This is a genomic window from Collimonas sp. NPDC087041 (assembly GCF_044745265.1).
GTDB lineage: Bacteria > Pseudomonadota > Gammaproteobacteria > Burkholderiales > Burkholderiaceae_D > Collimonas.
Map to the genome: position 1 here is coordinate 402812 of NZ_JBIUZX010000004.1, position 53087 is coordinate 455898.

General features: G+C 58.2%; 62 protein-coding genes (1 of these 62 cut by a window edge). 39 read left to right on the forward strand and 23 right to left on the reverse strand.

Annotation, left to right across the window (positions count from 1 at the left end; genetic code table 11):
- Positions 1-308 carry the end of a signal peptidase I gene (lepB, locus tag ACIPF8_RS10155; protein WP_400420364.1) on the forward strand. It extends 361 nt beyond the left edge of the window, so the window shows 308 of its 669 coding nt (coding positions 362-669); the start codon falls outside the window, past its left edge; the stop codon is at positions 306-308.
- Positions 309-512: 204 nt separating this feature from the next.
- The gene (cysS, locus tag ACIPF8_RS10160) at positions 513-1910 is read left to right on the forward strand and encodes a cysteine--tRNA ligase (RefSeq protein ID WP_400420366.1); all 1398 of its coding nucleotides are present in this window, start codon (positions 513-515) and stop codon (positions 1908-1910) included.
- Between the two features lie 70 nt (positions 1911-1980).
- Here cysS and ACIPF8_RS10165 read toward each other — a convergent pair whose 3' ends face one another.
- The 4 genes from ACIPF8_RS10165 to ACIPF8_RS10180 all read right to left on the reverse strand — a co-directional run bounded on the left by ACIPF8_RS10165 (position 1981) and on the right by ACIPF8_RS10180 (position 5535).
- Positions 1981-3273 (reverse strand): NAD(P)/FAD-dependent oxidoreductase, encoded by a 1293-nt coding sequence (locus ACIPF8_RS10165; RefSeq protein WP_400420369.1) that lies wholly within the window; start codon positions 3271-3273, stop codon positions 1981-1983.
- A 10-nt stretch (positions 3274-3283) separates the two neighbouring features.
- Complete coding sequence (locus ACIPF8_RS10170) at positions 3284-4048, reverse strand: amino acid ABC transporter ATP-binding protein (protein ID WP_400420371.1); 765 nt, start codon at positions 4046-4048, stop codon at positions 3284-3286.
- Complete coding sequence (locus ACIPF8_RS10175) at positions 4045-4701, reverse strand: amino acid ABC transporter permease (RefSeq protein WP_400420374.1); 657 nt, start codon at positions 4699-4701, stop codon at positions 4045-4047. Before ACIPF8_RS10175 ends, ACIPF8_RS10170 begins: the two co-directional genes overlap by 4 nt.
- 72 nt (positions 4702-4773) lie before the next feature.
- Positions 4774-5535, reverse strand: a complete 762-nt coding sequence (locus ACIPF8_RS10180) for an ABC transporter substrate-binding protein (protein ID WP_400420376.1) — start codon at positions 5533-5535, stop codon at positions 4774-4776.
- A 184-nt stretch (positions 5536-5719) separates the two neighbouring features.
- On the opposite strand from ACIPF8_RS10180, the gene ACIPF8_RS10185 reads away from it, so the two are divergent.
- Positions 5720-6514 (forward strand): IclR family transcriptional regulator, encoded by a 795-nt coding sequence (locus ACIPF8_RS10185; protein WP_400420379.1) that lies wholly within the window; start codon positions 5720-5722, stop codon positions 6512-6514.
- Positions 6515-6589: 75 nt separating this feature from the next.
- Here the strand turns inward: ACIPF8_RS10185 and ACIPF8_RS10190 are convergent, their stop codons facing one another.
- The gene (locus ACIPF8_RS10190; protein ID WP_400420381.1) at positions 6590-8089 is read right to left on the reverse strand and encodes a CoA-acylating methylmalonate-semialdehyde dehydrogenase; all 1500 of its coding nucleotides are present in this window, start codon (positions 8087-8089) and stop codon (positions 6590-6592) included.
- 38 nt (positions 8090-8127) lie between these two features.
- Positions 8128-9414 (reverse strand): aspartate aminotransferase family protein, encoded by a 1287-nt coding sequence (locus ACIPF8_RS10195; protein ID WP_400420555.1) that lies wholly within the window; start codon positions 9412-9414, stop codon positions 8128-8130.
- 179 nt (positions 9415-9593) lie between these two features.
- Between ACIPF8_RS10195 and ACIPF8_RS10200 the strand changes: the two genes are divergently transcribed.
- Positions 9594-11024, forward strand: coding sequence for a PLP-dependent aminotransferase family protein (locus tag ACIPF8_RS10200; RefSeq protein ID WP_400420384.1), 1431 nt, complete (start codon positions 9594-9596; stop codon positions 11022-11024).
- Between the two features lie 232 nt (positions 11025-11256).
- On the opposite strand, the gene ACIPF8_RS10205 is transcribed toward ACIPF8_RS10200, so the two are convergent.
- Entirely contained in the window at positions 11257-11505 is a 249-nt protein-coding gene (locus tag ACIPF8_RS10205) for a DUF3297 family protein (protein ID WP_061535086.1), read from the reverse strand.
- A gap of 94 nt (positions 11506-11599) precedes the next feature.
- Between ACIPF8_RS10205 and ACIPF8_RS10210 the strand changes: the two genes are divergently transcribed.
- Positions 11600-12310: a helix-turn-helix domain-containing protein gene (locus tag ACIPF8_RS10210; RefSeq protein WP_400420387.1), complete on the forward strand. Its 711-nt coding sequence runs from the start codon at positions 11600-11602 to the stop codon at positions 12308-12310.
- Positions 12311-12322: 12 nt separating this feature from the next.
- Complete coding sequence (locus tag ACIPF8_RS10215; protein ID WP_400420390.1) at positions 12323-13096, forward strand: CPBP family intramembrane glutamic endopeptidase; 774 nt, start codon at positions 12323-12325, stop codon at positions 13094-13096.
- A 48-nt stretch (positions 13097-13144) separates the two neighbouring features.
- On the opposite strand, the gene ACIPF8_RS10220 is transcribed toward ACIPF8_RS10215, so the two are convergent.
- Positions 13145-13687 (reverse strand): TetR/AcrR family transcriptional regulator, encoded by a 543-nt coding sequence (locus ACIPF8_RS10220; RefSeq protein WP_400420557.1) that lies wholly within the window; start codon positions 13685-13687, stop codon positions 13145-13147.
- A 28-nt stretch (positions 13688-13715) separates the two neighbouring features.
- Positions 13716-13778 (reverse strand): hypothetical protein, encoded by a 63-nt coding sequence (locus tag ACIPF8_RS10225; RefSeq protein WP_400420560.1) that lies wholly within the window; start codon positions 13776-13778, stop codon positions 13716-13718.
- 138 nt (positions 13779-13916) lie between these two features.
- Here ACIPF8_RS10225 and ACIPF8_RS10230 point away from each other — a divergent pair, with 138 nt between their 5' ends.
- The 4 genes from ACIPF8_RS10230 to ACIPF8_RS10245 all read left to right on the forward strand — a co-directional run bounded on the left by ACIPF8_RS10230 (position 13917) and on the right by ACIPF8_RS10245 (position 17363).
- The gene (locus tag ACIPF8_RS10230; RefSeq protein WP_400420392.1) at positions 13917-14948 is read left to right on the forward strand and encodes a saccharopine dehydrogenase family protein; all 1032 of its coding nucleotides are present in this window, start codon (positions 13917-13919) and stop codon (positions 14946-14948) included.
- Positions 14949-15161: 213 nt separating this feature from the next.
- Positions 15162-16037 (forward strand): SgcJ/EcaC family oxidoreductase, encoded by an 876-nt coding sequence (locus ACIPF8_RS10235; protein ID WP_400420394.1) that lies wholly within the window; start codon positions 15162-15164, stop codon positions 16035-16037.
- A gap of 119 nt (positions 16038-16156) precedes the next feature.
- Positions 16157-16612 carry a GNAT family N-acetyltransferase gene (locus ACIPF8_RS10240; protein ID WP_400420397.1) on the forward strand — a complete coding sequence of 152 codons (456 nt, stop codon included), beginning with the start codon at positions 16157-16159 and terminating at the stop codon, positions 16610-16612.
- A 43-nt stretch (positions 16613-16655) separates the two neighbouring features.
- Complete coding sequence (locus ACIPF8_RS10245; RefSeq protein WP_400420399.1) at positions 16656-17363, forward strand: hypothetical protein; 708 nt, start codon at positions 16656-16658, stop codon at positions 17361-17363.
- Between the two features lie 21 nt (positions 17364-17384).
- Here ACIPF8_RS10245 and ACIPF8_RS10250 read toward each other — a convergent pair whose 3' ends face one another.
- Together ACIPF8_RS10250 and ACIPF8_RS10255 are read right to left on the reverse strand one after the other, a co-directional pair.
- On the reverse strand, positions 17385-17855 hold the full coding sequence (locus ACIPF8_RS10250) for a GNAT family N-acetyltransferase (protein ID WP_400420401.1): 471 nt from the start codon (positions 17853-17855) through the stop codon (positions 17385-17387).
- A 162-nt stretch (positions 17856-18017) separates the two neighbouring features.
- A complete protein-coding gene (locus ACIPF8_RS10255) occupies positions 18018-18788 on the reverse strand; it encodes a nucleotidyltransferase domain-containing protein (protein ID WP_400420404.1) in 771 nt (256 codons plus the stop codon).
- Between the two features lie 196 nt (positions 18789-18984).
- Between ACIPF8_RS10255 and ACIPF8_RS10260 the strand changes: the two genes are divergently transcribed.
- The 3 genes from ACIPF8_RS10260 (at position 18985) to ACIPF8_RS10270 (ending at position 20227) form a co-directional block, all read left to right on the forward strand.
- Positions 18985-19308: an ArsR/SmtB family transcription factor gene (locus tag ACIPF8_RS10260; protein ID WP_400420406.1), complete on the forward strand. Its 324-nt coding sequence runs from the start codon at positions 18985-18987 to the stop codon at positions 19306-19308.
- Positions 19305-19712, forward strand: a complete 408-nt coding sequence (locus ACIPF8_RS10265) for an SRPBCC domain-containing protein (RefSeq protein ID WP_400420408.1) — start codon at positions 19305-19307, stop codon at positions 19710-19712. The genes ACIPF8_RS10260 and ACIPF8_RS10265 overlap by 4 nt, the downstream gene beginning before the upstream one ends.
- Positions 19713-19816: 104 nt before the next feature.
- Complete coding sequence (locus ACIPF8_RS10270; protein WP_400420410.1) at positions 19817-20227, forward strand: DUF1801 domain-containing protein; 411 nt, start codon at positions 19817-19819, stop codon at positions 20225-20227.
- A 126-nt stretch (positions 20228-20353) separates the two neighbouring features.
- Here ACIPF8_RS10270 and ACIPF8_RS10275 read toward each other — a convergent pair whose 3' ends face one another.
- Positions 20354-20755: a DUF4148 domain-containing protein gene (locus ACIPF8_RS10275; RefSeq protein ID WP_400420413.1), complete on the reverse strand. Its 402-nt coding sequence runs from the start codon at positions 20753-20755 to the stop codon at positions 20354-20356.
- 633 nt (positions 20756-21388) lie between these two features.
- Between ACIPF8_RS10275 and ACIPF8_RS10280 the strand changes: the two genes are divergently transcribed.
- From ACIPF8_RS10280 to ACIPF8_RS10300, 5 genes are all read left to right on the forward strand, one after another.
- Positions 21389-22006 carry a TetR/AcrR family transcriptional regulator gene (locus ACIPF8_RS10280; protein WP_400420415.1) on the forward strand — a complete coding sequence of 206 codons (618 nt, stop codon included), beginning with the start codon at positions 21389-21391 and terminating at the stop codon, positions 22004-22006.
- A gap of 360 nt (positions 22007-22366) precedes the next feature.
- Positions 22367-23578, forward strand: a complete 1212-nt coding sequence (locus ACIPF8_RS10285) for a porin (protein WP_400420418.1) — start codon at positions 22367-22369, stop codon at positions 23576-23578.
- Positions 23579-23681: 103 nt separating this feature from the next.
- Complete coding sequence (locus ACIPF8_RS10290; RefSeq protein ID WP_400420421.1) at positions 23682-25100, forward strand: YfcC family protein; 1419 nt, start codon at positions 23682-23684, stop codon at positions 25098-25100.
- 49 nt (positions 25101-25149) lie between these two features.
- The gene (locus ACIPF8_RS10295; protein ID WP_400420424.1) at positions 25150-25998 is read left to right on the forward strand and encodes an N-formylglutamate amidohydrolase; all 849 of its coding nucleotides are present in this window, start codon (positions 25150-25152) and stop codon (positions 25996-25998) included.
- 15 nt (positions 25999-26013) lie between these two features.
- Positions 26014-26775 carry an IclR family transcriptional regulator gene (locus ACIPF8_RS10300; protein WP_400420427.1) on the forward strand — a complete coding sequence of 254 codons (762 nt, stop codon included), beginning with the start codon at positions 26014-26016 and terminating at the stop codon, positions 26773-26775.
- Positions 26776-26783: 8 nt separating this feature from the next.
- On the opposite strand, the gene ACIPF8_RS10305 is transcribed toward ACIPF8_RS10300, so the two are convergent.
- Positions 26784-27677: a LysR family transcriptional regulator gene (locus ACIPF8_RS10305; protein ID WP_400420430.1), complete on the reverse strand. Its 894-nt coding sequence runs from the start codon at positions 27675-27677 to the stop codon at positions 26784-26786.
- A gap of 96 nt (positions 27678-27773) precedes the next feature.
- On the opposite strand from ACIPF8_RS10305, the gene ACIPF8_RS10310 reads away from it, so the two are divergent.
- From ACIPF8_RS10310 to ACIPF8_RS10340, 7 genes are all read left to right on the forward strand, one after another.
- Positions 27774-28739 carry an SDR family NAD(P)-dependent oxidoreductase gene (locus ACIPF8_RS10310; protein ID WP_400420432.1) on the forward strand — a complete coding sequence of 322 codons (966 nt, stop codon included), beginning with the start codon at positions 27774-27776 and terminating at the stop codon, positions 28737-28739.
- 174 nt (positions 28740-28913) lie between these two features.
- Complete coding sequence (locus tag ACIPF8_RS10315) at positions 28914-29426, forward strand: hypothetical protein (protein ID WP_400420435.1); 513 nt, start codon at positions 28914-28916, stop codon at positions 29424-29426.
- Positions 29427-29492: 66 nt separating this feature from the next.
- Positions 29493-29885: a hypothetical protein gene (locus tag ACIPF8_RS10320; protein ID WP_400420438.1), complete on the forward strand. Its 393-nt coding sequence runs from the start codon at positions 29493-29495 to the stop codon at positions 29883-29885.
- A 48-nt stretch (positions 29886-29933) separates the two neighbouring features.
- Complete coding sequence (locus ACIPF8_RS10325; protein ID WP_400420441.1) at positions 29934-30593, forward strand: NAD(P)H-binding protein; 660 nt, start codon at positions 29934-29936, stop codon at positions 30591-30593.
- A gap of 258 nt (positions 30594-30851) precedes the next feature.
- The gene (locus tag ACIPF8_RS10330) at positions 30852-31136 is read left to right on the forward strand and encodes an HU family DNA-binding protein (RefSeq protein WP_014004094.1); all 285 of its coding nucleotides are present in this window, start codon (positions 30852-30854) and stop codon (positions 31134-31136) included.
- 199 nt (positions 31137-31335) lie between these two features.
- Positions 31336-32022 (forward strand): VIT family protein, encoded by a 687-nt coding sequence (locus ACIPF8_RS10335; protein WP_400420444.1) that lies wholly within the window; start codon positions 31336-31338, stop codon positions 32020-32022.
- Between the two features lie 83 nt (positions 32023-32105).
- Positions 32106-32480, forward strand: a complete 375-nt coding sequence (locus tag ACIPF8_RS10340; RefSeq protein WP_400420447.1) for a c-type cytochrome — start codon at positions 32106-32108, stop codon at positions 32478-32480.
- Between the two features lie 9 nt (positions 32481-32489).
- Here the strand turns inward: ACIPF8_RS10340 and ACIPF8_RS10345 are convergent, their stop codons facing one another.
- Complete coding sequence (locus ACIPF8_RS10345) at positions 32490-33347, reverse strand: cysteine hydrolase (protein WP_400420450.1); 858 nt, start codon at positions 33345-33347, stop codon at positions 32490-32492.
- 37 nt (positions 33348-33384) lie between these two features.
- A complete protein-coding gene (locus ACIPF8_RS10350; RefSeq protein ID WP_400420452.1) occupies positions 33385-33864 on the reverse strand; it encodes an HAD domain-containing protein in 480 nt (159 codons plus the stop codon).
- A gap of 365 nt (positions 33865-34229) precedes the next feature.
- Between ACIPF8_RS10350 and ACIPF8_RS10355 the strand changes: the two genes are divergently transcribed.
- A complete protein-coding gene (locus tag ACIPF8_RS10355) occupies positions 34230-35225 on the forward strand; it encodes an LLM class flavin-dependent oxidoreductase (protein WP_400420454.1) in 996 nt (331 codons plus the stop codon).
- Positions 35226-35370: 145 nt separating this feature from the next.
- Positions 35371-36258, forward strand: a complete 888-nt coding sequence (locus tag ACIPF8_RS10360) for a 1-aminocyclopropane-1-carboxylate deaminase/D-cysteine desulfhydrase (RefSeq protein ID WP_400420457.1) — start codon at positions 35371-35373, stop codon at positions 36256-36258.
- Positions 36259-36261: 3 nt separating this feature from the next.
- On the opposite strand, the gene ACIPF8_RS10365 is transcribed toward ACIPF8_RS10360, so the two are convergent.
- A complete protein-coding gene (locus ACIPF8_RS10365; RefSeq protein WP_400420460.1) occupies positions 36262-36525 on the reverse strand; it encodes a hypothetical protein in 264 nt (87 codons plus the stop codon).
- Positions 36526-36637: 112 nt separating this feature from the next.
- Here ACIPF8_RS10365 and ACIPF8_RS10370 point away from each other — a divergent pair, with 112 nt between their 5' ends.
- Complete coding sequence (locus tag ACIPF8_RS10370; protein WP_400420462.1) at positions 36638-37603, forward strand: LysR substrate-binding domain-containing protein; 966 nt, start codon at positions 36638-36640, stop codon at positions 37601-37603.
- 5 nt (positions 37604-37608) lie between these two features.
- Here the strand turns inward: ACIPF8_RS10370 and ACIPF8_RS10375 are convergent, their stop codons facing one another.
- Positions 37609-38022, reverse strand: a complete 414-nt coding sequence (locus ACIPF8_RS10375; RefSeq protein WP_400420465.1) for a hypothetical protein — start codon at positions 38020-38022, stop codon at positions 37609-37611.
- A gap of 61 nt (positions 38023-38083) precedes the next feature.
- Complete coding sequence (locus ACIPF8_RS10380; RefSeq protein ID WP_400420468.1) at positions 38084-39067, reverse strand: alpha/beta fold hydrolase; 984 nt, start codon at positions 39065-39067, stop codon at positions 38084-38086.
- Between the two features lie 57 nt (positions 39068-39124).
- Between ACIPF8_RS10380 and ACIPF8_RS10385 the strand changes: the two genes are divergently transcribed.
- From ACIPF8_RS10385 to ACIPF8_RS10425, 9 genes are all read left to right on the forward strand, one after another.
- The gene (locus tag ACIPF8_RS10385) at positions 39125-40021 is read left to right on the forward strand and encodes a LysR family transcriptional regulator (RefSeq protein ID WP_400420471.1); all 897 of its coding nucleotides are present in this window, start codon (positions 39125-39127) and stop codon (positions 40019-40021) included.
- A gap of 176 nt (positions 40022-40197) precedes the next feature.
- Complete coding sequence (locus ACIPF8_RS10390) at positions 40198-41400, forward strand: MFS transporter (RefSeq protein WP_400420474.1); 1203 nt, start codon at positions 40198-40200, stop codon at positions 41398-41400.
- Positions 41393-41542: a hypothetical protein gene (locus ACIPF8_RS10395; protein WP_400420477.1), complete on the forward strand. Its 150-nt coding sequence runs from the start codon at positions 41393-41395 to the stop codon at positions 41540-41542. Before ACIPF8_RS10390 ends, ACIPF8_RS10395 begins: the two co-directional genes overlap by 8 nt.
- An 85-nt stretch (positions 41543-41627) precedes the next feature.
- A complete protein-coding gene (locus tag ACIPF8_RS10400) occupies positions 41628-42266 on the forward strand; it encodes a tRNA-uridine aminocarboxypropyltransferase (protein ID WP_400420480.1) in 639 nt (212 codons plus the stop codon).
- A 186-nt stretch (positions 42267-42452) separates the two neighbouring features.
- Complete coding sequence (locus ACIPF8_RS10405) at positions 42453-42731, forward strand: DnaJ domain-containing protein (protein WP_061531841.1); 279 nt, start codon at positions 42453-42455, stop codon at positions 42729-42731.
- Positions 42728-43270 carry a hypothetical protein gene (locus tag ACIPF8_RS10410; RefSeq protein WP_400420483.1) on the forward strand — a complete coding sequence of 181 codons (543 nt, stop codon included), beginning with the start codon at positions 42728-42730 and terminating at the stop codon, positions 43268-43270. The genes ACIPF8_RS10405 and ACIPF8_RS10410 overlap by 4 nt, the downstream gene beginning before the upstream one ends.
- A 30-nt stretch (positions 43271-43300) precedes the next feature.
- Entirely contained in the window at positions 43301-44026 is a 726-nt protein-coding gene (locus ACIPF8_RS10415) for a hypothetical protein (protein WP_400420486.1), read from the forward strand.
- A gap of 110 nt (positions 44027-44136) precedes the next feature.
- Positions 44137-45369, forward strand: coding sequence for a hypothetical protein (locus tag ACIPF8_RS10420; protein ID WP_400420489.1), 1233 nt, complete (start codon positions 44137-44139; stop codon positions 45367-45369).
- Positions 45370-45475: 106 nt separating this feature from the next.
- Positions 45476-46330: an NAD(P)-dependent oxidoreductase gene (locus tag ACIPF8_RS10425; RefSeq protein ID WP_400420491.1), complete on the forward strand. Its 855-nt coding sequence runs from the start codon at positions 45476-45478 to the stop codon at positions 46328-46330.
- 421 nt (positions 46331-46751) lie between these two features.
- On the opposite strand, the gene ACIPF8_RS10430 is transcribed toward ACIPF8_RS10425, so the two are convergent.
- From ACIPF8_RS10430 to ACIPF8_RS10445, 4 genes are all read right to left on the reverse strand, one after another.
- On the reverse strand, positions 46752-47729 hold the full coding sequence (locus tag ACIPF8_RS10430) for a D-2-hydroxyacid dehydrogenase family protein (RefSeq protein WP_400420493.1): 978 nt from the start codon (positions 47727-47729) through the stop codon (positions 46752-46754).
- Between the two features lie 209 nt (positions 47730-47938).
- Entirely contained in the window at positions 47939-48787 is an 849-nt protein-coding gene (locus tag ACIPF8_RS10435) for a tetrahydrofolate dehydrogenase/cyclohydrolase catalytic domain-containing protein (RefSeq protein ID WP_400420496.1), read from the reverse strand.
- Between the two features lie 132 nt (positions 48788-48919).
- On the reverse strand, positions 48920-49375 hold the full coding sequence (locus ACIPF8_RS10440) for a hypothetical protein (RefSeq protein ID WP_400420499.1): 456 nt from the start codon (positions 49373-49375) through the stop codon (positions 48920-48922).
- Positions 49376-49645: 270 nt separating this feature from the next.
- Positions 49646-50584 carry a cupin domain-containing protein gene (locus tag ACIPF8_RS10445; RefSeq protein WP_400420502.1) on the reverse strand — a complete coding sequence of 313 codons (939 nt, stop codon included), beginning with the start codon at positions 50582-50584 and terminating at the stop codon, positions 49646-49648.
- Positions 50585-50684: 100 nt separating this feature from the next.
- On the opposite strand from ACIPF8_RS10445, the gene ACIPF8_RS10450 reads away from it, so the two are divergent.
- Positions 50685-51428 (forward strand): SDR family oxidoreductase, encoded by a 744-nt coding sequence (locus tag ACIPF8_RS10450; protein WP_400420505.1) that lies wholly within the window; start codon positions 50685-50687, stop codon positions 51426-51428.
- A 187-nt stretch (positions 51429-51615) separates the two neighbouring features.
- Here the strand turns inward: ACIPF8_RS10450 and ACIPF8_RS10455 are convergent, their stop codons facing one another.
- Positions 51616-52272, reverse strand: a complete 657-nt coding sequence (locus ACIPF8_RS10455) for a site-2 protease family protein (protein ID WP_400420507.1) — start codon at positions 52270-52272, stop codon at positions 51616-51618.
- Between the two features lie 352 nt (positions 52273-52624).
- On the opposite strand from ACIPF8_RS10455, the gene ACIPF8_RS10460 reads away from it, so the two are divergent.
- Positions 52625-53005: a hypothetical protein gene (locus ACIPF8_RS10460; RefSeq protein WP_400420509.1), complete on the forward strand. Its 381-nt coding sequence runs from the start codon at positions 52625-52627 to the stop codon at positions 53003-53005.
- The last annotated feature ends 82 nt before the right edge of the window (positions 53006-53087 follow it).

Below are 53087 nucleotides of genomic sequence, written 5' to 3' on the forward strand. Positions count from 1 at the left end.
TACCCGAACCGCTCGATCACGGCGGCAGCATTGTTGCCGTGCGCCTGCGCGAGCAAATGGGAGCGGAACAGCATCGCATCCAGGTTTTGCCACAAGTGAATGCCGGCCGCAATTTTGCGCCGGTGGTAGTGCCGGCCGACCATTACATGATGCTCGGCGATAACCGCGACAACAGCGCCGACTACCGCTACTTCGGCTTCGTGCCGCGCGAACTGCTGATCGGCCGCGCCGAACGGGTGCTGGTCTCGGCTGATATCAAAGGCAACTGGATGCCACGCGCCGACCGTTTCGGCATGCAGATACGCTGAACTGCTGCGGCTTGACCGCGCGAAACGCTGCAAGTTAGTATGAGGGATGCTTAGTCCCCTCTCCCATTCCTGTCACGTCCTCCGCTTGCGCTGTTGTCGCAGGCCATCCTTGCAGCGCGGCTGATCCGCCGCGCTCGTTCGCTTGTGCCCTGCCAGCTGCTTGTCGCTCTGGCATATCTGCAAAAAATTTCGGAAAACAATCGCATGGAATTGCATCTGTACGACAGCTGGGAGCGGCGCGTCCGGCTTTTTGAAAGTATCGTCCCCGGAAAAGTGGGTTTGTATTGCTGCGGCCCCACGGTTTATGACTATGCGCATATCGGCAACCTGCGCACTTACATTTTCGAGGACTTGCTGCGCCGGACGCTGCAGTTCAACGGCTACCAGGTGCAGCATGTAATCAACATCACTGATGTTGGTCATCTGGTATCGGATGCCGACCACGGCGAAGATAAAATGGAAAAAGGCAGTCGCCGCACCGGCAAGAGCGCCTGGGATATTGCGGCGTTTTACAGCGCCGCCTTCATGGCGGATTTTCAGGCGCTCAATCTGCTGCAGCCGGAAACCTGGTGCCGCGCCACCGCATACCTGCCGCAGCAGATCGCCTTCATCACCACACTGGAACAGAAGGGCTATACCTATCGCACCGCCGACGGCATCTACTTCGATACCGGCAAGCAAAGCGATTACGGCTACATGGCGCGGTTGGATCGCAATGCGCTCCAGGCGGGCGTTCGCGTCGCGCTGGGCGACAAGCGTAGCGCCACCGATTTCGCGCTATGGAAATTCAGTCCGCCCGATGTGCGGCGGCAGATGGAATGGGATAGTCCATGGGGCCGTGGCTTTCCGGGTTGGCATATCGAATGCTCGGCGATGTCGGCTGCACATCTTGGCAGCTGGTTCGATATCCATTGCGGTGGCGAAGACCATATCGCGGTCCATCACAGCAATGAAATCGCCCAGACCCAGGCTTGCCACGGCACGCGCCTGGCGAACTTCTGGATGCACGGCTATTTTTTGCAGACCGGTAGCGAAAAGATGTCCAAGTCCGGTGGCGAATTCCTGCGGCTGCAGACGCTGCAGGATCGCGGCATCGATCCACTGGCCTATCGCTACCTGTGCCTGAGCGCGCACTATCGCAGCCAGCTGGAATTCAGCTGGGACGGTTTGCAGGCCGCGGCCGTCGGCTTGCAGCGTTTGCGCGATGCCTATCATCGCTGGCCGCAAGGTGGCCACGCTGACGACACGTGGTTGCTGCGTTTTCGCAGCGAGGTCAATAACGACCTGAATTTTCCGCGCGCGTTGGCGCTAATGTGGGAACTGGTGCGAAGCGATACGGATACCGCGACCTGCAGGGCGACCTTGCGTGCGATGGATGAAGTGCTGGGCCTGGATCTGGATAATTGGCGTCCGGCGATTGTGGAAGTACCGGATGGGGTGGCGCAATTGGCTATGCAACGCCAGGCCGCACGCGTAGCGCGGCAATGGCAGGAAGCCGATCGCTTGCGCGAGCTGATCCGTGCGTCTGGTTTTCTGGTGGAAGATACTGCCGCGGGGCCTGCGCTGAAACCGGTGCCGGAAGGCGTGGTGCATGACAGCTGACATCACCGGTGCAAAGTGTCCTTTGCTAGCAATGCGCTGACGGCATACTCTTCATCGAGTAAGTCGTACCTCAGGAAAATTTGTCGAGGATGCTGTAATACGCAACGCCGGCTGCGATGTAGAAACGTTGCAGTCCGTGGAATGGGATCGGCTGTATCGTGCTGATCGGGAATGGGAATGCCGCATCCGTGTGCAGCAGGCGCTGCGCCAGGCAGCGGCCCATGGTCGAGGCCATCGCGATGCCGCGGCCGTTGTAGCCGAGGGCAATCGTCAAGCCTGCGGCGGGTTCATGCACGTGCGGCAGGAAATCGCGCGTGATCGCTACCCGGCCGGCCCAGCGGAATTCGTATTCGATGCCGCTCAGCTGCGGAAACAACAGTGCCAGCGATCGTTCCAGATGGCTGAAATCCTGCGCTCCTTGTGGATCGGCAAACGGGCCGCGGCCGCCCATCAGCAGGCGGCCGTGGGCGTCGCGTCGGTAGTACAGCAGCAGGCGCCGCGAATCGGACACCACTTCTCGGCCGGTCAGGATGCTGCCTCCCAATTGTGCGGAAAGCGGCTTGGTGGCGACGATGAAACTGTTGGCGGCAATCACCGATTGCTTGAGGCGCGGCCACAAATCGCCGGTGTAGCCGTTGGTAGCGATCACCACCTGCTCGGCCGTCACGCTCGGGCCGGCGGCAGTGTCGACCCGCCAGTGGCCGTCTTGCCGTTGCAGGCCGGATACCAGCGTGTTGCCGTGGATAGCGGCGCCGTGCGATTGCGCCGCCCGCACCAGGCCACGGCAATAGCTGAGCGGCTGGATGCTGCCGGCACGGCGATCGATCCAGCCGCCGACATAGGCCGGTGTGCCGATGCGCTGGGCGACGCCGTCGCGCGTCAGCACCTCAACCGGCGCGCCACGTTCGGCCCATTGCCCTGCGCGTTTTTCCAGCGTGCGCATCACCTTGTCGGAATGCGCCGGCTGGATCCAGCCGTTGCGGGTGGCGTCGCATTCGATGCGATATCGGTCGATCAGGTCGTACACGGTATCGGCAGCCTTGCCGATGGTGTCGATCAGCAGCTCGCCCTTTTTACTGCCAAACATCACGTTCAATTCGTCGGGATCGTATTTCAAGCCGGGAATCACCTGGCCGCCGTTACGACCGGAAGCGCCCCAACCCGGTTCCGACGCTTCCAGCAGGCAGACGTCGACGCCAGCCTGGGCCAGATGCAGGGCCGTGGAGAGCCCGGTGAAACCGCCGCCGATGATGATCACATCGGCCTTGCGCGAGGCCGCCAGCGGCAGTGTCGGTGCGGCCGGCGCGGCGGTCGCCGCCCATAACGAAGGAGGCAACGCTTGTCCTGCAGTGATGTTGTTCATGCTGTGCTTTTTAATTTGATGCTGGCGCGCCGGCTTGCGGGCCCTGGTCCTGACCAAGTACGCGGCGCAGGAAATCCTTGGTGCGTGAATGTTGCGGCGCGCTCAATACCTGTTTCGCTGCGCCTTCTTCGACAATGGTGCCGCTGTGCAGGAAGCAGACGCGGTCGGCGACGTCGCGCGCGAAGCCCATCTCATGCGTAACCACGATCATGGTCATGCCGTCGTCGGCCAGGTTGCGCATGACGGCCAGCACTTCACCCACCAGTTCCGGATCGAGCGCTGAAGTCGGTTCATCGAACAGGATCGCCTTCGGTTTCATCGCCAATGCGCGGGCAATCGCCACGCGTTGCTGCTGGCCGCCCGACAATTGATTCGGATAGGCATCGGCGCGTTGCGCCAGGCCGACTTTGTCGAGCAAAGCCAGCGCTTCTTTCTTTGCGGTAGCCGGTGCGATCTTGTTGACGTAGACCGGCCCTTCCATCACGTTCTCCAGCACGGTGCGATGCGGGAACAGGTTAAAGCGCTGGAACACCATGCCGACATGGGTGCGCAACTGGTGGATGGTGGACGATTTGCTGTCGACCCGTTCGCCTTCGATCAGGATCTCCCCGCCTTCATAGGTTTCGAGGCCGTTGATGCAACGCAGGACGGTCGATTTGCCGGAGCCGGATGGGCCGATCAGGCATACCACTTCGCCGGCGGCGACCTGCAGCGAGACGCCTTTCAATACTTCGTGTTCGCCGAAGCGCTTGTGGATTTGTTTGACTTCAATCATTTCCGCTTCCCCTGTCCAAAGCGCGCCTCCAGCCGTCGCGTCAGCAGCACCAGCGGCAGGCTCAACAGCAAATACATCAACGCCACCATGGTGTACACGGTCATGTTCTGGAAGGTCGACGAGGCGATCATTTGCCCGGCGCGGGTCATTTCCAGCACGGTGATGGTAGACACCAGCGACGAATCCTTGAGCATCATCACCAGCGTGTTGCCGTACGGCGGCAGCGCGATGCGAAATGCCTGCGGCAATACCACGCGGCGCATGATCATGGTTCTGCGCATGCCGATCGACTGCGCCGCTTCGATCTGGCCCGGATCGACCGCTTCGATGCCGGCGCGGAAATTCTCCGCCTGGTACACCGAGTAGGCGATGCCGAGGCCGATCACGCCGGCCTGGAATGCGCTCAACTGGATGCCCAGTTCCGGCAGGACGAAATAGATGTAGAACAGCTGCACGATGATCGGCAAGCCGCGGATGATGTTGATGAAACTGGCCGCGAACCACGACACCGGCCGTAGCTGCGACAGTTTCATCAGCGCCAGGAGCAGGCCCAGCACAGTGCTGAGGATCAGCGAGTAAAAGGTGACTTCCACCGTGACTACTGCGCCGCGCAGCAGGATTGGCAGGAAATCCATGACGTTCTGGATCAGCATGATTTACTTCTCAACGAGGAAGGAAGCGGCAGCCCGCCCGGACCTGGACAGGAGCGGGCAGATCGCTCGTGATCAGTTCAGATTCCACTGCTGGACGATCTTGGCCAGTGTGCCGTCGGCCTTGGCGGTGGCGATCGCCTTGTTGAGCCGCTCCAGCAATTGATGATCGCCCTTGCGCACCACCAGGCAGACATCGCCGACCAATGTTGGCTGGTATTCCTTGACCAGTCGCACTTGCGCATTGGCGCCTTGTGACAGCTGGTAGGCGACGATCGGACGATCGCCGAAGCCGGCTTTGATGCGGCCCAATGCGACGTCGCGCATCATGTCGGCGACAGCGTCATAAACGCGCACTTCCTTGAAGCCGCCTTTCTTGTTGAGGGCGTCGACAAAGATGGTGCCGACCTGGGCGCCGACGACTTCACCTTTCAGATCATCCAGCGTCTTGTAAGTGCGTTTGTCTTCCGCGTTGACGAACAGGCCTTCGCCATATGAGTAGACCGGATCGCTGAAATCGACGATTTGCGCGCGCGCCGGGGTCTTCAACATCGCTGCGGCGATGATGTCGATCTTGTTGGACGTGAGCGAGGGAATCAAGGCCGAGAACGGGGTTTGCTGGATGTTGACGCTGAAGCCGGCGTTCTTGCCGACTGCGGTCACGGTATCGACCATCATGCCTTGCAGCTTATTGGTTTTGACATCGAGGAAGGTGAACGGTACGCCGGTGGAGGTAGCGCCCACCGTGAACGAAGTCTGCGCGATGCTGGCCGAGGCGCCGGCGGCTGCCACCAGCAGGACGGTTGCTTTGGTGAGGCGTTGGATCAGCTGTTTCATGTATTTCCCCTCTGTGTGGAAGCCAGGCGCTTGGCCGGCAGGTCCTGCAGTTGATGTCAAAATTCGCTGTGTGATTAAGTATATTCAATTTATTTGTATCGTCAATAGATATTTGTGTATCGATATTCGATACATGATGCGAATATTGGATATAATTAATCATCGCGCACAGTGAGAGATACCGATGAAAGACCAACCATCGCAAGAAGTTGCCGACGCCTTGTTCAACCAGTCGCTGGAAAAAGGCCTGGCGGTGTTGCGCGCGTTCGACGCCCGGCGCCGCACCATGACGCTGGCCGAAGTGGCCGAGGCTACCGCGATCACCAAAAGCTCGGCGCAACGCATGATCTACACGCTGGAGGCGCTCGGTTATGTGAAAAAGCATGCGACCACGCGGCGTTACCAATTGACGCCGAAAGTGATGGAGATCGGCTACAACTACCTGGAAGCCGATACGCTGGTCGATGTCGCCAATCCGTTCCTGGCGGAGTTGGCCACCACCACCGGCGAAACTACCAACATGACTGAGCCGTACGAGACCCAGATGGTGTACGTGGCGCGCTTCGTCGGTCATCAATTCATTCCGATCCACATGCCGATCGGTAGCCGCATCCCGATGTATTGCACCGGTTCCGGCCGCGCCTACCTGAGCACGCTGGCGCCAGCCGATGCGCGCGTGCTGCTGCAGTCCGCGCCGCTGACAGCGCGCACGCCCCACACCCGCACCAATGTCGACGACATCATGGCGCAACTGGCGACGGTGCGCGAGCGCGGCTACGCTTGCAATAACGAGGAGCTATTCCTGGGGGATATGACGATTGCTGCGCCGATCGTCAGCAACCAGGGCGCAGCAGTGGCTGCAGTCCACGTGGTGACGCCGACCAGCCGCTGGACGATGGAAGAAGTCGAGAAAAAAATCGGACCGCTGGTGCTGGAATGCGCGCGTTCGATCAGTAATTCGATCCGCACGCTGACTTGAATGGGAGTCGAATGAAAGTGTAATTGCCGGTCGTCGCGCAGCGCTCGAAACGCTACGCGACGACAGTGAACGGCTTTATTTCGCAACCGGCATCGTGAACTCGGCGCCCTTGCCGATGCTGTCCGGCCAGCGCTGCATGATGCTCTTGTAGCGCGTATAGAAGCGGATGCCTTCCTCGCCGTAGGCGTGGTGATCGCCAAACAAAGAACGCTTCCAGCCGCCGAAAGAATGCCAAGCCATCGGCACCGGAATTGGCACATTGATGCCGACCATGCCGACCTGGATTTGCCGCGAGAACGCGCGCGCCACGCCGCCGTCGCTGGTGAACAGGGAAACGCCGTTGCCGAACTCATGGGCGTTGATCAGTTCCACCGCGCGGGCCAGGTCCGGCACCCGCACCACCGCCAGCACCGGCCCGAAAATCTCTTCCTTGTAGATGGTCATGTCCGGCGTGACGTGGTCGAACAGCGTGCCGCCGACGAAGAAACCGTTCTCATGGCCGGCAACGCGCAAGCCACGGCCGTCGACCAGCAATTTGGCGCCCTCTTCCACACCCTTGGCGATATACGCCTCGACCTTGGCCTTGTGTGCGCCAGTGACCAGCGGCCCCATTTCCGAATCGGCTTGGTCACCATTGCCGATCTTCAGCGCCGCCGCGCGCTCTGCCAAGCGTTCCACCAGCTTGTCGGCCACATCGCCGACCGCTACCGCCACCGAGATCGCCATGCAGCGTTCGCCGGCCGAGCCGTACGCGGCGCCGATCAAGGCGTCGACTGCCTGGTCGAGATCGGCATCCGGCATCACCACCAGATGGTTCTTGGCGCCGCCCAACGCTTGCACGCGCTTGCCGCGTTTTGCGCCTTCGGTGTAGATGTATTCGGCTATCGGCGTCGAGCCGACGAACGACAGCGCCTGCACATCAGGGTGTGCCAGCAGCGCATCGACCGCCACCTTGTCACCTTGCACCACGCTGAAAACGCCCTCCGGCAGCCCTGCTTGCTGCAGCAGGTCGGCGATCAGCAGGCTGGCCGACGGATCGCGTTCGGAGGGTTTCAGGATGAAGCAATTGCCGCAGGCCAGCGCCACCGGGAACATCCACATCGGCACCATCACTGGAAAGTTGAACGGCGTGATGCCGGCCACTACGCCGAGCGGTTGGCGCAGGTTCCAGTTATCGATGCCACCGCCGATGTTATCGGTGTGGCTGGTTTTCAGCAGATGCGGAATGCCGCAAGCGAACTCGACTACTTCGATGCCGCGCACCACTTCACCTTTGGCGTCGGAAAATACCTTGCCGTGCTCGCGCGTGATCAGCGCGGCCAGCTTGTCATGGTTCTGTTCCAGCAGCTCCTTGAACTTGAACATGATGCGCGCGCGGCGCAGCGGCGAGGTTTCAGACCAGGCCGGAAACGCCGCACGGGCGCTGGCAACAGCCTGATCGACTTCCTTTACGGAGGCCAAAGCAACCTGGGCGACGACAGCGCCGGTAGCCGGGTTGTAGACGTCGGAATAGCGTTCGGAGCGGCCGGTGACTGGCGCGCCGTTGATGAAGTGATTGATTTGTGGTGTGTTCAATGAGGTGTTCAAAATATCGCCCGCAATATGGATTCTGATTATTTGGTTTCGTTGAGTGCTTCGCGCACAGTCGCAAAAATCCGTTCGATTTCTTCCGGCTGCACGATCAGCGGCGGCGAGAAGGCCAGGATGTCGCCGGTATAGCGCACCATCACGCCCTTTTCATAGCACCTGCGGAATACTTCATAGGCGCGCGCGCCCGGCGCATCCGGCCGCGATTCGAGTTCGATGCCAGCCACCAGGCCGAGGTTGCGGATGTCCTTGACATGCGGCGCGCCGGCCACGCCGTGGGCTGCCTTTTCAAACAACGGCGCTAGCGTACGTGCCCGTTCGAACAAGCCTTCATCGCGATACAGGTCGATGGCGGCGATGGCGGCGGCTGCGGCCACGGGATGGGCAGAATAGGTGTAGCCGTGCATCAGCTCGATGCCGCCGACGGCGGTCGCCTGCACCACCGTATCGTGGATCTCGCGCTTGACGGCGACCGCGCCCATCGGGATCGCCGCGTTGTTGATGCCCTTGGCGAGCGTGATCAGGTCCGGCGTCACTTTGAAGTATTCGCTGGCCGTGGCAGTACCGAGACGACCGAAGCCGGTAATCACTTCATCGAAAATCAACAGGATGCCGTGCTTGCTGCACAGCGCGCGCAGGCGTTCCAGGTAGCCCACCGGCGGCACCAGCACACCGGTCGAGCCGGCCAGCGGTTCGACGATGACGGCGGCGATGGTCGAAGCGTCGTGCAGCGTGACCAGGCGTTCCAGTTCATCCGCCAGGTGCGCACCCCATGCCGGTTGGCCTTTGCTGAAACCGGCTTCGGCGATATTCAATGTGTGCGGCAAGTGATCGACGCCGGGTATCAGGTTGCCGGAAAACGCCTTGCGGTTGCCGACGATGCCGCCCACCGAAATACCGCCGAAGCCGACGCCGTGGTAACCACGTTCACGACCGATGAAGCGGGTGCGCTGTCCCTCACCGCGGGCGCGGTGATAGGCCAGTGCGATCTTGAGGGCGCTGTCGACCGCTTCCGAACCGGAGTTGGTGAAGAAAATCCGGTCCAGCCCAGCCGGCATCAGCCCCGCCACTTTTTGCGCCGCTGTGAACGCCAGCGGATGGCCCATCTGGAACGACGGCGCGTAATCCATCGTGCCGACCTGGCGCGCCACAGCGGCCGTGATCTCTTCACGGCAATGGCCGGCGTTGACGCACCACAAGCCGGCGGTGGCGTCCAGCACCTGGCGGCCGTTGTCGGTCTGGTAATACATGCCTTTGGCCGAGACGAACAGCCGCGGCGCTTCCTTGAACTGCCGGTTGGCAGTGAATGGCATCCAGAATGCCGACAGGTCCTGATCCGATTGATGTGTGTTCACAGTGGGTTCCGCCGCAGTGGTTGGTAATGCCGTCGATTATTGCAGTTACAATCCACATTGTTAGATACACTTGGTACAAATCACAGAAATTGTATTGCTGTGTTCTGCAATCTGTACTGATTACACTTTGAGGCCGTATGACGGATATTCCACCTTCCCGTTTCAACCTGCAGCTGGATCGGCAATCGGCCCTTGGCCTGGTCGAACAGGTGGTGGCTGGACTCGCACGCCTGATCGACAACGGCAAGTTGCGGCCTGGCGAGCGCCTGCCATCGATTCGTCAGTTCGCCCAGGAGCAAGGCGTCAGTAATTCAACCGTGGTCGAAGCCTACGAACGGCTGGTGGCCGCCGGCCTGCTGCTGGCGCGGCGCGGCTCCGGCTTTTTCATCGCCAAGCGCGATGTGACGGAGCGCAGCGGCTTGCCGCCGATCCAGTTGAACCCGGTGATCGATTCGGCCTGGCTATTTTCTGAAGTGTTTGCCGACGAGCGAGTGCCGATCAAGGCCGGTTGCGGCTGGTTGCCGAGCAGCATGCTCGACGGCGAGGGTTTGCACGCGGCAGAGCGGCGCATCATCCGCTCGCCCGGCGCGCAGCAGGTCGGCTACGGTCATCCCTACGGCTACGCGCCGCTGCGCCAGACCATCGCCAAATCATTCGCCACCTGGTCGCTCGATATCGCACCGGACCAGGTCGTCACCACCCACGGCGTGACGCAAGCGCTGGACCTGATCATGCGCACGTTGGTCAAGCCCGGCGACACCGTGTTCATCGAAGAACCCGGCTACTGCAACCTGATCGCCATGCTGAGGCTGGCGAATATCGAAGTGATCGGCGTGCCGCGCACCGTCAGCGGCGTCGACCTGGAGCGGCTGGAAGAACTGGCGCAGATCCATCGGCCAAAAATCTTCTTCACCAATCCTGTCCTGCAAAACCCGACCGGCACCACCTACACCCCCGCCTGCGCGATGCGCGTACTGCAAGCCGCCGAGCGGCATGGCTTCTGGGTGGTCGAGGATGATCTGTACCGCGAACTGGCGCAAGCCACCGATCCGATGCTGGCTGCGCTGGACGGCTTGCGACGGGTGATTTACGTCAGCGGCTTTTCCAAGACCATCGCACCGTCGCTGCGGCTCGGCTTCATCGTCTGCCAGGCCGAGCTGGCGCGCGAGTTTGCCCGCACCAAGATGGTCCTGACGCTGACCAATTCAGAAATCACCGAACGGCTGGTCTACAACGCCCTCACCGAAGGCCACCACCGGCGCCACGTCGAGCGCCTGGCTGGCACCTTGCTCACCGCGCAGGCGCAGGTCAGCGCCCGGCTGGAAGACGTCGGCCTGCTGCCGTTCGCGCCACCGCGCGGCGGCATGTTCTATTGGGCGCGCATGCCGCACGGCACGCTCAGCGCCAACGAAATCGGCGACCAGGCCTTAAAGCAAGGAATCTGGCTGGCGCCAGGCGAATTTTTCCACGTATCGCAGTCAGAACATGCTTGGTTCCGCTTCAATGTGGCGTTTTCGGATGTGGCGAAGCTGTCGGATTTTTTCAGGAAGTTGACGGCGGCGGGTTGATGTATTTGCGCCGGAAGGAAACGCTCGCAGATACCGCGCCCACTTTCGATCAGTGTGATATCAATGGCCGTATTTGGCCTGCAATGATCTGATAATTTGGTTTTCGCTGCGTGTCTGCGCAATGAGTGGAATCGGCCAAGAGCGGACGTGTAATCGCCATCGAAAAAGCGTTAGCGCGCACGTCCTTGCAGACAATCAAAGAAGTTAAGAAATACTTATCAAAGAACAGCGCCTACCGATAGAAGGGTTCGACCTTGCCTTTTACTTTAGTCATCAAGGGATTGCCCTTTCGATCTAGCGCCTTTCCGGCCGGGATTTTAATCCATCCCTCGCTGATGCAATATTCCTCAACTTCGAAGCGCTCTTTATCGTTAAGTTTAATACCGACATCATGTTCAAATATGGCGGCATTATAGTAAGGGCTACGAGGATCGACTGAGAGCCGGTCAGGAAGTGGGGGGCGGTTTTGGGTATCGTTCATGGCCATAATTATCAACGATAAGATTGACCAAGACAATTTTTTTGCGTGATTGCACTAAATCAAAATAAGTGAACGTAGATTTGAAGGAGACACCATGTCTGGCTTCTACTCAACACCCTGCAGCGCAATGGCGCCTGGCGTGACTATTCCACGCCACGTTCATGTACAAGCCTACGCTACCATCGTACTCGATGGCGGTTATCAGGAAGCAGGTGACGGTGGCCGCTGGGATGTGCGCTCTGGCGACGTTCTACTGCATGCGCCGTTTTCGGCGCATTGGGATCTGGTAACGCCACGCGGTGCAAGGGTGTTGAACTTGCCTTTGCTGGCTCCCATCCAATTATCCGCATGCGGACAGGTTGGTGATCTTGATCTGGTGATCCGTTTGACCATGCGCGATCAGGTAGAAGCGGCAGCCGTGCTCATGCAGAATTGGCGTCAGACCCAAAACGCACTGAACGACGCGCCGGATCTCATGGCGCACGCAATGTCGGATGCCGATCCGTTCGGCGTCCAGAGCTGGGCATCGGCAAATGGCGTGTCGCGCGTAACGGCATTCCGCTGCTTTCGTTCTGCTTATGGCGTAGAACCTACGCGATATCGTGTTGAGGCGCGTGCCCGCGCAGCCTGGCAGATGATCGTGTCCAGTAAGCTGAGCCTGGCCGAAGTCGCAGCGGCCGCCGGCTATGCCGATCAGGCGCACATGAGCCGCGATGTCAAAGCATTCACTGGCCGCTCGCCCGGTGTCTGGCGCTCAGGTGATGGATTGAAACATTCGTTCAAGACCGAGATGCACCAGTATTGATATTGTTAGCACATGACAAATACAACTACCCTACCGTTGGACCGCCCGTTCTTCCAGATAACCGGATTCAAATTCCGTCTCTGGCCGATTGTTTTGGCCGCCGTGCTGATGCAGGCCATGCTGTGGCCAGCCCGCGAAGCTGCGCGCTGGCTATTCAAGCAGCATGCGGACTGGTTTCATCATCAAATCTGGGCATTTGTCGGGCTGGCCGAATTATTCCAGATCGTGGCCGGACTCATTGCTATCCTGATCATGAAACGCCTGTTGCCGCAGGCGGATGCCAATCTTCGCTGGCCACCGCACCGTAGCTACGCCGGACTGGCTGTATTTGTCGGCGTCGTCATGGCGGCGATCATGCTGGTTGCGGACTATTGGCCGCAATTTCTCAGCCACACCCCGCTCAAAAGCGATTACGAAATGACAGCTATCGGCGTCCCGGGCTGGCTTTTTGTGATGTTCGTTGCCGGTCCCAACGAGGAAATCGTCTTTCGCGGTGTATTGGTCGGTATGTTGACTGTGCTGATTCCGGGGCGCCTGAGACTCGGGCGATTCGAAATCCCGATCTCCGGCGTTATCGTCAGCCTGCTGTTCGGCGCTGCGCACTACAACAGCTTCTTTGTTGACCCGCTGTATCAGGCTGTTGCGCAACAACTCTATGCTTTTGCCTTTGGACTAACCTACGTCTGGCTAATGGAACGCTCGCGCAGCCTGCTCGCCCCCATGATCGCGCATGGAGTCAGCGATCTGGTGGAAGTGGGAGCGGTGATGCTGCTTGCTGTAGCTTGAAGTCCAGGCTGCGTTCTCTTCGAAGATCTGTTGCCAGCAACTCTTAAGCTAGCAGCTCTTAGCCGCAAGGGCCAAGGCAAGTCCCGTCGTTACGAGCGAGTGCACCGAACCCTTCTTGCCAAGCAGCTGACCGTTCACGTAGGCGCCGTCGATGAGAAGCACGAGCTGATCGGCCAATTGGCTGGGTTTGCTGGCGCCGATCTTCTTTGCCAATACGCTGAGGCGACGGTGCAATTCGATCTTGTTTCTTGTGGCGACTGCGCGGGCGGGATGGGTTGGGGCCGGAAACTCGGTTGCCACATTGAGAAACGGGCAGCCGCGATATTTTGGCTCAACGATGTGGCGAGCGATCCAGCGCAGCAGCGCCTGTAGTTCTGCATCGGCATCACCCTTCCCGCTCGCCGCGACTCTGTCCCAGTCACTCCAATACTCGGCGTCCTCACCTTCGAGAAACGCAACCACTAAATCATCCTTGGTTGCGAAGTGCCGGTAGAGGCTGGTCTTGGCGACGCCCGAGCGTTCGACGACGAGATCGACGCCGACGGCCCTGACCCCTTCCTGGTAGAACAGCGTCGCCGCAGTCTCAAGGATGCGTTCCCGTACGCTCGGCGTGCCGCGCTCATCTGCATCTGTAGCTGCGGCAGCAGTACTTTTTTTCATTGCATTTCCTCCATATCGGCACGGCGGCTTATCTTCACTATACGCAACATCATGCCAGAAATAATCTTGACACGCTACAGATCTGTATCTACACTCATTTCAAAGAGTACAGATCTGTAGCGTTTTGCGACGGGTGGCTCTCCATCGAAAGGAATTTGCGATGTCATCAAATCAAGCTGTAGCCGTGTATGGCGCCTATGGGCACACCGGGCGGTTCGTGGTTTCGGAGTTGCAAAGGCGTGGTTGGACACCCATCCTTTCCGGGCGCGATCCCGTGAAGCTGAGTGCTTTCGCGGCGGGATATCCCGGGCTTGAGGTGCGGCCGGCATCGGTTGATGAGCCTGCCGCGCTTGATCGTGTGCTGGAAGGCGCGGTGGCGGTCATCAACTGTGCCGGCCCGTTTGCCAGCACCTCCGCACCGGTGATCGAAGCGGCATTGCGGGCACGGATTCCTTATCTCGATGTCGCCGCGGAACTGGAAGCCAATATTGATACATTCGCGCTATTCGCCGATCGCGCACGCGAAGGAGGCATTGTGGTGGTGCATGCCATGGCGTTCTATGGCGGACTGGGTGATCTGCTGGCGACGGCGGCGATGGGTGACTGGACTTCGGCCGATGAAATTTCCATCGCGTATGGGCTTGATAGCTGGAGACCGACCGCCGGAACACTGATCGCTGGACAAGTGTCGAGGGAGCGCCGGGATGGTCGTCGGGTTGTCTTCGCGAACGGGAAAATTGCGTATGCGGAGGGAGAAGCACCTATCACTGAATGGACGTTTCCTGCGCCACTGGGAAAGCAGCCGGTCATCTCGGAATTCACCATGGCGGACACGGTGACAATCTCGCGTCACTTGAAGACGCCGGAGATTCGCTCGTACATGACGGTCGCAGCAATCAATGACCTGACCAATCCGAATCAACTGGCGCCGACGGCAAGCGACGAAAGCGGACGGTCGTCACAAACCTTTCTGGTAGAAGTGGTCGTGCGCAGAGGAACTGAGGAGCGCCGGGCAGTTGCCAGCGGCCGAGACATTTATGCGTTCACTGCTCCTCTCGTCGTCGAGGCGATGGCGCGTGTCGTCGGCGGCCAGGTCAAAACAGCTGGTGTCTATACCGCTGGAGAGGTGTTCGATGCGGCGGACTTCCTGGCGTCGCTCTGTCCTGAGCATCTTTCGTTGGACATGCATTGAGAATCAGCCACAAGCAGTCATTGATTGACGAGCAGGATTAAATATGCGATCTTGAAGGCTATGAAATTTTTCTACGCACAAACTTCAGCAATTATTCGCACCATTCAAACCATGGTGGGATAGCGCTTGTTTTGCAGTAGCTAAAAACCCGCCCTCGAGGCGGTTTTTTTTCGACTGCTTCCTGGGAATTCCCCAACTAAACAGGAGGTGTAAATGAAAACCAGGGCGCAGGAGCTTCAACAATTCATCGAATCGGCGGATAGCGCAATCAATCGGGAGGATTTCAACGGATTGATGGATTTTTATTCGGATGACGCAACGCTAGTCGTCATGCCCGGCAAAACCGTCAGCGGGAAAGATCATATCCGGAAGGCGTTCGTTGCCATCGCCGAGCATTTCAATCACAGCCTGGAAGTGACGCAAGGTGAAATGGTGGTGATCGAGGCAGGCGACACTGCACTTGTCGTCGCCAATACGCAACTTGCAGCAAACAAAAAAACTGAATCGCCATTTTCGATGGATCGGAATGCGAATTACGTCTTCAAGAAACTGGACGACGGTTGGCGCTGTGTGATCGACAACTCCTACGGCGCCGAGCTGCTGACCAAAACCAATGTCCCAACCCTGCACATGGTCTGCGGAAAAATCGCATCCGGGAAATCGACGTTGACCCTCCAACTCGCCCAGCAGCCAAAAACACTGCTCATCAGCGAAGACGAATGGTTGAGCCGGTTATATCCAGGCGAGATAAAAACATTGGACGATTATGTCCGTTGCACCACCAAACTTCGTGACATCATGGGCACTCACATTGAACAACTGCTGCGGGCAGGAAATTCAGTCGTCCTGGATTTTCCGGCGAATACGCCGAATACCCGCCGATGGATGCGGGATATCATCGACAATGCCGGCGTTGCGCACAGCCTTCATTATCTGAACGTCTCGGATGAAGAGTGCAAAACGCGCTTGCGGCGCCGCAATGAAGAAGGTTCGCATCGATTCACGACAAGCGACGCGGAATTCGATGCGATCACCCAATACTTTGTCGCCCCGTCTCCCGATGAGGGCTTCAACATCGTTGAGAAGTGACTTGATCCGTCCGCGTAGTATCGATATCAAGCGGTTGTGACGAAATCGAAACGGCCAAATGCGGACGGTCGAAAGTTTGCGCCAAACTGGTGTCTATTCAGATTGAGAAAGGAGCCGGAATGGAGGTACAGCTGACTCGCGTGGTGCCAGAGAAGGCTGACGATGTGCGCCGACTTATGGAACGCGTGATTGTTGCGAACGTTGAAAGCGACGTTTCTGTACATCAGGATATGATCGTCAATGTGAACAAGAACCTGGACTTCTGGCTTGCTCATCCAGAGAGATGCGTCCACATCAATGCCACCTTGGACAATCAGATCGTCGGTATCGTGCTGGTCAAGGATTTCTGGAATCTATGCAGTCTCTTTGTCGACACGCAGGCTCAATCACGAGGTATCGGTCGCATGTTGGTGGAGGCGGCCAGCACGGCTTGCAAGAGCAGAAGCCCTAAGCAAGCTCTCCTTTTGAATGCAGCGCCTAACGCCATCCGATTCTACGAACAATTAGGTTTTGTCTCAAGCGAGTCTGAGCAGGTTCTTCCGGCAGGTTTCAGGGCATTGCATCTGGCGCTGTAGTTAAATATAGCCATAAATTGTTGGTCTTTGGATTGGAGAAAATATGGCTGGTAAAACCGCGGTAATTTTGGGAGCGTCAGGCTCAGTTGGACAAGCCCTCCTCGCCGAGGTTGTGTGCTGCGGCGGCTTCAGCCGGATTCTTGTCATGACGCGGCGCCCGCTCAATTTGCAATTGGCTGCGCAGGTAGAGGAGCGGCTGGTGCCGGAGATGGAGCCAGACAAACTGAGTCAAGCGGTTGTCGACGCATTGCGCGAGATTGACGGTGAGGTGACTGGGTTCAGTGTTTTGGGAGTGGGGGCCGGCACGGCCAAACTTTCTTTGGATGAGCACCGCGCCATCGATGTCGATCTCAATGCTGCTTTTGCCCGAGGCTTGAAGGCATCGGGAAAAGTTCGGCACCTGGCCTTCATGTCGGCAATGGGTGCCGATATTAACGCCAAAACTACCGGTTCCGGCGCCGCAGGAATGGCTCGCTATTCCCGCGTCAAAGGCGAGGCCGAAGCAGCGGTTACGAGTCAGGGTCCAGCCGTCGTCAGCATCTTTCGTCCAGCCATGATTATCGGCTCTCAGCATACGCCATGGCTACTCTCGGCCGTTCTGCCGCTCTTTACGCCGCTATTGCCAGCGAAGTTTCGTTCGATTCGGACGACGGAGATTGCGCAGGCAATGGTCGCCGCCGCCCTGCGCCCTCCGCAGCAAAGTGCGATTTACACTTATCCTGAAATGATGGCATTGATTGCTGGCAGATAGGCGCTTCGGCGGGCGATGAGATCAGGTCTTGCAAATTTCGTGACACATGCGAAGAGTAGTTGAGGACGTCTTTGAGTTGGACGCATATTCTTCCTCGACGACGGGAGCATACCCAGCCTGACGGTAGAACTCAACGGCGTTGAGAGATGCCTCAAGAGTGAGCGCCTTGATTCCGTGCTTAATTGCCATGGCCTCAAGCGCGCGTAGGATTTTCAATCCAATGCCTTGTCGGGATTGCTGCGGACTGACATAGACAGCGTCGATGAACGCAGTCTCCGGGTTTAGTTGGCCGAATGCGACGACACTTTCATTTACCTCTTCGACGATCATGGTTTGTTGTTCAATCGCCGCGTGATATGTCTCAGCAGTTCGAGAGGTACACCAGTCCTCTATTTCCGCAGCTGGATAATGCGAAGAAGCATGTGCCCGAATTGCGGCTATCCTTGTTTGCAATATTTCGGGCGCATCAGAGATTTTCGCGAGTCGGAGCATTCTTCTGTGGCCTGACGTGATTTAAGGTGGTGCGTCCTGCAAAATTGGCTGGTGCTCAGGAGAGATCAGAACTGCGAACGCCGGCTGTAGGATTTCAATAATTTGTTGCCACCAGCGCCTGAATCCACAGTCGATGACGAACATTCAGCTACTGGCTACACGTCATATCTGCAACTGCAGCCACGCCGAAAAAATCCGCAAGCGTTCGACGAAGTCGCCTTGGTCGCTATCCGAGATCCGTTGCTGGCAAAGAAAAAAGGCAATCTGCGATCTCATTTCTGGGTATGTCAGCAGGAAATGATCGACATGATCTTCGAGTGATTCAGGCCATGATAATGCTTCGATGGGGCACAATACGTTGGTAGAGCGAATCAGTTTTCTTGACGCAGCTCTCTTGAGGCGTTCGATCAAGAGGGCATCCTTCTCAGTTCCGATGCGCTGCGCATAGGCGGCCAGCACCTCAGGAAAATCCCCATTTACAGCCCTCGCAATCAATCTGGACGGACGAAATAAAGCGAATCGGTTCGCAAGATCATTGCCATGGACGCATCGACAATGATGCTTTAACCAGAAACCCCATTTGTAGAGATTCTCGGAAGCATTGACTTCCGCGAGATGCCCAATATCGAAGTCGACCTTTGTCACTTCGGGATGTCCACTTTCTAGTGCAAGGCGCACAGCCTCAATGGCTTGCTTCTCTTCCAAAGTAGGTTCGCGAATCAGGATCAAGGTGACGTCCAAGTCCGAGATTCCAACCTTGGCGTCGCCTCTCGCGACGCTGCCGTATAAGTACACGCTGTCAATCAACGGGCCCAGGCAATTAGGCAGCACGTCGCATAGATTGTTGACCGCTGCCTGGAAGGCGGCCTGAATTGGTCTGCATGGTATGGTGCGGATGAATCCCTCAGCATCTACGTTTTTTGATTCAACCAAATCTGTCCTCCCCGTCGCACGTTAGCTGGCATCAAGAGATATCTTAATGCCAGCTGCAGGTTAAGCGCTGTAAATAGTCCGCGATACTCATTCAAAATTCGCTCCTTGACATTCATAACCAAATGGTTATGATTAACTTCGTGGGGCAGCAACTTCACAGAAATCAAAACGAAGCTCACATAGGCAAGGATTCACAATGCACGCAGAACCGACGGCTGTTCTCAAAATCTTGTCTGATCCAACACGGCGCGCAATTTTTGAGCGCTTGAGCAGGGGTGGCGAAATGACGGTGCATGCCCTGACGGATCCGTCGGGGGTGTCGCAACCCGCGATTTCGAAGCATCTTGGCGCGCTCAAGGAAGCTGGCCTGGTGCGTGGCCGGCGTGACGGGCGGGAGACTTATTACAGCGCGGAACCGAAAGCGCTGGCGCCATTGATTGAATGGATCAATTTTTATTCGACCTTCTGGAACAGCCGATTTGACCGCTTGGAAAACCTACTGAAGAGGATGGATCAATGATGCAAACCAACGATACCAAAACACTGATTGTCGAGAGGGAAATGCCGCACTCCCCTGACAAAGTCTGGCGCGCGCTCACGCAGCGTCCTCTGATTGAAGATTGGTTGATGGAGAACGATTTCGAGCCTGTTGTCGGCCATCGTTTCGATCTTCGCGCTGACTGGGGCGTGGTCGAGTGCCAGGTCCTGGCGATTGAGCCGAACAAAGCGCTGTCTTACACGTGGGAAGCGATGGGTCTCAAAAGCGTCGTGTCCTGGACTCTCACCGCGACGGCAACGGGAACGCAGCTGCGCATGGAGCAATCTGGCTTCCGGCCGGATCAGCAGCAAGCCTACGCGGGCGCCAAGTACGGCTGGGAGAAATTTTTTACCGGGCTCGAACGCGTGGCGGGAGGCCTTTCCTGAATTGCGCCGGCGTCTCGTACTAGCAGCTCACACGCGTTACATTGCATTGACTGCAGGCGCTTATTTTTATATCCATAACCATCCGTAACTTCCAGGAAGAGAACATGAAAATATCGGAGACAAGCCAGGGATTACCAGCATCGGACCTCATCACCAGGAAAATCGACGGACTCGGAGACTGGCGCGGCGAAACGCTTGGCAGGATGCGCAAACTCATCTTGGCAACGGATCCGGACATTGTTGAGGAAATGAAGTGGGGGGACACGCCGGTTTGGTCGCGCGACGGCATCATCTGCACCGGCGAATCCTACAAGAAGGTGGTGAAACTTACCTTTGCCAAGGGCGCGTCCCTGAAGGACCCGGTCTCCCTCTTTAACTCGAGTCTCGACGGCAATGTGCGTCGGGCAATCGATATTCACGATGGCGAAGAAGTGGATGAGTCGGCCTTCAAGGCGCTGATCCGTGAAGCGATCGCGCTCAACAGTGCCGGCAAGTCGAAACCATCGAAGAAATAGAAATCTTAGGAAGTTAAATGACAAAACCCGCGCACTCGTCATGAGGCGCGGGTTTTGTCGTTTGTAGCCGGTAGTGGCAAATGCAGCCGGATGTCCGCTGCATCGCCGTGAACTGATTGCCGGGAATCAGGACTTGGTGTTCGAGTCGATTGGATATTGCGAGCCGCTGAAATCGAGTTGGCCGGAAGAACGGGCTTGCGACAACTCGGCTTTGACTTCGGCGCGGGTTTTACCGACGGCGTTCGATGGTGTGAACACTGGGTATTGCGAGCCGCTGAAGTCGAGTTCGCCTGCAGCGCGGGCTTGTGCCAGTTCTGCTTGCACTTGGGCGCGGGTCTTGCCGGGGGCGGTCGATTTCGCCAGAACCGGGTATTGACCGTTGCTTTGCACCAGTTCACCGGCGGCTTGGGCGCGGACCAGTTCAGCTTGTACCTGGGCGCGGGTCAGAGGAGTAATGTTGTTGTCTGCAAAGGCAGGGGCGGAGACGATTGCTGCAAATGCCAGAGTGGCGATGACTGTGGTTTTCATGATGGTTCTTTCTTGATTTTCAAGTTAATGACAAAGTGCCAAATACAGCGGTTACACAAGCGCCTGTACTAACAAGAATCTCGACAAACCTACTACGCTGCGGTTTTTCGAGACCCCCTGACGGTTCGGCGTTCTTGCTGCACCGTCGGTGCTTTGGGCGGAGTAGAATTTACATCTATCACTAGATAGACTGTCGGATGAAATAAAAAGCGTCTTGCTTTGCGACGCTTGTCCTATCCTTAATTCTTGCCCCTATAAAGCCCGGGCACGTCATCCAGGCCAGTCCTTAACGAAAGGAAAACAAAACTGGCTGCGGGACGTATGAAACAACGTGTCTGCAACTACTGTAAGACTGATTCTAGTTATCTACTGGAAGGTAGTCAAATAAAATATGCATATAACAAAACATCATTACCAAATGGGCCACAATCAAAGAAAACAGCTTGATTGTCTACCTCTCAGTAGATAAGATAAAGGCGTAGCGTCTTTGTGATCCTGAGTTTTACTTAATAGTCGGCAAGAAGTTGCCGGCGGACCTATAAAAGACGTAGCATGGCGGCTAGCCCAGCTGCCTGGAATTGAAACGCCGGATTTCGGCGCCATGCATCGCTATCTCTCTATAGGTAAATCATCATGAAGACCGTCTCTCCCGTCCGCGAACAACTGCTGGAGCACACGCTGGTGCTGCTTGGAACGCGCGGCTATAACGGTTTCAGCTATCGCGACCTGGCTGAACTGGTCGGCGTCAAGACTTCCAGCATCCACTACTATTTCCCGACCAAGGAAGACCTGGCGCTGGCTGCAGTGCAAGCGTATGCCGCCAACATCGGTGAAATCATGCGCGATATGGATATCAACGGCCCGCTCAAGGAGCAGATCGAGAAATATCTGGCGCTGTGGCGCAAGAACCTCGGTACCGGCCGGGTTTGCCTGTGCGGCATGCTGGCGGCCGAAGCCACCAGCCTGCCGGAAAACGTGCTGGCCGCATTGCAAACCTTTTATTGCATGCATGAAGCCTGGATCACGCGGCGTCTTGAACGGGTTGTTGCCGAAAAGGGCGCGCAGTTGCCGGCCCCGCCGGCGGCATACGCGATGACGATCCTCGGTGCGCTGCAAAGCGGGCTGGTATCGGCGCGCCTGTTCGGCAAGCCGGACCGCCTCGATGCAGCGTCGGCAATGCTGCGCTCGGCCATTGGAGCGGACAGCAGCAAACAAGCGGCGCCGGTTGCGGCCGTTGCCTGGTCTGACTAACTCCGCGGGATTGATCCTTTCCTGACTCGGGCGTTGCGCAAAGAAAACCCAAAGCGCCGCGCCCGATTTCAATTTTTCTCCCCTGGCAATTCCAGCCTCGTCATCTTTTCGCTCTGTTTGCACCCCCTTCGCTTTTCTCCCGCACGCAACACCCGCTCATAGAGCGCGCTCAAATTTTCAGCAATTGAGATTGACACGGGAAAATATCGCCCCTACCATTGTTTCATATATCAATACGTTGTTTTATTAGGTGAAACAATAGAGCAAGCGATCCGGCACAGGTTTTTCAATAAACCTCGAATAAAAACAAGCGCCGGGCGAAGTTGCCTTAGGATTTTTTTCAACAGGGAGGAGCGGTTCATGAAGAAGTCGTTAGTTGTACTTTCCGTTTTGGGGAGCTGCAGTTACGTAGCGCAAGCGCAAACCAATGTCACCGTCTACGGTTTGCTGGATTCCGGCGTTACCTATGTGAATAACATTGCCACGCCAAGCGCGAGCAATCCGCGCGGTACCGGCAGCCGCATGAGCGTCGATTCGGGCGATTTGCAGCAATCGCGCTTCGGCTTCAAGGGCGTCGAGGACCTGGGCGGCGGCATGAAGGCGATGTTCAACCTGGAAGGCGGGTTTGCGGTCGATACCGGCGCTTCCGGCCAGGGCGGCCTGACCTTCGGCCGCACCTCGATCGTCGGCCTGTCAGGCAATTACGGCTCGGTGCAACTGGGCCGTCGCAAGGACTTCATCGACGAAGTGGCCACTTACTACTCAAGCGTCTACGACTTCGGCGTCTTCATCAATGGCGTGCACGATAATAATCTGGACCGCGTCGGCGGCAACCGCGCCAATAATCAGATCCGCTACGACACACCGTTGTTCAAGGGCCTGGTGCTGAACGCCACCTACGGCTTTGGCGAAACCGCAGGTTCGACTTCCACCGGCCAATCGCTCGGCCTCGGCGCGAATTACACCAACGGCCCATTCGGCGTCGGTTTCGGCTACTGGCAATCCAAGCTCGGTACCTTGTCGGGCGGGGTCAATACTTCCAGCGACCAAGGCACCGGCCTCGGCGCCGGCTGCACCCCGAGCTACGGCCATCCTGGCGATACCTGCATCAAGACCTGGATGCTCGGTTCAAGCTACAAGACCGGCCCGTGGCGTTTCTTTGGCGCCTGGTCGAAGGTCCTGCAGCCGCTGGCTACCAACGGCGGCGCGACCGCGCCATTGGACGCGAAGTTTACCGGCACCGCCGGTCTATCGCCGTTCACCGCCGGCGGTTCCAACAACAACAGCACCAACGTGTTCGATCTCGGCGTCAATTATGCAGTTTCGGATAGCCTGCGCCTGGTTGGCAGCGTATTGCAATCGCGCTACAGCTTTGTCGGCAGCGACACCAAAGGCCGCCTGACTCAGCTGAACCTGGGCCTGACCTATGCGTTCTCCAAACGTACCGACCTTTATAGCTACGTCGCCAACCTGCGCGCGTCCGACATGTATAGCCCGGGCATCACAGGCGGCGCTCCTGGCGCCGACAATTCGCAAACCGCATTCACTGTCGGCTTGCGTCACAAGTTCTAACATGAGGTAGAACGACCGGGCCGGAAAGGCGCAATGCCTTTCCGGCCTGTACATTGAAAAGCATATTATTCTGCAAACGGACAGACAGGCACACGGAGATCACATGGCCAGTACCACCACCGACGAGCAAAAACAGGACGCGCACGGCAAGAGCCGGATGCTGCATCCGGTGGCGATGATGCTGCTGATCATGCTGGTAGCGGTCGGCCTGACCTATGTGCTCGATTCGGGCGAGTTCCAGCGCCAGGCCAAACTGGTGGTGCCCGGTACTTATCAACTAATCGCCAAGGAGCGCGACCTGGCCGCCCTGGTGGCCGCGCATCCGCCAGCAAGCAGCATTGAGCGCGCCTACCCTGCCAGCCTGTTTTCTGCGATGTCGGCGATTCCCGCCGGCCTCGCCAAAAGTGCGCCGCTGGTGTTCATGATCATGTTCATCGGCGGCATGTTCGGCGTGCTGCGCAAGAGCGGCGCGCTGGATGCCGGCATCGACCGCTTGTTAGTGCGTACCGGCGGCAATGTCTACCTGCTGACGCCGGTGCTGATGCTGGCGATTGCCGCCGGCAGCACCTTCCTCGGCCTGATTTCTGAATACCTGGTGATCATTCCGATGATGCTGATCCTGGCGCAGCGGCTCGGCCTGGGGCCGTTGTACGCCACCGGGCTGGTGGCGATTGCGGCCAAGATCGGTTACCTGGCTTCGGTCACCAATCCGTTGGCGCTGGTGATCGCCCAGCCTATCGTACAGGTGCCGCTATTGAGCGGCGCCGGTTTGCGGATGGCGGTGTTTGTGCTGTTCCTGGCGATCGGTATCGCCTATTTACTGCTTTACGTAAAGCGCACGGGCTACAGCGCGCCGACCGGTCTCGACCTGCAGGGTCGTTTGTCGCTATCGCATCGCTTCGTATTATTTGTGGTCGGCGCCAGCGTGGTGGTGCTGGTGATTGGCACCAGCGTCTGGAAATGGGGCGATATCCAGCTCGGCGCATTTTATATTTTTGAAGGCATCATCATCGCCATCGCCGCCGGCATGTCGGTGCGCACCGCCTGCGATGCGTTTGTCGAAGGCATGAAAGGCATGATGCTGGCGGGTTTGCTGATCGGCCTGGCGAAGGCCATCGAAATCGTGCTGCATGACAGCCTGGTGCTCGACACCGTGATCTACCACCTGGCTGCAATCGTTGAAGGCCGCAGCAGGATCTTTGCCGCACAAGGCATGATCCTGGTGCAGATGCTGCTCGACGTGTTGATCCCGTCGACTTCCGGCAAAGCCGCCATCAGCATGCCGATCCTCGGCCCGATCGGCCATATTTCCGGCGTCAGCGGCCAGAGCGTGGTGCTGGCTTTCCTGTTCGGAAACGGCCTGACCAACATGGTGACGCCGACCTCCGGCATGCTGCTGGCCTACCTGGCGACCGGCAAGGTTGGCTATGGCGCCTGGCTGCGTTTCATTTTTCCGCTGTTCGCAATTTTGACGCTGCTATCGATGGCGGTCATGGCGTTCGCGGTCTATACCGGTTATTGAGTCAAATCAGATTCAGATAGAAAACACAGAAGTGCTAAGGAACACCAAGATGCAAGAAGCTTTTATTTTGACCATTCCGGATGACGCCAAGTTGATCCCGCTGGTCTTCGATTCGCCGCACAGCAGCCGCCACTGCCCGCCGGATATGCAGGCGGTGGCGCCGGAAGCCGCGCTGATGTCCGGCTGGGATGCTTACGTCGACGAACTGTGGAGCGGCGCCGTGCAGCATGGCGCGACGCTGTTGGCGGCGCGTGTGCACCGCAGCTATATCGATTTCAACCGCAGTCGCAGCGACATCGACCCGGAATTGCTGGACCAGCCCTGGCCCGAACCGATCAAGGTATCGGAAAAGAGCAAGGCCGGCATGGGCCTGATCCGCCGCTATGCGCTGCCGGCGGTGCCGATGTACGACCGCAAGCTGGGCATCGCCGAAGTGCAGCAGCGCATTGAGCGCTATTACGATCCGTATCACGCCGAACTGCAGCGCCTGATTAACGCCGCGCACGCGCGCTTCGGCCGCTCCTGGCATATTGATTGCCACTCGATGAAGTCGGTCGGCAATGCGATGAATATCGACAATGGCGCGCGCCGTCCCGATTTCGTGCTGGGCGACCGCGACGGCAGCGCTGCCGATCCGGTCTTTACCGCCTGGGTCGCGCAGCAGCTGCAAGGCATGGGCTATGTGGTCAAGATCAACGATCCGTATCGCGGCGCCGAATTGGTGCGCGCCTACAGCGATCCGCAGCGCGGCCGCCACAGCATGCAGATCGAAATCAACCGTGCGTTGTACATGAATGAGCAAAGCCTGGAGCGCAGCGCCGGATTCGCGACGCTGCAGCAGCATTTGACACAACTGGCGCAGGCGATGTCGAGGTATATTATCGACCAATTGAATTAACGAGAATCCCCACGCATGGCCGACTACACCGTTGCCGCAGTAGATGAAGCATTGGCGCTGCTCCTGTTGGTCGCCCAAAGTCCGGGACTGGGCGTGACCGAGCTGTCGGTCCGTTCCGGCAATACCAAGGCCCGTACCTTCCGCTTGTTGTACACGCTGGAACAGCGCGGCCTGCTGCATCGCGCAGGCGATACCCCGACGTATCACCTTGGTTACAAGGCGCTGTATCTGGGCGTGGCGGCGCAGGAACAGGTCAGCCTGGTGCGAGTGGCGCGCAGCCATTTGCGCGATATCGGCGGCATCTGCAACGAAAACGTCCAGGTGCGGGTGCGCGACGGCCTGGAAATGGTGTGCGTGGCGCGCTGGGAATCGACCCAGGCGATCCGTGTCCACACCGATGTCGGTAACCGCCGGCCCTTGTATGCCGGCGCGTCCGGCAAAGTGCTGCTAGCGCACGCGCCGCAATCGGTGCAGCAGACAGTGCTGGGCGGTACGCTGACGCGCTTCACCGACAACACCATCATCGACCGCCAGCTGCTGGAACAGGAACTGCAGCAAGTACTGGCGCAAGGCTACGCGGTTTCCTATGCCGAGCGCTCCAACGGCGCGGTAGCGATCGCGGCGCCGATCATGGATGCCGATGGCGAAGTGATCGCTGCCCTCAGTATCGCCGGCCCGGCCAGCCGCATCACAACCGATAACCTGCAAGGCTTCATCGACCTGGTGGTGCAGCGTGCGGGCGACTTGTCGCTCGGCCTGGGTTACGCGTATCGCTGAACACCTGGTCAGTTGCCGCCGGCGATATAGCTGGACACACCGCTGACCAGCGCGTCGAAGACGATCCGGCAGCGCTCGCTGGAGCGCAGGTCTTCATGCATCACAATCCAGGTTTCAAGCTCGCTCTTGACGGCTTCCTCCAGCACGGGGAATAGCTCCGGGTTATGCCTGGCCAGCGGCGTCTGGCACATGCCGATGCCGTAACCGGCGCGAATCGCCGCCAGTTGCGCCAGCTGGTTGTCGGTATGGAGAGAAAACATCTCGCGTTGCAGCGCCAGGCCGCGCTTTTGCATGACGCGGATGTAGTTGGTTTCCTGATCGAAGCCGATCAGCGCATGGTTCTTCAATTCCCCATACGTCGTCGGCACGCCGCAGCGATCAAGATAGCGCCGGTGCGCGTACAGGCCAAGCGGGATCGCCCCGATGCGGCGTGCAATCAGCGCCGCCTGGCTCGGCTGCACCATGCGCACCGCGATGTCGGCGTCGCGGTTCAACAGATCCTGTGCGCGGTTCGACAAGACCAGTTCGATCTTGATGGCTGGATGTGCCTCGCGCAATGCAGTCAGGATCGGCGGCAGCACTTCGGCGCCGACCACATCTGACGCAGTGATCCGCACCGTACCGCTGGCGCCGGCAGCGGTTGACACGCGGCGCAGCGCATTGGCGGTGGCGCGCAGGTTTTCTGCAAATGGGCGCAGGGTCAGCGCAATGTCGGTCGCCGCCAATCCGGTCTGCGAACGGGTGAACAACTTCACCCCGAGCGCCTGTTCCAGCGCCTCGATCTGGCGGCCGACGGTTGGTTGGGTCAGCCCCAGGCTGCGCGCGCCGCCGGACAGCGAACCTTCTTCCAGTACAGCCAGGAAAGCCCGGTACAGGTCCCAGCCAGGTTCTTGGATAGTCATACAAATATGTATAGTGGCTATGTGATGATAGGCAATTTTAAACCAACATGGCCGGTGCTAACCTGAATTCCTACAACAACTTTAGGAGTTCCTGTCATGACACAACGCAAAATAGCCCTGGTACTTGGTGCAACCGGCGGCATCGGCAATGCAATGGCGCAAAAACTGATGCAGCGCGGCTGGCAGGTGCGCGCCCTGCACCGTCGTGCTGGCGAGATGGCCGTCAGCAACAGCAGCGGCATCGAATGGCGTCAAGGCGACGCGATGCAGGCGCAGGATGTGATTGCCGCCGCCGAAGGCGCAGCGCTCATCGTCCACGCGGTCAACCCGCCGGGTTACCGCAACTGGGCGCAGCTGGTGCTGCCGATGATCGACAACAGCATCGCCGCCGCCCGCGCCAGTGGCGCCCGCATCGTCCTGCCCGGCACCGTCTATAACTATGACGCCGACGCAATCCTGACGCCGAATGAGGCATCGCCGCAAAAGCCGGTCACCCGCAAAGGTGCGATCCGGGTGCAGCTGGAAAGTCGCCTGCAGGCGGCAGCGCAAAGCGGGGTGCGGACCTTGGTGGTGCGCGCCGGCGATTTTTTCGGGCCGCATCTGGCCAATTCGTGGTTTTCGCAGGGGCTGGTCAAGGCTGGTCAACCCGTCAAGAGGGTGGTTTACCCGGGCAAGCGCGGCGTCGGCCATCAATGGGCTTACCTGCCCGATGTCGCTGAAACCATGATGCAACTGATCGAGCGCGAAGCGGAACTGGGCGCCTTTGAGACCTTCCACATGAACGGCCACTGGGACGCCGATGGCACTGAAATGGTGGCGGCAATTGGCCGCGCCAGCGGTCAGCCGGACCTGCGCGCCTGGGCTTTCCCCTGGTGGCTGGTGGCGCTGACGTCGCCTTTCGTGCCGCTGTTCCGCGAAATGCGCGAGATGAGCTACTTGTGGCGGCAACCGTTGCATATGGACAACCGGCGCCTGCTCAAGCTGCTCGGCAAGGAGCCGCACACCAGGCTGGACGAGGCCGTGCGCACCACTTTGGCGGGGATCGGTTGCATAAAAGCGTAGTGATGGCCGGGCCGCATGCACAATTATTTTGTCGGAATCCATTCGCAGCAAATCGTGTCGGGGGATAATGCGTACTGCATTTGATTCACACACGGTTGCCTGCATGCCGGCGGCCATCATTATTGGAAGTAACGCATTTTGAACACGACAAGAAACAAACGCTGGAGCGGTAAGATGGACTCCCTGACAACGGATTACCTGAAAGATGTCATGGGGAAGATGGAAGTGTATGGCGACCGCGTGCAGTTCGGCCTCACCAGCCCGGGGCCGCGCCCGTATTACCAGGTGACCAACTCTGCCGAAAAGAAAATGGCATTCGACAGCAATCACCACCTGTTGCACCCCAAGGAAGACGAATTTGTCGGCGTCAACAGCACCCCGGTATTTTCGCTGGAGCAGATCAAGGCGGCGGTGGCGGCCGGCGGTTTCCGCTCTACCACCACCCGCAGCACTGGTGGCACCCGCAGCAGCAGTGGCAGCAGTGGCAGCAGCGGCGGTACGCGTGGCGGCAGCGCAGCAGTCAAAGCCAAAGACCTGATCGACGCGGCAAAATACGCGTATTTCAAGGAAAATCGTCATATGTTGCCTGATGGTATTGGTGGGCATTCCGCCGAAATCAGCGAACTGATGTCCAAAGGCAGCTCCGCCGCCGAGGCATTCGAGGTTGTCATCAACCGGCATTTCTGAGTACAGTGGCGTGGCCCGGCATGCGTGCCGGGTTGCTCGCCTGCCTGATCTTCTAAAGGAGTGGGAATGATTCGTGCAGTGATATTTTCCATCGCCACCTCCGCAGCACTGCCCGCCTGGGCCGCTTGCCCTGCCGCTGAAGCGCTGATCAACCAGTACGGCATCTCCTTCTCCGGATTCAAACAAACCATCCCGCGTGTTGCAATGCCGGCCGAATCGAAAAATGCGGCGAATGCGCTGCTGACGATTGCGTTGCCGAACAAGGATGGTCATGTCAGCGATGGCTACGTGCATTCGGCACTCATCAACAAAAACCTGAAACGTGCCTGGATCCTGCGCACCGGCGGCTTTGCCGGTGTCTACGAGTGGTATGGTCCGGTAGCGCTACCGAGCAGCGATTTCACAGGTTGCGTCAGCGAGCCGGGGCGCCTGCCGCAGCCGTCCACCGCGGCGCGATGACGTGTTAGTGTTAGCCACTCCAGGTCATCACAACAGGAGCGGATCACAATGAAAGTCATACTGTTTGGCGCCAGTGGCATGGTTGGACAAGGCGTGCTGCGCGAGTGCCTGCGTGACCCTGAAGTCGAGCAGGTGCTATCGGTGGCGCGTGCGCCAAGCGCTTGCAGCGATGCCAAATTCCGCGAAATCGTCATGCCTGACCTGAGCCGCATCGCCGACCAGGCCGATGCATTGCAAGGCTACGACGCCTGTTTTTTCTGCCTTGGTGTGTCTTCAGTCGGCATGTCGGAAGCACGCTACACCGAGGTAACCTACGACCTGACGCTGACCATCGCCAATACTTTGGCGGCGCGCAATCCCGGCATGACCATCATTTACGTGTCCGGCGCCGGCACCGATTCCAGCGAAAGCGGCGGCAGCATGTGGGCGCGCGTCAAGGGCCGCACCGAGAACGCGCTGCTGCGCCTGCCGGTCAAGGCCGCCTTCATGTTTCGTCCGGGCGCGATCCAGCCCTTGCATGGCGTGCGTTCCAAGACCCGCCTTTACAATCTGCTCTATGTGGTGATCGCACCGCTGCTGACGCTGGGCCGGCGATTGTTCCCTCAATACGTGACGAGCAGTGAACAAATTGGCCGCGCCATGATCAAACTGGCGCGTGACGGCGGTTCAAAGCCGGTATTGGAGAGTATCGACATCAACGCAGTGTAGCGTGTTGATGATCAAATTGTCGCGCCAGGCCCGCCAATAAAGGTCGCCGCGGCAGCGTCGCACCGCAGGTTTTGCGCATAAGAATGCTCGTTTTTTTCGCAAAACCAGTGGTTTTGTGCTGTTGATACAACTGGCGGCGGGCCAAAAATCAAAAGCAATTTGTCTGAAAGCCGCGTTTGCGGTAGTCTACATCGCCGATTCCAAGCAGATACGGTGCTAGAATTTGCAACTCACAACTTTTTTTGAGGATTTAACGAAATGAACAAAACCGAATTGATCGACGCCATTGCCACCGACTGCGAAATCTCGAAGGCCGCTGCACAGCGCGCTTTGGAATCGGTCGTAGACAATGTGATCAAGGCTGTTACCAAAGGCAGTACCGTTCAATTGATTGGATTTGGTTCGTTCTCTTCCGGCAAGCGTGCCGCTCGCACTGGTCGTAACCCACGCACCGGCGAAGCAATCAAGATCGCAGCAGCCAAAACCGTGAAATTCACGGCTGGTAAAGCGTTCAAAGATGCAGTGAACAAGAAGAAGAAATAATGTAAGTGAGCCCCTTGGAGAAATCCAAGGGGCTTTTTTTTCGTCATTCGCTTCTTGAACGCCGGGAATTTTATCGGTGCAGTTGCGATTGCCGGCAGACTCCTGTCGGTGCTTACATTCCAACGAAACGGACCGATTGCCCCAGCCATGGCCGTCAACGCCTATACTGCATTCATTCCGCAGAAAATTTTTATATCCCATGACTTCACATACGCATCGGACTCACCGTTCTGGATGGCTACGCGCCGGCGTGCTTGGGGCGAACGACGGCGTGTTGTCGATTGCCAGTTTGCTGCTTGGCGTCGCGGCGGCGCAGATGGATGCCGGCCAGATCCTTGTGACCGGACTGGCCGGCCTCGTCGCCGGGGCGTTTTCTATGGGCGCGGGCGAGTATGTCTCGGTCAGTTCACAGGCCGATACCGAACGTGCCGACCTCGATATTGAGCGCGCTGCGCTGCTAAACGACTATGACGCCGAACATCTCGAATTACGCGATATCTACGTCAAGCGTGGCCTGGACCTTGAACTCGCATCGGAAGTCTCGCGGCAGCTGATGGCGCACGATGCGATCGGTGCGCATGCCCGGGACGACATCGGCATCACGGAAACGCTGGCGGCGCGGCCGCTGCTGGCAGCCGTGGCGTCCTCCGCCAGTTTCGTTCTCGGCGGGATCGTGCCGCTGCTGGCATGCATGATCGCACCGAGAGAGATGCTGATCCCGGCCATCGCCGTCGTATCCCTGCTCTTCCTCGCCATACTCGGCGCATCCGCAGCGCGTGCGGGGGGCGCTCCGGTAGTTCGCGGTGCGGCGCGCGTCCTGATACTGGGGGTACTGGCGATGGCTGGAACGGGTTTGATTGGATCGTTGTTTGGTGGTGTTGCATGACCTGTGAGGCTGATCAAGCTTTGCGCCCAACCCGGTAGGAAAATAAAAAAGAAATGTATAAATAATTATTGCTGGCGTTGATATTGATCTTTCAAATATCCGATGCAAGCGCTACCGGTGATCCGATAGCCGGCAAAGCCGCATTTGCGAAATGCGCCAGCTGCCATCAGGTAGGTCCCTCCGCGCGCGGCGGCTTCGGGCCGCAATTGAATGGCATCATCGGTCGTCCGGCGGCGTCGACCAAGGACTATAAATATTCAGCGGCGATGCAGAGCTCGAGGATTGTCTGGTCGGAAGAAAAACTGAGGGCGTTTCTGAGGTCGCCCGGCGATGTAGTTCCCGGTACCAAAATGCGTTTCTTCGGTATCGGTAGCGATACGCAGATCGACAATCTGCTGGCGTATTTGCGCACGTTCAGCGCAGTTTCCAATGGCACACCTGCGTCGCCGCCGCGCTAATCCTGCGCGCTAACCTTCCGCATTTTCCTGAAACTCCGCCAGCACCTGCGCTGCATTTGCAGTCCGCGCACCGCGCGCCAGCATATCGGCGACAAACTGCCGGTACTGCGTCTCGAAGCCGCTGACCGGGCTCATGCAATCGCTGACCAGCACCAGCTTGGCCATATGCTCTGGGCCAAAATAATCTGCGATGTGTTCGGTGGTGGCTTTGACGCAGTGGCTGCCGGCTTCGCCGGTGATATAGATGCGGTCGGCTTTGGCCAGGCTGTCGAGGAAGGGCCGGTTCGATTGGGTCAGCTCATCGTCGGGGTCGGGCACTTCAGCTTGCACCGCAGAATAGTGTTCGGTCCACGGGTTGCTGCCTTTGCTGATCTTGGTGACGCTGCGCAGCGTGCGTTCTTCCCACAGGTTGTAGGCGCGCCGCACGTCGGCATGCACGTTGTGGCCCCACGAGCCGATCTCGCAATGGACCGGCCACACCATCAACTGGTAGCGCCCTGCTGCTTCCAGCTGGTCGAGGTAGTGCAGCACGCGTGGTAGCGCGGCGGCCACGCGCGGGTGATACTTTCCGGCGCGGACATCGGCTGCCGAGATTTGCGTAAATGGCGTGACTTCATCGCCGTTTGCGCTGTTCCAGAAACCGGGATGGGCGATGTCGAGCCGGTGATGCGAATCGAGCGTGATGCTGATCTCGTCGATACCGGCGCCGCCGCGATTGATCAGCTCGGCCACGCGCAGCATATCGGCGTGGGCGCCGGGCACCGGTAGCGACGGCGCCGGCTTGCCGCCGGCAGGAAGATAATCCGCGGGCAGATCGCAAAAGTCGTTTTGCGGATCGATGATCAACAGGTGCAACTGACGGCGCATCTTGCTCTCCCGGAGGACCCTTCTAATCGATGGCGGCTTACAGCGCAGCCAGCATTTTTTTCAGTTCATCCTGCGTGGCCGGATCGCTCAGGCCGAGATTGCCCTTGGTTTCCAGCAGGCGGTTGCGGCAGGCTGCCGGCCAGCCGAAAGCGTCGTCGTCCAGCGCCAGCCAGCTGGTCGGCTTGCGGCGTTCGACATCGCGCCAGACTTGCATGCCGCGCGGCATGGTGTCGAATTCCGATGGCGTCAGTTTGGGATGGTGGAAGGTCGAGCCGATCACGCGTTCCTGCAATGGAACGGAAAGTTCGTGCCGGGTCGCATCGAAGCCGAGCGCGCGCACCCAGCTGGTCGACAGCACAATCTTGACGTCCGAATACGGCTCCAGCAGTTCCTCCAGGATCGGCATCCATTCGAAGAAGACGCGGTCAGGAGTGGCGATGTAGAGGCCGCGCTGGCGGTTGCGGATTACCTTGGCGTCGTGCAGAACGCCGTTGTAGTCCAGGTATAAGATTTTCATTGGATGTGTATTTATCAAGATTGAAGCGAAAACCAGGTGGCGCCTGGACGCGCAACGTAACAACAGTTGCAGGCACAAGCCCCGGAATCTGCCGGAATGGCGCTATTAGACCATCAAGTTTACTCCAAGGGAATCTGCATAACCGGCGTTCCGACAAGATCGTGTCAGCATTTGCGTCATTCAGAAGGTAGGGTGGGCAAGTTTTTTTGCCCACGCATTGCTCAAAAAGACGTGGGGACGTTTGAGGTCACGCGTGGGCACGGGTGCCCACCCTGCGTTTTGCGGAAACGGGGCGTCGCCAGCAGGCTTGAAGCGCTGCGGCTATACTCAAAAGCCGCACAATCAGTCGAACAAGGAAGTCCCCCGTGATCCCTATTTCAATCCTGGACCTGGTCCGCATCAGGGAGGGCAGCGATGCCCGCGTAGCGCTCGATAATGCGCGCGACCTGGCGCGGCATGCCGAGGGCTGGCAGTACCGCCGCTTCTGGATGGCCGAACACCACAACATGCGCGGCATCGCCAGCGCCGCCACCGCAGTAGCGATCGGCCACGTTGCCGCCGGCACCAGCACGATCCGCGTCGGCGCCGGTGGCGTCATGCTGCCGAACCATTCGCCGCTGGTGATTGCCGAACAATTCGGCACGCTGGCCTCGCTGTTTCCTGGCCGTATCGATCTCGGCCTCGGGCGCGCGCCCGGCACCGACCAGATAACCACCCGCGCATTGCGGCGTGATCCGGCCAGCGCCGAATCTTTCCCGCAAGATGTACTGGAACTGCAAGCTTTCCTGGCCCCGGCCGAAGTCGGCCAGCGCATCGTCGCCGTGCCCGGCCACGGCACCCAGGTGCCGTTGTGGATTCTCGGTTCCAGCACCTTTGGCGCGCAACTGGCGGCCGAGCTCGGGCTGCCGTATGCATTTGCCTCGCATTTCGCACCCGATTCGCTGGAGATGGCGCTGCAGCTGTATCGCGCCCGGTTCAAGCCGTCGGCGCAGCAGGCCAAGCCGCATGCGATGGTTGGCGTCAACATCATTGCCGCCGATACCGACGCCGAAGCGCGCCGCCTGGCCACCACGCAGCAGATGTCGTTTACCGACATGCACCGTGGCGTGCGCGGCCTGAGCAAGCCGCCGATCGACGATATCGAAACTTATTGGACGCCGTTGGAAAAGGCGCAGGCATCGCACATGCTGGCGTGTTCGATCATCGGTTCGCCGGAAACCGTGCGCGCCGGCATCGAAAGATTCCTGTTGCAGACCGGCGCCGACGAATTGATGATCGTCTCGGATGTGTTCGATCATCAGGCGCGTTTGCATTCGTATGAGTTGATTGCAGAGGTGGCGCGCGGTGTTCAGCCAATTTAAATCATTGCGTGGCAGAGTTTAAGAGCCACCGCAATCAGCGTAGGGTGGGCAAGTTTTTTTGCCCACGCATTGCCGCAACAGACGCAAGATGAATTTGAGGTCACGCGTGGGCACGTGTGCCCACCCTACTTAAAGAAATACGCCAATGCCCTTCCCCAGCTCTCCCTCCCCCTGCCAGCTCATCGAAAGCAGCGCTTTCCTGGGCCGCAAGGTGTGGGTCAAGCGCGACGATCTGTTGCATCCGGAAGTCTCCGGCAATAAATTCCGCAAGCTCAAATATCCGTTACTGGCCTGGCAGGATCGCCATCCGACCTGGGTCAGCATGGGCGGCCCGTGGTCAAATCATCTGCACGCGCTGGCCCACGCCGGCGCTCTCGGCGGTTGGCCGACCAGGGCGCTGGTGCGCGGCGCAGCCGGGATGCAAAGCGCAACGCTGGATGATTGCCGGCGGCTCGGCATGCAGATCAGTTTTGTCTCGCGCGATGACTACCGCCAGCTGCGCGAAGATCCGCAAGCCTGGCGCCGCCATCTCGATGCGGTCGACGATAATCACGTCTGGCTGCCGGAAGGCGGTAGCTCGCCGCAGGCATTGCGCGGCGTTGCCGAACTGGTGGATGAGTTGCCGTTCATTCCGGAAGTGATCATGCTCGCCTGCGGCACCGGCGCCACGCTGGCTGGAATCCTGGCAGGGCTGGGCGGCCGTAGTCGCGTGATCGGCATTGCGGTGCTGAAGAACGCCGACTACCTGCGGCAAGAGATCGCAGACTTGCTGCAAGAGGCCGGCTATCCCGCGTATCAAAACTACGAACTGATCACCGACGCCCATCATGGCGGCTACGGCAAGGCGCCGCCTGAGCTGCGCCAGTTCTGCCGCGAATTTTCAGCAGCATGCGATCTGCCGATAGAGCCGGTTTACACCGGCAAGCTATTCCATGCCATCAGGAGCATGCAGCAGGCACAGGCATTCGGCGACGATGAACGCGTGCTGGCGATACATACCGGCGGCATGCAAGGTGCACGCGGATTTGCGTAGGTCTCACTGATCCCGCTGCGGGTTTGATTGCTTACGCGGCGGCAGTACATCAAGATAGCCGATATCGCGCAGCAGGTGGTCGCTCATCTCGCGCACGTTGATCGGCGGTTGTGCCGGCGGCGTGTCGAGACGTTCCTGCCACCAGCTGGAAACCTGTTTGGCGGCTTGTCCGAGCGCCTGCAGCAGACGCTCCGCACGCGACTGCGCCGCCAGCGATTCGCATGGCGATGTGGTAGCAATTTGGCAAGGTGTCGGTGCGTAGGTCATGGCTGGCTCCCGGAGTGGGTTCAAAAAATTTACAAAGCTGTTTCGGTACTGGTTAGAATATGCGACCAACTTCCCTAAGGGAAACGACTTGTTCTAACCATTTTGGTAAGCTATGCTTACCAGTATGAGCCGACTCCCACTTCACACCCTCCCGGTCTTTCGTACCGCCGCGCGCCTGCAGAATTTGCGCGCCACGGCGTTGGAAATGCACCTGTCCCATAGCGCTGTCAGCCAGCAGATCAGCGTGCTGGAAGAGCAGCTTGGTTTTGCCTTGTTTGAACGGCGCGGGCGACGCATTGTGTTGAACGAAGCCGGCCACGCATTGTTGTGCAGCGTTGAGTCGGCGCTGACGCAACTCGACGCCGGCGTGCTGACGGCTGCGGCCACTGCCTTGGGCAGCAGCCAGCGTTTGCGGCTGACGGTGATGCCTTCCTTTTTACAGCGCTGGCTGTTGCCGCGCATGCAGCGCTGGCGCGAACGTCATCCGGACATCGCGCTGGAGTTGCATTCGTCGCAGCACGTAATGGATTTGCAGCGCGACGGTTTCCACGCGGCGTTGCGCCAGGGCAGTGGCGGTTGGCCGGGCTTGAGCGACGAACGCTTGCTGGACAGTCCGCTGGTGGTGGTGGCTTCGCCCGGTACTGCGCGCCGCTTGCAGGGCGGCAGCATCGCTGCGCTGGCGCATGAGCCGTTGCTGGGCCATGGCGAATCGTGGGATCGCTGGTTCAGCGAAGGCGGGCTCAAAATACGCAGCAATCCGGTCGCCAGTTTCAACGACGCAGGACTGATGTTGCAGGCCGCAGAACAGGGTTTGGGGATTGCGCTGGGACGCGAATTCATGGTCGCCGATGCGCTGCGCGACGGCTTGCTGGTGCAGTTGTCGGAGCAAAGGCTGGCGCCGGACGCCGAGTATGCGTCTTACTACCTGGTTTATCCGCCCACCTTGCGCGATTGGAAACCATTGCAGGCGTTGCGCGACTGGCTGCACGAAGAGGTGTGCATGCTGAAGGAAAGCATGCCGGCAGCGACGCCGGTGCTGACGCCGATCAAGCCGGCTGAGCCCGGCTCAACTACATAACTGGTTTACTTGAGCAGCTTGGCCGGCACCAACGCCAGCACTTGGTCGTCGCTGACCAGCAGTACGCCTTCGGCCACGGCACTGGCCTTGATGGTGGCGCCGGCGTTCAACAGCAATTCGCCCAGCGCACTGCCGACCACGGTAATTGAACCGCTAACGCCAGCCTTGTCCAATTGATAGACGGTGCCATCGGCTGAGGCTTCCACGCTTTTCACCTGATAGCTGGCGCCGCCGGCAATGAACGCCGCCGGCGCGGCAACTGTAGCCACCATCGAGACCGCAGACATGTCGATGGTGCCAGTATCTGCCGCCCAAGCACTGCCGGTTGCCAGGCTGGCGCAGAAGGAAAGTGCGATGACGATACGGGTGAGTTTCTGCATGACGGCCTTTGGAATGATGTTCGGATGAAATCCAGGCATTCAGGATTTTCAAAAGAGACGGATCATAACAAAAAGCCATGCCCAGCAGAAGTGCAACCGCTCAAGCCAGGTGCGGCAATTCCGACGGCAGGAAATCCGCAGCGTGGCGCGGCATGCTGCCGGTATTTAGCCACGCCAGCGATTCCGGCCACAGGTTGCGGCTGAAGCGGTCGTGGAAAAAGGCGAAATGGCCGATGGCGGGCAAGGCGAATTCGCCGGGGCTGACTACCACATGGGTGCGGTCGCTGCCGCGGTAGTAGCGCAGCAGGCGCAGCACCGCCGCCGGTGTGCCGAAGTCGTCGTCGGTGATGCTGTAGGCCAGCAGCGGGCATCGCAGTTGCGGGAAGTAGCGGGTGACGCCGCGCTGTTTCGCGGTTGATTCGGGTGGGTCATCGGCGTTGTACGGCGCCAGGGCCGCGCGCCGAAATGCCCATTCGTAGGCCACGCCGGACGGCAGGTCTTCCAGCCAACCCAGGCGCCGTCCTGGAAAAAATCCCGTCAGCGCGGTCGCCAGCGGCATCAGCACATGCCATTTCAGCAGCATCCTGTAGCGCGCCCGTTCGGCATAATCCTGCCAGTAGGCGAACTGCGCGGCGACTGTCAGCATGCGGTCGATGCGCCAGTTGGAGGCGCTGAAGCCGGGCAGCACGCCGCCGATGCTGTGGCCGACGACGACGATCCTGGCATCCGGAAAATTCTTGATCGCCCACTGCATGATGCCTTCGAAATCCATGCTGCCCCAGTCGAACTTGGTGGCCCGCAAGCGGCGCAGCGACGCCGGCCGCGACGCGCCGATGCCGCGATAATCATAGGTAATCGCCAGATAGCCGTGCGCCGCCAGGAAGCGGGCGTAGCGCGCGTAATAACTGGCCTTGACGCCGGTGGCGCAATTGATGATCGCCACCGTTTGCGGTACATGCGCGGCGTCGGAATAGAACAAGGTGGCGCCCAGCGGATAGGCATCGGCGGCGGGAATATGGATCGGCGATTCGATGTGCAATTTTTCCTCGCGTTGCAGGTCAGTCAGTGCGATTGTAGGCTGCATGCCGGCGCAGCATAAGGTATGCTGAATGGATATCTTTGTTGAAGCGAGCTCATCAATATGACCAGCCTTGACGCAAATTCCCTGATCATTTTCTACCATGTCGCCAACACCGGCAGCCTGACCAAAGCGGCCGCGGTGCTGGATTTGTCGCGTTCCGCGCTCAGTCACCGGATCAAGGCGATTGAAGCGCGCCTCGGTTGCCAACTGCTGATCCGCACCACCCGCAACATCAGCCTGACCGACGCCGGCTATCGCCTTGCCGCCTACGCTAGCCGTATCGCCGACACGCTCAGCGAAGCCAACCTGTTGGCCAACGGCCTCAACCAGGATGCCGCCGGGCTGGTGCGCATTTCGGCGCCGTCCGGCCTTGGCGCGGTCTGGCTGCGGCCTTTGCTGATGGCGTACATGCAGGCCAACCCGCTGGTCAGCATCGATTTGCGTTTTAGCGAATTCGGCGTCGACATCACCAAAGATCCGTTCGACCTGGCGATCCGCGTGACATCGCAACCGCCCGACAATGTGGTTGCCAAGAAGATGTTCGACGTTGGCTGGTGGCTGTGCGCCAGCCCGGAACTGGCGGCACGTTTTGCCGACGACCTGGCGACGCCGGATATCGGCGCCATACCAATCGCCGGCTTCGCCCGCGCCAGCCAGTTGCACGATATCGTGCTGACGCGCGGCGGTAAAACGCTGCACGCCATGCGCTCGCCGGTGCTGGTGTCGAACGAACTGGAAGTGGTGCGCGATGCCGTGACGCGTTCGCTCGGCATGGCGGTGCTGCCGGATTACTTTGCCAGACAGGATGTGCTGGCCGGGCGCTTGCTGCGCCTGCTGCCGGACTGGCAGGTCAACGCTGGCTTTGGCGATCATGTCTACGCGCTGCACCTGCCGGGCCGCATGACGCCGCTGCGGGTCAAGCGCCTGATCGAATTCCTGGGACGGCGCAGCGGATAGCGGCTGCAATCCGACGTTTGCAGCGCGATTGTTGAGTTTGTCTCAACTCTGAAGCATGTTGCGGCCATCTTATCCGCCCTTCCCGCTCCATCTACAATGGCTATTCCAAATAGAGGCAGCATGTGCGCAGCCACCCGGTTGCATGCAAAAACGCCCAAACCGGAGACAGGTTTCCCATGACGACCAACACGCGCACCAACTGGCTGATGCTGACCTGCTTCGGCATGATCCTGTTTCTTTGCATCGGCGAGCGGCACAGCTTCGGCCTTTACCTGCGGCCGATGACGATGGATTTGGGCTGGGACCGCGCCACGTTCTCTTTCGCCATCGCCCTGCAAAACCTGGTGTGGGGCGTCAGCCAGCCATTCACTGGCATGCTGGCCGACCGTTACGGCGCCAAGCGCATCTTCATTGCCGGCGGCTTGTGCTATGCGCTCGGCCTGTACGGCATGTCGCAGGCCAGCACCGGCCTCGGGCTGGCCTCCAGTGCCGGTTTGCTGATTGGCATCGCGCAGAGCTGCACCGGCTTCGGCATCGTGTATGGCGCAGTCGGCAAGATCGTCAGTCCGGAACAGCGCGGCATGGCGCTCGGTGTCGTCGGCGCCTTCGGCTCACTCGGACAGTTTGCGCTGCTGCCCTCCAATCAGGCATTGATCGGCCATCTGGGCTGGGCGCATGCGCTGTTGATCGGCAGCGCTGCTTGCCTGTTGATGGTGGTGCTGGCGTTCGGCACCGCGGCGCCGGCCGGCAAGAAGGCCGAGAGCGGTGGCCAAAGCATCGGCCAGGCGCTGCGCCAGGCCTTTCGCCACAAAGGGTTCTTGTTGCTGACACTGGGTTTCTTCGCCTGCGGCTTCCAGCTGGCATTCATCGCCACCCATTTGCCGGCTTACCTGGCCGATCAGGGCTTGCCTCCGGCGGTCGGCGTCACCGCGTTGGCGATTGTGGCGCTGGCGAATATCCTGGGCACTTACCTGTGCGGCTATTTCGGCGAAAAATTCAGTCGCAAATATCTGCTGGCAGGGATCTATGGAATACGCGGCGTCGCCCTGGCTGCCTTCGTGCTGCTGCCGGTGACACCGCTGACGACTTATCTGTTCGCCGCCGTCATGGGCTTGATCTGGCTCGGCACGGTACCCTTGTCGAACGGCGTGGTCGGGCAAATCTTCGGCTACCGTTACATCTCGATGCTGTACGGATTCGTGTTTCTGAGCCATCAGCTTGGCAGCTTTCTCGGGGTCTGGCTGGGCGGCGTGCTGTTCGACATGACTGGCAACTACCAGGCGGTGTGGGCCATCGCCATCGGCCTCAGCGCGGTCGCCGCCATCATCAGCCTGCCGATCGACGACCGCGCGGTTCAGGTCAGCCCTGCCCATGCCTGACTTGACCCACATGAGCGCGCGCAGGATTCTGGCGATCCTGATCGGCTGGTCTTTGCTGCTGGGTTTGCTGGCGCTTTGCTATTGGGCGTATTTGCGGCCGGATTTCATGCTTGAACTGGTGTCGGGCAATTTCATCTGCTGAATCCTAAGGCATCCGCTTACGTTGCCGCCAATGCTGGTTAGAATTGCGGCAGAGCCCATTCTTTCACGCCATGATGCCGCCGGAAATGCAGCCAGAATCCATCAAACGCCCGATTTGCCCGACATGCCTGCGCCCGCAGCGGACCTGCATCTGCGAATGGATCACGCCGACAGATAACACCGTCGAATTGCTGATCCTGCAGCATCCGCTGGAAGTCGATCAAGCCAAAGGCAGTGCGCGCCTGCTCACCCTGAGCCTGGCGCGCAGCGAAGTGATTGTCGGCGAAACGTTTGCCGAAGCGGACCTGCGGAATCGCCTACATGCGGCGTGGCCTGGCGCCGCCGCGCCCGGCTACACGGTCCTGCTCTATCCGGACAGTCCGGATGACCTGGGCCTGAAACTGGCGACGCCGCCAGTCCTGGATCAGATGCAATTGCAACAGTCGGCAACGCTGCGCCTGGTGGTGCTGGACGGCACCTGGCGCAAGAGCCGCAAGATGTTGTACCTCAATCCACTGTTGCAGCATCTGCCGCGCCTGGCATTGCGCGATGTGCCGCCGTCGCGTTATCTGATACGCAAGGCCCATGCGCCGGGGCAGTTGTCGACATTGGAAGCGACTTGCCAGGCGTTGATGCAGCTGGAGCAGAATCAGGAGAAATATCTGCCGCTGCTGCAGGCATTCAGCGGGTTTGTGGGGCGGCAGGCGAGTTACGGCCATTCCTGATCCACCCGGCTGGCTGTGGTTTGGAGTCGTTCTGGCATCGACTTAACGCTGCCATTGGTGTATGCTGTCAGACCTCTCCTAAAGTGTTTGTTTGCGTTCGGCAACAAACGTTTACCCAGCAAGTATTCCCTAATCAGCAATATGCGACAGTCTCTGCTGATCGCCGATACCAACGTGTGAGGACGCATGAAGGATTATTACGCCGTTCTCGGCATAGACAGTGATGCACCGATCAGTGCGCTGAAAAGCGCGTATCGCAAGAAAGCGTCGGAGTTTCACCCGGACCGGAATACGTCGCCTGATGCACCGTCGCGGTTTCGCGAAGTGCAGGAAGCCTATGACCTGTTGTCGGATGCGGTGAAACGGCAGGAGTATGACGAGAACCGGCGGCGCAGCCTGCTGGAAAACCCGCTGGAAACCGCCGAACAAATCTGGACCACCTATATCAATAAGGTTTTGCAATGATGCTATCTTCTTTTTTTGAGGACTTGACCAAGGCTTACCAGGCCGAACTCGAGGACTTGCAAAGCGATTCCGAAGGCAACGACATCCTGACGTCGCGCCTGAAAAGCAAGCGCGCGCAGTTTGCGCTGATGATGCCGATGATCGATACCGATCCGGAAATGGTCTCTGTCGCTTTTCATGGCGGCATCGATTTCGTCAATCCGCAATTGCTGACCATGCTGTCATCCGACGAGCCTGACGATTTCCCGTCGTGGACCGATGTTGCCGATGCAGTGCAATTCGAATCGTGGGCGCAAAAGCTGGCCGATATCGCGTTGCAGGAACCGGGCGGTGAACGCTTCCTGATCACCACGGTTTGCCTTGAATACCTGTACGAGAAAAGCAACGGCAACTACCACGGTGCCTACAACCAGTCCGCGCATGGCGAGTCGGACGACGCGGTTGAAGGCGTCGAGAACGATGAAGACGAAGACGGTAGCGATCTGGAAGTCGAAGGCGCCGATTGGCTCGCAGAGCAAGGCTTCGAACGGCTTGGTTAAGTCCCCGCAAATTTTTGACAGATTCAATCCATGACAAACGCGCTCATAGTAAAAGCAGCAAACCTGATCCGCAACGGCGACATCGCCGGGGCGGAATTCGCACTGGTCAGCCTGGCGGAAACCGAAGGCGATTACGCGCTGGTCGCGGCGCTGGATACCTTGCCGCCGAAAGACTTGCTGGCCGTGATCCGCGAGTACGACACCTCGAAAGAGTCGGTCGTCAATTTGCTGGTGACGCCGGAACAGTTCGCGCGTGCGGTCGTCATGGAGCGCCTGTATGGCGATCATAGCCACGTGCGTCTGCGCGGCATGGTGAATGCGGTGCTGTTCCGCGACGACTCGCAAACCGGTGAATTCATCGAAGCCATCGGCGATGTCGACGGCGGCTGCGAAGCGCTGATCGATTACCTCTCTGAGCGCGATGAAGAAGTGGTGCATTTCGTCACCTACGATACCTTCAACGTCAACCGCACCGAAGAAGGCGACGAAGTCGACAAGGCGGAAGTCAGCGATCGCGATTGGAAAGAACTGACCTGGTTGCTCAAGCACGAGCACCCGGACATGTTCGAACAGATCTGGCCGGTGCTGAAAAAACGCATGAAGGAACGCCTGCGGCGCGAAGCGGAACTGGAAATGCTGGAACAGCAGCAGTTGGATCAGGCCGACCACGCCGAGCCATCCGAACAGCCACCGCGTAAAACTACCGTCAAGCCGGCGCCAGGCGCTGTCGATCCGGGCGAAGAGTCGGCGCTCTAAGACGGCGCGCCGGATTCAACCGGCGCCGTTGCGCCGAACCGGTCTTGCCGCCGACTGTCTGTCCCGCGCGGCAAGATGCGTTTTAACCGTTCCAGACATCCAAGCATCCCATGTCCGACAATCTCCGGAAACTACAAGTCATCGACAAGCGCCCTTTCTTTGAAAAGGCGCTCAGTCATGGCGTGACGCATCATATTCTCGACCAGGCGAAATGCCGCGCGATCATCGCCGATGGCGCCAAGGGCACGGTCCAGGTCGCCGCATTTTTCGGCACCAGCCACTTGCACACCGACCTGGAAAATGCGCGCCTGCGCGTGGTCAATCTGGTCAGCCTTTACCTCGAACACACCTTCGACGGCGATCTGCAGAAAGCCGCGGAATCGCTGCGCGACAATACTTTCCTGTCGCATTCGCGCGGTGGCAACGAGATGCTCAAGGCGCTGCACGCGATGCCGGATTCGACAGTTTTCGCCGATACCAAAGGCCAGGGACAGAAAGAGTTTCAGGACGAACGCACGCTGGCCAAACCGTTTTCGTTGGCAGCCTACCGCAAGGAACGCAAGGCGCGCGAAGAATCCGCCGCCATCATCGCGGCGGCCCTGTGGTTCGCCAACGACCTCGGCCTGGCACGCGCAGATCTCGATTTCATCGGCGCCGAAGCGGTGATCCGCAGCGCGATATTGGTGCGCATGGGCGATGCCGAAGAATTCCCCAGCCGCCTCGGCTTCGCCCGATTGATCGACAAGATCCGCGGCCAGCACAAGGCCGGCGCGAAATGGAAAATTGCCAAGACCGTGCTCGACGATGTGCCATCGGCGCATCACGACATCGCCGAAAAGATCCGCCGTGAAATCGAGAAGCACGACGCGCCTTTGCTGTCGGATCAGGCCATGCCGCTCGATGTCCTGCTCAACCAGGTCGAGGCGCGTTACTTCGTGCAGGAAGGCAGCCTGGACGAGGTCGACAACTTCGACGCGCTGGTGTCGAAAGAGTGGCACAAGGTCACCAAGGGCAAGGAAGATCCCTACTCGCGCCTGACCGTGTTCATGTGCATCGCCTGCGGCGTAAAGCCCAAGACCACCATATCTGATACCGAAGCCCGGACCATGATCCGCCACGTCCGCGAACACGGTTTCGACAGCGCCGCAGTCACCGCCTTCATCGCCAGCGCCGCGCCGTTTGAGATCAAGGACAACCTGCAATCCCTGTGGGAAGACGAATTCCTGCCGGAAGCGGAGGAATATCTGGACGACGACAGCGATCCCAAATACACCCGCGCGCTGCAGTTCCTGAAAGAGAACTGCAACATCAAGAGCAAGAGCGTAGGTAAAGAAACGAAGTAAGCGGAGCGCACAGCAGCGCAAAACCGGCAGCCGCAAACTGCCAAATTGTTCCGGTGTTATATTTCAAGGCCTTGCTGTTCAAGCATAATTTGAAAGGAACACGATCATGGCAACTATCGCTTTTCTCGGCACCGGCCTGCTCGGCAGCGCATTCGCAGAAGCCGCCGCAAAACGCGGCGATACAGTCACCGCATGGAACCGCTCCGTCGACAAGGTACAGGCCCTCGCCCAGTTCGGCGTAAAGGCGGCGGCAACACCGGCCGACGCGGTGCGCGGCGCATCCAGAGTGCATATCGTGTTGAAAGACGACGCCATCGTCGAAGAAGTCATCTCGGCGGCGCGCAGCGGACTGTCGCCTGACGCCATCCTGATCGACCACACCACGACATTGCCGGCACTGACCGCCGAACGCGCCAAGCGCCTGCATGCCGCCGGTATCAAGTATCTGCACTGCCCCGTTTTCATGGGCCCGGCAGCCGCCCGCAATGCCCAAGGCTCGATGATGGCCGCCGGCCCGAAAGCACTGTTCGAATCGGTCCAGGCAGACCTCGCAAAAATGACTTCGCGCCTCGAATACCTGGGTGAACGCAGCGACCTCGCCGCCGCCAACAAACTGTTCGGCAACGCCATGATCATCGGCCTCTCCGCCGTTATGGCCGACGTCCTCACCTTGGCGCAGGCAAGCGACGTCAACGGCGAAGACGCGATCAAACTGCTGAGCCTGCTTGACCTGAATTCGATGGTCGCAGTGCGCGGCGTGAACATGGCAAAAGGCAATTTCACCCCAAGCTTCGAACTGGCAATGGCCCGCAAGGATATCCGCCTGATGCTGGAAACCACAGGCGACCGACCAATGGCGGCGTTACCTGCGGTTGCTGCCAGAATGGATCAGCTGATTGCGGCGGGACATGGGGCTGAGGATGCTAGTGTTGTTGGGATTGATGCGGTGGCGCGCGGGTAATCGCCAGGGCGTATGGATCAGGGTTTGATCTGATCAGACTTGGCGGCAGCGCGAGGGTTGCGATTTGACTCAAGTCTGCCGCTTGTGCGATCTACGTTACGGTATGAGTATTGATGGGCGGCTGTCTACGACCCATTGCCGTCACGCGACTTGCTTTAAAGCGGGTGCTCATTGTTGTCAGTAATCTGATAGACGTACGTTGGAAACATTGACAGGAAAATCTGATCGCAATTCGTTCAGGCTCGCGCATATTTCCCAATTATAAAATTGATGCGACAACGAAAATCTGAATCATCGCTGAAACGGGCCGCTCAGCAACTACGCTTCTCCTGTACGATGAATATAGAGCAATAGGAATGACATTCGCAACCAGGCCGGGCATATGAATCGGATAGCATCATAAAATTGTCATGTACTCAATTTACTTGGCCTTTAGAACGTCAGGATTGACTACGTTAGTTGGTGTACCGGCGGCATAGGCGACGATCTGATCGAAAATATCGGTGAACTGGACTTCATATTCGTCGTGGGTTACGTAGCCGATATGCGGTGTGCAAATCACGTTATTCATTGCCAGCAACGGATCGTTCACGTCAAGCATTGGCTCTTTTTCATAGACATCTACCGCGGCCATGCCTGGACGGCCGGACTTCAAGGCAGCAACCAGTGCGCCTGGTTTGATTAATGGAGCCCGGCTGGTATTGACAATCAGGGCACCCGGCTTCATGCGAGCAAGGTCTGCTTCCGTGACAATTCCGCGGGTGGCATCGACCAGACGCATGTGCAGGGACAAAACATCGGATTGCTCGAAAAACGCCTCTTTGCTGGGGGCGGTCGCGTAACCGTCGCCCTTGGCGCGATCGAGCGATGCTTGACGCGCCCAAATCAAGATATGCATGCCGAAGGCTTTGCCATATTCGGCAACGGCGCTGCCAATTCTGCCATATCCATAGATACCCAAGGTCTTGCCGCGCAAAGTATGGCCGACGCCAATTTGCCATTTTCCAGCTTTCATCGCGTTGACCTGCTGAGGAATTTGGCGGCTTGCGGCCAGGATCAGTCCCCACGTCAATTCAGCCGCAGCATAGGAGGGCACTCCGGCATGCTGGCTTGACGAGACCACAATTCCGAGGCGCGTACAGGCGGCAATGTCGATGTGTGGATAGACGCTGCGCTGGCTGATCAGTTTCAGTTTGGGAAGACGCTCCAGAAGCGGCCCCAAAATCTTCGTGCGCTCTCTGATAAGGACTAGAACTTCTATGTTTTTCAAGCGCTCGACCAAAATATCCTCGTCCTGCACATGGTCGTTCCAGATTGTCACATCGTGGCCGTCGAGCTTTCTGAAGCAGGGAAGGCCGCGCAACGTGTCGAAATAGTCATCAAGGATTGCGATTTTCATAGGTGGTTTGCCTCTGTATCGAATGTTTGGTGTGTGGTTGACTCAATCGGCTTGAGATAGCTGGAACACATTACCTTCGGGGTTCTCGCCGTCGGACACCAATTGGAGGACGCCAACGTTGCGCTTAAGGTCGCGCATGGGAATACCAGTCCATATTAACGATTCGCGCAATTCGCGCGATCCAGATTTAACAGCGAATATTCTATTCTTCAAGCATTAGCGTATTGCTCGGCAGCCTCGATGGTCTGGGCCATAAGTGTTGCGATTGTCATCGGACCGACACCGCCAGGAACGGGTGTGTACGCTGAGCATTTACTGATCGCCGCCGTAAGCTCGACGTCACCTACTCTGCCTGGATGATAACCCGCGTCGACAATTACTGCTCCTTCCTTAATCCATGCGCCTCTGATGAATTGTGGCTGGTTCAGTGCCGCTACAACGATATCTGCCAGTCCAACAAATTTCGCTAACCCTTGGGTCTTGGAGTGGCAAAGAGTCACCGTTGCGTTTGCGTTAAGCATCATCATTGCAATTGGCTTGCCGAGGATTGCGCTTCTGCCGATTACGACCACATGTTTCCCCTCTATTGCAATGCCATGATGTCGCAACAAGTGCATTATGCCGACTGGTGTTGACGACCCATATGCCGGCTCCGACATCGACATTTTCCCGAATCCTAGAGCTGTCACACCGTCTACATCCTTTGTGATCGCGATACGATCAAAACACTTTCGTTCGTCGATATGCTTTGGCACTGGATGTTGCAACAGAATTCCGTGAACCAAGGAGTCTGCATTAAGCTTATCGATCTCGCGTAATAACTCATCGGTCGTGGTCGATTCCGGAAGTATGACTTTCCGCGAATCCATGCCAATGCGTTGGCATGCATCGCCCTTCATTTTTACATAGGTCGCCGAAGCAGGATCATTCCCAACTAGAATGGTTGCAAGCACAGGGGACTTATCGGACCACTTCGCTTTAATTGCTTGTATTCGAACGGCAAGTTGCGCTTCCATTTGAAGCGAAAGTAATTTTCCGTCCAAGACTATTGCGCCCATTTATTTCTCCCCAATTTTTTTACTACTTTTCGAATGCAGGTACCTACACGTTGTAGTTTCCGTCCAAATGTCTGCTTTGTGCAGAGTTCGTCAGTGGTGGTTCTTGGTCGTTTTAAGCCAGTCGCATCGCGCTCAAGCAACGATTCTCTGTGGCGGCAAGTGTTCGTGACCTCGATCAACAATGCCGAGGACATCTGCGATTTCACCGCGAGTCGCGATCACTTCCGGCGTTTCCTTCATCGCATACTTCACAGTTTGAACCGTTAGTGCATCATAAGAATGCTCTTTCCCAAGTTCAACGACAGCATCTCGCGGCTCGAAGGAACCCATGCGTGAACGAACCCACTTGATTGGGAGGGGATCTACTATTTCACTTTTTAGTAATATCCCGAGAAATCGAAGTTCGTATCGAATCGCTTTTGGTTGACGTGAAAGTACAAACGTCTTCTTCAGGCACAATCTACAAACGGGAATACCGATCAACACCAGGAACAGGGCCGCGATCCAAGGGCCTGCGGCGTGACTGGATTTATATAGTCGTAAGCTGCTCACCGTCACCACAGCGAAATACGCCAACGTTGGCCACATTCTGCTCCGCGTCCAACAGGGCACAACAATTTCTGACGGCATTTGCACCTCCGAAATTTGACCAATTTTGTTGCGACACCATAGTTCGCATGGGCCTCCGCAATTTTTGCAGATCTGCCCACGATGGGGAAATATCTGACGAATGCTGCCACACATAAATTGTCACGGCAATATCGCACTGGTGGGGTGCGTTAAGGGCGGCTTCTGGCGGAATCGAAGCGGTCGCGCCAGGATGATTTTGATCCAAATCGCGCCGTGTTCATAAGACCTTCAAAAAACGGAAGAGGAGGCTCGTTGCGGGCGTTGCAATTCCGATTGCTCCCGTGCATAACGCGCGGGCGGCAGGCCGACATGCCGGGTGAACGCAACGCTGAACGCGCTCGCCGAACCGTAGCCGACGCGTTCGGCAACCTCGGAGATGCCCGCTTCTTGCCGCCGCAGCAGGTTCTTCGCTAAAGCCATGCGCCAGGCGAGCAGGTACTCCATCGGCGCAACGCCCAATGCTCGGCTGAATCGCTCGAAAAACGCTGAGCGTGAAAGGGCTGCTTCTTTCGCCAGTTGCGCAACGGTCCATGGCTTGGTCATGTTTTCGTGGATGCGCCGGATCGCGACAGCCAAGCGTTCGTCGGCGAGGCCTCGCAGCAGGCCAGGGGCAGCGTCAGTCCCCTCCACCGACCGGAGCGCTTCGATGAGCAGGACCTCCAGCAGTCGCGCCAGGATCACATCCCGCGCGGGCCGCGCGGCACGCGATTCCTCTCCCACCAGCTGTACGAGAATCGCCAGCCGCTTCTCGCCGCGAACGTGTACGAGTTGCGGGAGTAGCGAAACCAGCAAGGCCGCGTCGGGCGAGCCAAAAGAGCAGTGACCCACCAGCAGTTGAACGTCAGGCGGAACATCTTGAGCGCCGTGTCTGAACTCGCCATTGGCCAGCGGGACTGGTGGCATATCCAATTCCTCCGATGCCGGCGGCTCAAGGCTGGACATCGTGAAACTGTACGCGGACGGAATCAGGACAAAGTCACCTTGGTGCAGATGAATCTGTTCGTTCCCGTCGACCTCGAGGCGGCACGATCCGTCAAGAATCACGCAGTAGAACAGCTGACCGCTTCCTGAGCGTCGCACCCGCCATGGACCTGCTGCGCTGACGACCTTCGAGAACTTGGCTTGCGGTTGCAGAAGTGTGACAACCTCCGTGAGCGGATCAATCATATCTGGACTTTCGCTAATCAAATATGGACTCTTGATTGTAGCAAGTCCGGCTGCAGCCAACTATAGTTTGCTTACTGCCAGCCACTCACCAGGAGTCACCATGAAAACAGTCCTCATCACCGGATGCTCATCCGGTTTCGGTCTCGAAACCGCCCAATACTTCCTCGCTCGTGATTGGAAGGTCATCGCCACCATGCGCACCCCACGTGAGGATGTCCTGCCGCATTCCGAGCATCTGCGCGTGCTGAAACTTGATGTTACCGATCCGGATAGCATCCGTCAGGCCGTAGCAGCCGCAGGGCCGATCGATGTCCTGGTCAACAACGCCGGGATCGGTATGCTGGGCGCGCTCGAAGGCAGCTCGATGGAAGCTGCCCGCGATGTCTTCGAGACCAATACCTTCGGCACCATGGCAATGACCCAGGCAGTGCTGCCGCAATTCCGTTTGCGGCGGGCGGGTGTCGTCATCAACGTGACATCGAGCGTGACCTTGATGCCGCTCTCTTTACTGTCCGTGTACACGGCGAGCAAAGCCGCGGTCAATGCGTTCACCGAGTCCCTAGCCCTGGAGCTCCAGCAATTCAATGTGCGAGTGAACCTGGTGCTACCGGGACGTGCTCCACAGACCCGTTTCGGTGAAAACGCCCGGTCACTCATGCAGGGTGCCATCCCTGAACCATACGCCGACCTGGCGAAGAACGTTTTCGAAGCGTGGGGCAAGTCGACCGTAATCACGCACGCGGCGGATGTGGCGGAGGCGGTATGGCGTGCGGCGAACGATCCGTCGTGCCCGCTGCGCCTTCCTGCCGGCGCCGACGCAGTGGCGTTGACTGAATCATCCTAAACCGGGAGACGGCGTCAGGTATTGCAACGATGCATCGCATGTTTTAGCGGGAATAATCCACATCGATTTTGTTGCGGCGTTTTGATTGTGTGTTGTTGCAAAACCGGACCCCGTCGTCCCTTTTTAAATGCCCCGTTATTTTCGACTTATAGGTAAAAAATACCTGGGTGTCTACTCGATAAAACGGTTAGACGTTGCTAATGGCGTAGATAAGAAGCGCAAAGCTCCATGATGCGAAAATCACTAAAGTGACAATGGTGAGAATTGGCGTCCCTATAGAAGGCCACCATTTTTCGGCATTAAACCGACGTCCAAGAATTGCGATTGTCACGGCGCCGTTCGTCGCTGGAAATGGGATACAGTTAAGTGCAGCGTACTTGGCGCACAAGATCCCCGTAAGAATGCCAATGGGTGCTGATTGTACAAAAGAAGAACTGTTCTTGAGGAGCGTTTGCGCTTTATCAAGCGGCGAACTGGCTCCAACGAAAACTTGTAGAGGGAGATCCATGAAAGCTTGAAATCCACTTGTTCCGGCCAAAGTGATGCCGATTGATAGCAGGACGACACAGCCTGATAGGGAAATGACTATCTGTTCTACCGAAGACCTTCCGCTCAGAGAAGATTTCATTTCTTCCGGTGGCACCGGTTCTTCTTGAGAGTCTCGGAATCTCACATAGCCGCCGGTCGGAATTGCTCCTATCCGAAAGATGCCAAATTGGAAGATGGTTGGCCCAAATCCCAATGAGAACTTACGGATGGAGACGCCTATTGCTTTACCGACAGATGCAATGGCGACTAAGTGAACTGTTATGACGGCAAACAATGTGATTAGGAAGAAGAACATGTGGTTTTGGCAAAGCCCAACGAGTGATTTAAATTTCTTTTCGCATGTTTAAGCATTGGCGAAAAACAAGCCTCAGTTTTTTTTGGGCGGAAGATCGATTGTCTACGATTTAAGCAACTATGTCGAATGTCTCCATATTGCTCAGAGGTTATGGAGCCAGGTCCCGCAACGACACATTCCACGTCTCAGCGTGAATAACCTGACCCCGCTATCACGAGACAATTGGGTGAGGTCGTACAATGACATATTTTTTTCTAGCGCTTGAGTGCATGTCATTGCAAGACCCGTCGTCCACGATATTCTGGAAACAAGGGGATGACTACCTAAATCTCACCAAAGCCAAACCATACAAATGAAAAGCCTTTTATTCTTCAGCTTGCTTTCTCTGTCCCTTCTATCGTATGCAGGGCAGCCTCCTGATCTAGCGTGGCGTGTTTGCTCGAGTAGCAAACCCCAGAACGGCGTGCAGGTCAACACCCTGCTGCTTGAGGATGTAACTGAAGACAGCGAATATGCTGGGAAATATAAAGCGAATTACAGTCTATTTAATGGGGTAAAAATTGGCTATGCCAAAAATGGGGCATCGACTTCGATTCTGTATGATCGCGGCCTTTATCCAGTCTCCAAGGCTGCTCTTGTTCATGTCAGCAGAGGCGAGTACGAAAACATGCTTGAGAAAGGCGACTTAGATCTAGCGCAAGTTGCTGATTGGTCGCTGTTTGTAGTGGTCTAATGAAGCCGGACACCATTTTAGGCGAGAATACTCGCCAAGGAGAGGTGTTTGATGAGCAAGAAAAGACGTACGTTTTCGCCCG

Excerpts from the sequence above, each read along its gene's own strand:
- cysS (WP_400420366.1), top strand. The coding sequence starts at position 513 with ATGGAATTGCATCTGTACGACAGCTGGGAGCGGCGCGTCCGGCTTTTT.
- ACIPF8_RS10165 (WP_400420369.1), bottom strand. The coding sequence starts at position 3,273 with ATGAACAACATCACTGCAGGACAAGCGTTGCCTCCTTCGTTATGGGCG.
- ACIPF8_RS10170 (WP_400420371.1), bottom strand. The coding sequence starts at position 4,048 with ATGATTGAAGTCAAACAAATCCACAAGCGCTTCGGCGAACACGAAGTA.
- ACIPF8_RS10175 (WP_400420374.1), bottom strand. The coding sequence starts at position 4,701 with ATGCTGATCCAGAACGTCATGGATTTCCTGCCAATCCTGCTGCGCGGC.
- ACIPF8_RS10180 (WP_400420376.1), bottom strand. The coding sequence starts at position 5,535 with ATGAAACAGCTGATCCAACGCCTCACCAAAGCAACCGTCCTGCTGGTG.
- ACIPF8_RS10185 (WP_400420379.1), top strand. The coding sequence starts at position 5,720 with ATGAAAGACCAACCATCGCAAGAAGTTGCCGACGCCTTGTTCAACCAG.
- ACIPF8_RS10195 (WP_400420555.1), bottom strand. The coding sequence starts at position 9,414 with ATGCCATTCACTGCCAACCGGCAGTTCAAGGAAGCGCCGCGGCTGTTC.
- ACIPF8_RS10200 (WP_400420384.1), top strand. The coding sequence starts at position 9,594 with ATGACGGATATTCCACCTTCCCGTTTCAACCTGCAGCTGGATCGGCAA.
- ACIPF8_RS10205 (WP_061535086.1), bottom strand. The coding sequence starts at position 11,505 with ATGAACGATACCCAAAACCGCCCCCCACTTCCTGACCGGCTCTCAGTC.
- ACIPF8_RS10210 (WP_400420387.1), top strand. The coding sequence starts at position 11,600 with ATGTCTGGCTTCTACTCAACACCCTGCAGCGCAATGGCGCCTGGCGTG.
- ACIPF8_RS10215 (WP_400420390.1), top strand. The coding sequence starts at position 12,323 with ATGACAAATACAACTACCCTACCGTTGGACCGCCCGTTCTTCCAGATA.
- ACIPF8_RS10230 (WP_400420392.1), top strand. The coding sequence starts at position 13,917 with ATGTCATCAAATCAAGCTGTAGCCGTGTATGGCGCCTATGGGCACACC.
- ACIPF8_RS10235 (WP_400420394.1), top strand. The coding sequence starts at position 15,162 with ATGAAAACCAGGGCGCAGGAGCTTCAACAATTCATCGAATCGGCGGAT.
- ACIPF8_RS10240 (WP_400420397.1), top strand. The coding sequence starts at position 16,157 with ATGGAGGTACAGCTGACTCGCGTGGTGCCAGAGAAGGCTGACGATGTG.
- ACIPF8_RS10245 (WP_400420399.1), top strand. The coding sequence starts at position 16,656 with ATGGCTGGTAAAACCGCGGTAATTTTGGGAGCGTCAGGCTCAGTTGGA.
- ACIPF8_RS10250 (WP_400420401.1), bottom strand. The coding sequence starts at position 17,855 with ATGCTCCGACTCGCGAAAATCTCTGATGCGCCCGAAATATTGCAAACA.
- ACIPF8_RS10260 (WP_400420406.1), top strand. The coding sequence starts at position 18,985 with ATGCACGCAGAACCGACGGCTGTTCTCAAAATCTTGTCTGATCCAACA.
- ACIPF8_RS10265 (WP_400420408.1), top strand. The coding sequence starts at position 19,305 with ATGATGCAAACCAACGATACCAAAACACTGATTGTCGAGAGGGAAATG.
- ACIPF8_RS10270 (WP_400420410.1), top strand. The coding sequence starts at position 19,817 with ATGAAAATATCGGAGACAAGCCAGGGATTACCAGCATCGGACCTCATC.
- ACIPF8_RS10275 (WP_400420413.1), bottom strand. The coding sequence starts at position 20,755 with ATGAAAACCACAGTCATCGCCACTCTGGCATTTGCAGCAATCGTCTCC.
- ACIPF8_RS10280 (WP_400420415.1), top strand. The coding sequence starts at position 21,389 with ATGAAGACCGTCTCTCCCGTCCGCGAACAACTGCTGGAGCACACGCTG.
- ACIPF8_RS10285 (WP_400420418.1), top strand. The coding sequence starts at position 22,367 with ATGAAGAAGTCGTTAGTTGTACTTTCCGTTTTGGGGAGCTGCAGTTAC.
- ACIPF8_RS10290 (WP_400420421.1), top strand. The coding sequence starts at position 23,682 with ATGGCCAGTACCACCACCGACGAGCAAAAACAGGACGCGCACGGCAAG.
- ACIPF8_RS10295 (WP_400420424.1), top strand. The coding sequence starts at position 25,150 with ATGCAAGAAGCTTTTATTTTGACCATTCCGGATGACGCCAAGTTGATC.
- ACIPF8_RS10300 (WP_400420427.1), top strand. The coding sequence starts at position 26,014 with ATGGCCGACTACACCGTTGCCGCAGTAGATGAAGCATTGGCGCTGCTC.
- ACIPF8_RS10305 (WP_400420430.1), bottom strand. The coding sequence starts at position 27,677 with ATGACTATCCAAGAACCTGGCTGGGACCTGTACCGGGCTTTCCTGGCT.
- ACIPF8_RS10310 (WP_400420432.1), top strand. The coding sequence starts at position 27,774 with ATGACACAACGCAAAATAGCCCTGGTACTTGGTGCAACCGGCGGCATC.
- ACIPF8_RS10315 (WP_400420435.1), top strand. The coding sequence starts at position 28,914 with ATGGACTCCCTGACAACGGATTACCTGAAAGATGTCATGGGGAAGATG.
- ACIPF8_RS10320 (WP_400420438.1), top strand. The coding sequence starts at position 29,493 with ATGATTCGTGCAGTGATATTTTCCATCGCCACCTCCGCAGCACTGCCC.
- ACIPF8_RS10325 (WP_400420441.1), top strand. The coding sequence starts at position 29,934 with ATGAAAGTCATACTGTTTGGCGCCAGTGGCATGGTTGGACAAGGCGTG.
- ACIPF8_RS10330 (WP_014004094.1), top strand. The coding sequence starts at position 30,852 with ATGAACAAAACCGAATTGATCGACGCCATTGCCACCGACTGCGAAATC.
- ACIPF8_RS10335 (WP_400420444.1), top strand. The coding sequence starts at position 31,336 with ATGACTTCACATACGCATCGGACTCACCGTTCTGGATGGCTACGCGCC.
- ACIPF8_RS10345 (WP_400420450.1), bottom strand. The coding sequence starts at position 33,347 with ATGCGCCGTCAGTTGCACCTGTTGATCATCGATCCGCAAAACGACTTT.
- ACIPF8_RS10350 (WP_400420452.1), bottom strand. The coding sequence starts at position 33,864 with ATGAAAATCTTATACCTGGACTACAACGGCGTTCTGCACGACGCCAAG.
- ACIPF8_RS10360 (WP_400420457.1), top strand. The coding sequence starts at position 35,371 with ATGCCCTTCCCCAGCTCTCCCTCCCCCTGCCAGCTCATCGAAAGCAGC.
- ACIPF8_RS10365 (WP_400420460.1), bottom strand. The coding sequence starts at position 36,525 with ATGACCTACGCACCGACACCTTGCCAAATTGCTACCACATCGCCATGC.
- ACIPF8_RS10370 (WP_400420462.1), top strand. The coding sequence starts at position 36,638 with ATGCTTACCAGTATGAGCCGACTCCCACTTCACACCCTCCCGGTCTTT.
- ACIPF8_RS10375 (WP_400420465.1), bottom strand. The coding sequence starts at position 38,022 with ATGCCTGGATTTCATCCGAACATCATTCCAAAGGCCGTCATGCAGAAA.
- ACIPF8_RS10380 (WP_400420468.1), bottom strand. The coding sequence starts at position 39,067 with ATGCAGCCTACAATCGCACTGACTGACCTGCAACGCGAGGAAAAATTG.
- ACIPF8_RS10385 (WP_400420471.1), top strand. The coding sequence starts at position 39,125 with ATGACCAGCCTTGACGCAAATTCCCTGATCATTTTCTACCATGTCGCC.
- ACIPF8_RS10390 (WP_400420474.1), top strand. The coding sequence starts at position 40,198 with ATGACGACCAACACGCGCACCAACTGGCTGATGCTGACCTGCTTCGGC.
- ACIPF8_RS10395 (WP_400420477.1), top strand. The coding sequence starts at position 41,393 with ATGCCTGACTTGACCCACATGAGCGCGCGCAGGATTCTGGCGATCCTG.
- ACIPF8_RS10400 (WP_400420480.1), top strand. The coding sequence starts at position 41,628 with ATGCAGCCAGAATCCATCAAACGCCCGATTTGCCCGACATGCCTGCGC.
- ACIPF8_RS10405 (WP_061531841.1), top strand. The coding sequence starts at position 42,453 with ATGAAGGATTATTACGCCGTTCTCGGCATAGACAGTGATGCACCGATC.
- ACIPF8_RS10410 (WP_400420483.1), top strand. The coding sequence starts at position 42,728 with ATGATGCTATCTTCTTTTTTTGAGGACTTGACCAAGGCTTACCAGGCC.
- ACIPF8_RS10415 (WP_400420486.1), top strand. The coding sequence starts at position 43,301 with ATGACAAACGCGCTCATAGTAAAAGCAGCAAACCTGATCCGCAACGGC.
- ACIPF8_RS10420 (WP_400420489.1), top strand. The coding sequence starts at position 44,137 with ATGTCCGACAATCTCCGGAAACTACAAGTCATCGACAAGCGCCCTTTC.
- ACIPF8_RS10425 (WP_400420491.1), top strand. The coding sequence starts at position 45,476 with ATGGCAACTATCGCTTTTCTCGGCACCGGCCTGCTCGGCAGCGCATTC.
- ACIPF8_RS10430 (WP_400420493.1), bottom strand. The coding sequence starts at position 47,729 with ATGAAAATCGCAATCCTTGATGACTATTTCGACACGTTGCGCGGCCTT.
- ACIPF8_RS10435 (WP_400420496.1), bottom strand. The coding sequence starts at position 48,787 with ATGGGCGCAATAGTCTTGGACGGAAAATTACTTTCGCTTCAAATGGAA.
- ACIPF8_RS10440 (WP_400420499.1), bottom strand. The coding sequence starts at position 49,375 with ATGTGGCCAACGTTGGCGTATTTCGCTGTGGTGACGGTGAGCAGCTTA.
- ACIPF8_RS10445 (WP_400420502.1), bottom strand. The coding sequence starts at position 50,584 with ATGATTGATCCGCTCACGGAGGTTGTCACACTTCTGCAACCGCAAGCC.
- ACIPF8_RS10450 (WP_400420505.1), top strand. The coding sequence starts at position 50,685 with ATGAAAACAGTCCTCATCACCGGATGCTCATCCGGTTTCGGTCTCGAA.
- ACIPF8_RS10455 (WP_400420507.1), bottom strand. The coding sequence starts at position 52,272 with ATGTTCTTCTTCCTAATCACATTGTTTGCCGTCATAACAGTTCACTTA.
- ACIPF8_RS10460 (WP_400420509.1), top strand. The coding sequence starts at position 52,625 with ATGAAAAGCCTTTTATTCTTCAGCTTGCTTTCTCTGTCCCTTCTATCG.